The sequence below is a fragment of the Prauserella oleivorans genome, assembly GCF_042685745.1.
Lineage (GTDB): Bacteria > Actinomycetota > Actinomycetes > Mycobacteriales > Pseudonocardiaceae > Prauserella_A > Prauserella_A oleivorans.
This window is the reverse complement of the sequence record NZ_JBHUNT010000002.1, coordinates 1-47,310: the sequence shown is the minus strand read 5'-3', so window position 1 is coordinate 47,310 and position 47,310 is coordinate 1. Positions and strand designations below refer to the sequence as shown.

The 47,310-nt window shown below is 68.6% G+C and carries 54 protein-coding genes and 1 pseudogene; 13 read left to right on the top strand and 42 right to left on the bottom strand.

Going from position 1 to position 47,310, the window contains the following annotated elements; translation table 11 throughout:
* The 11 genes and pseudogenes from ACFSZT_RS28410 to ACFSZT_RS28360 all read right to left on the bottom strand — a co-directional run.
* Nucleotides 1–191, bottom strand: a pseudogene (locus tag ACFSZT_RS28410) (ParB N-terminal domain-containing protein); the annotation flags it as partial.
* The gene (locus ACFSZT_RS28405; protein ID WP_377385374.1) at nucleotides 191–868 is read right to left on the bottom strand and encodes a nucleotide-binding protein; all 678 of its coding nucleotides are present in this window, start codon (nucleotides 866–868) and stop codon (nucleotides 191–193) included. The gene ACFSZT_RS28405 and the pseudogene ACFSZT_RS28410, both read right to left, overlap by 1 nt.
* Nucleotides 869–1,403: 535 nt before the next feature.
* Nucleotides 1,404–2,549, bottom strand: a complete 1,146-nt coding sequence (locus tag ACFSZT_RS28400) for a hypothetical protein (RefSeq protein WP_377385377.1) — start codon at nucleotides 2,547–2,549, stop codon at nucleotides 1,404–1,406.
* 292 nt (nucleotides 2,550–2,841) lie between these two features.
* Nucleotides 2,842–3,840 carry a DnaJ C-terminal domain-containing protein gene (locus ACFSZT_RS28395; protein WP_377385380.1) on the bottom strand — a complete coding sequence of 333 codons (999 nt, stop codon included), beginning with the start codon at nucleotides 3,838–3,840 and terminating at the stop codon, nucleotides 2,842–2,844.
* Nucleotides 3,840–4,403 (bottom strand): nucleotide exchange factor GrpE, encoded by a 564-nt coding sequence (gene grpE / locus ACFSZT_RS28390; protein ID WP_377385383.1) that lies wholly within the window; start codon nucleotides 4,401–4,403, stop codon nucleotides 3,840–3,842. The genes ACFSZT_RS28395 and grpE overlap by 1 nt, the downstream gene beginning before the upstream one ends.
* Before the next feature lie 353 nt (nucleotides 4,404–4,756).
* A complete protein-coding gene (locus tag ACFSZT_RS28385) occupies nucleotides 4,757–4,906 on the bottom strand; it encodes a DnaJ domain-containing protein (protein ID WP_377385386.1) in 150 nt (49 codons plus the stop codon).
* A 19-nt stretch (nucleotides 4,907–4,925) separates the two neighbouring features.
* Nucleotides 4,926–5,288 (bottom strand): hypothetical protein, encoded by a 363-nt coding sequence (locus ACFSZT_RS28380; protein ID WP_377385389.1) that lies wholly within the window; start codon nucleotides 5,286–5,288, stop codon nucleotides 4,926–4,928.
* 103 nt (nucleotides 5,289–5,391) lie between these two features.
* Nucleotides 5,392–5,823: an Hsp20/alpha crystallin family protein gene (locus ACFSZT_RS28375; protein ID WP_377385413.1), complete on the bottom strand. Its 432-nt coding sequence runs from the start codon at nucleotides 5,821–5,823 to the stop codon at nucleotides 5,392–5,394.
* 84 nt (nucleotides 5,824–5,907) lie between these two features.
* Entirely contained in the window at nucleotides 5,908–6,456 is a 549-nt protein-coding gene (locus ACFSZT_RS28370; protein ID WP_377385392.1) for a hypothetical protein, read from the bottom strand.
* A 465-nt stretch (nucleotides 6,457–6,921) separates the two neighbouring features.
* Nucleotides 6,922–7,368, bottom strand: a complete 447-nt coding sequence (locus ACFSZT_RS28365) for a hypothetical protein (RefSeq protein WP_377385395.1) — start codon at nucleotides 7,366–7,368, stop codon at nucleotides 6,922–6,924.
* Nucleotides 7,365–8,237: a DUF6192 family protein gene (locus tag ACFSZT_RS28360; RefSeq protein WP_377385398.1), complete on the bottom strand. Its 873-nt coding sequence runs from the start codon at nucleotides 8,235–8,237 to the stop codon at nucleotides 7,365–7,367. Before ACFSZT_RS28360 ends, ACFSZT_RS28365 begins: the two co-directional genes overlap by 4 nt.
* Nucleotides 8,238–8,684: 447 nt before the next feature.
* Here ACFSZT_RS28360 and ACFSZT_RS28355 point away from each other — a divergent pair, with 447 nt between their 5' ends.
* A complete protein-coding gene (locus ACFSZT_RS28355; RefSeq protein ID WP_377385401.1) occupies nucleotides 8,685–8,855 on the top strand; it encodes a hypothetical protein in 171 nt (56 codons plus the stop codon).
* Between the two features lie 173 nt (nucleotides 8,856–9,028).
* Here the strand turns inward: ACFSZT_RS28355 and ACFSZT_RS28350 are convergent, their stop codons facing one another.
* Both ACFSZT_RS28350 and ACFSZT_RS28345 read right to left on the bottom strand, forming a co-directional pair.
* Nucleotides 9,029–9,193: a hypothetical protein gene (locus ACFSZT_RS28350; RefSeq protein WP_377385404.1), complete on the bottom strand. Its 165-nt coding sequence runs from the start codon at nucleotides 9,191–9,193 to the stop codon at nucleotides 9,029–9,031.
* A gap of 49 nt (nucleotides 9,194–9,242) precedes the next feature.
* The gene (locus tag ACFSZT_RS28345; protein ID WP_377385407.1) at nucleotides 9,243–9,467 is read right to left on the bottom strand and encodes a hypothetical protein; all 225 of its coding nucleotides are present in this window, start codon (nucleotides 9,465–9,467) and stop codon (nucleotides 9,243–9,245) included.
* A 158-nt stretch (nucleotides 9,468–9,625) separates the two neighbouring features.
* Between ACFSZT_RS28345 and ACFSZT_RS28340 the strand changes: the two genes are divergently transcribed.
* Nucleotides 9,626–10,494 (top strand): IS5 family transposase gene (locus tag ACFSZT_RS28340; protein WP_377478175.1). Its coding sequence is split into 2 segments (ribosomal slippage): nucleotides 9,626–9,991 and nucleotides 9,994–10,494, totalling 867 coding nucleotides; the frame shifts between segments, so codons are not numbered across the junction.
* Nucleotides 10,495–10,509: 15 nt separating this feature from the next.
* On the opposite strand, the gene ACFSZT_RS28335 is transcribed toward ACFSZT_RS28340, so the two are convergent.
* Complete coding sequence (locus ACFSZT_RS28335) at nucleotides 10,510–10,962, bottom strand: DUF5994 family protein (RefSeq protein ID WP_377385282.1); 453 nt, start codon at nucleotides 10,960–10,962, stop codon at nucleotides 10,510–10,512.
* Nucleotides 10,963–12,127: 1,165 nt separating this feature from the next.
* The gene (locus ACFSZT_RS28330; protein ID WP_377385410.1) at nucleotides 12,128–12,496 is read right to left on the bottom strand and encodes an STAS domain-containing protein; all 369 of its coding nucleotides are present in this window, start codon (nucleotides 12,494–12,496) and stop codon (nucleotides 12,128–12,130) included.
* Between the two features lie 1,520 nt (nucleotides 12,497–14,016).
* Between ACFSZT_RS28330 and ACFSZT_RS28325 the strand changes: the two genes are divergently transcribed.
* Complete coding sequence (locus ACFSZT_RS28325; RefSeq protein WP_015786296.1) at nucleotides 14,017–14,991, top strand: tyrosine-type recombinase/integrase; 975 nt, start codon at nucleotides 14,017–14,019, stop codon at nucleotides 14,989–14,991.
* A 41-nt stretch (nucleotides 14,992–15,032) separates the two neighbouring features.
* Here ACFSZT_RS28325 and ACFSZT_RS28320 read toward each other — a convergent pair whose 3' ends face one another.
* A complete protein-coding gene (locus ACFSZT_RS28320; RefSeq protein WP_015786295.1) occupies nucleotides 15,033–17,003 on the bottom strand; it encodes a heavy metal translocating P-type ATPase in 1,971 nt (656 codons plus the stop codon).
* Entirely contained in the window at nucleotides 17,000–17,398 is a 399-nt protein-coding gene (locus ACFSZT_RS28315; RefSeq protein WP_377385284.1) for an ArsR/SmtB family transcription factor, read from the bottom strand. The genes ACFSZT_RS28320 and ACFSZT_RS28315 overlap by 4 nt, the downstream gene beginning before the upstream one ends.
* Nucleotides 17,399–17,442: 44 nt before the next feature.
* On the opposite strand from ACFSZT_RS28315, the gene ACFSZT_RS28310 reads away from it, so the two are divergent.
* A complete protein-coding gene (locus ACFSZT_RS28310) occupies nucleotides 17,443–18,063 on the top strand; it encodes a class I SAM-dependent methyltransferase (RefSeq protein ID WP_233520016.1) in 621 nt (206 codons plus the stop codon).
* 18 nt (nucleotides 18,064–18,081) lie between these two features.
* On the opposite strand, the gene ACFSZT_RS28305 is transcribed toward ACFSZT_RS28310, so the two are convergent.
* The 6 genes from ACFSZT_RS28305 to ACFSZT_RS28280 all read right to left on the bottom strand — a co-directional run bounded on the left by ACFSZT_RS28305 (nucleotide 18,082) and on the right by ACFSZT_RS28280 (nucleotide 24,533).
* On the bottom strand, nucleotides 18,082–21,168 hold the full coding sequence (locus tag ACFSZT_RS28305) for a Tn3 family transposase (RefSeq protein WP_377385287.1): 3,087 nt from the start codon (nucleotides 21,166–21,168) through the stop codon (nucleotides 18,082–18,084).
* 608 nt (nucleotides 21,169–21,776) lie between these two features.
* The gene (locus ACFSZT_RS28300; RefSeq protein ID WP_377385289.1) at nucleotides 21,777–21,983 is read right to left on the bottom strand and encodes a hypothetical protein; all 207 of its coding nucleotides are present in this window, start codon (nucleotides 21,981–21,983) and stop codon (nucleotides 21,777–21,779) included.
* Between the two features lie 45 nt (nucleotides 21,984–22,028).
* Nucleotides 22,029–22,613 carry a hypothetical protein gene (locus ACFSZT_RS28295; protein ID WP_377478466.1) on the bottom strand — a complete coding sequence of 195 codons (585 nt, stop codon included), beginning with the start codon at nucleotides 22,611–22,613 and terminating at the stop codon, nucleotides 22,029–22,031.
* A gap of 36 nt (nucleotides 22,614–22,649) precedes the next feature.
* On the bottom strand, nucleotides 22,650–23,369 hold the full coding sequence (locus ACFSZT_RS28290) for a hypothetical protein (RefSeq protein WP_377385292.1): 720 nt from the start codon (nucleotides 23,367–23,369) through the stop codon (nucleotides 22,650–22,652).
* A gap of 94 nt (nucleotides 23,370–23,463) precedes the next feature.
* Complete coding sequence (locus ACFSZT_RS28285) at nucleotides 23,464–24,015, bottom strand: PIN domain-containing protein (protein WP_377385294.1); 552 nt, start codon at nucleotides 24,013–24,015, stop codon at nucleotides 23,464–23,466.
* Nucleotides 24,016–24,038: 23 nt separating this feature from the next.
* Nucleotides 24,039–24,533 (bottom strand): excisionase family DNA-binding protein, encoded by a 495-nt coding sequence (locus ACFSZT_RS28280; RefSeq protein WP_377385296.1) that lies wholly within the window; start codon nucleotides 24,531–24,533, stop codon nucleotides 24,039–24,041.
* 372 nt (nucleotides 24,534–24,905) lie between these two features.
* On the opposite strand from ACFSZT_RS28280, the gene ACFSZT_RS28275 reads away from it, so the two are divergent.
* Nucleotides 24,906–25,760: a hypothetical protein gene (locus ACFSZT_RS28275; protein WP_377385298.1), complete on the top strand. Its 855-nt coding sequence runs from the start codon at nucleotides 24,906–24,908 to the stop codon at nucleotides 25,758–25,760.
* Nucleotides 25,757–26,800, top strand: coding sequence for a tyrosine-type recombinase/integrase (locus ACFSZT_RS28270; protein ID WP_377385299.1), 1,044 nt, complete (start codon nucleotides 25,757–25,759; stop codon nucleotides 26,798–26,800). The genes ACFSZT_RS28275 and ACFSZT_RS28270 overlap by 4 nt, the downstream gene beginning before the upstream one ends.
* A gap of 127 nt (nucleotides 26,801–26,927) precedes the next feature.
* Here the strand turns inward: ACFSZT_RS28270 and ACFSZT_RS28265 are convergent, their stop codons facing one another.
* Together ACFSZT_RS28265 and ACFSZT_RS28260 are read right to left on the bottom strand one after the other, a co-directional pair.
* Nucleotides 26,928–27,224: a type II toxin-antitoxin system RelE family toxin gene (locus ACFSZT_RS28265; RefSeq protein ID WP_377385301.1), complete on the bottom strand. Its 297-nt coding sequence runs from the start codon at nucleotides 27,222–27,224 to the stop codon at nucleotides 26,928–26,930.
* A complete protein-coding gene (locus ACFSZT_RS28260; protein WP_377385304.1) occupies nucleotides 27,225–27,491 on the bottom strand; it encodes a type II toxin-antitoxin system prevent-host-death family antitoxin in 267 nt (88 codons plus the stop codon).
* A 189-nt stretch (nucleotides 27,492–27,680) separates the two neighbouring features.
* Here ACFSZT_RS28260 and ACFSZT_RS28255 point away from each other — a divergent pair, with 189 nt between their 5' ends.
* On the top strand, nucleotides 27,681–28,163 hold the full coding sequence (locus tag ACFSZT_RS28255; protein WP_377385307.1) for a hypothetical protein: 483 nt from the start codon (nucleotides 27,681–27,683) through the stop codon (nucleotides 28,161–28,163).
* Nucleotides 28,164–28,178: 15 nt separating this feature from the next.
* Complete coding sequence (locus ACFSZT_RS28250) at nucleotides 28,179–28,586, top strand: hypothetical protein (RefSeq protein ID WP_377385310.1); 408 nt, start codon at nucleotides 28,179–28,181, stop codon at nucleotides 28,584–28,586.
* A gap of 57 nt (nucleotides 28,587–28,643) precedes the next feature.
* Here the strand turns inward: ACFSZT_RS28250 and ACFSZT_RS28245 are convergent, their stop codons facing one another.
* The 16 genes from ACFSZT_RS28245 to ACFSZT_RS28170 all read right to left on the bottom strand — a co-directional run bounded on the left by ACFSZT_RS28245 (nucleotide 28,644) and on the right by ACFSZT_RS28170 (nucleotide 39,541).
* The gene (locus tag ACFSZT_RS28245; protein ID WP_377385312.1) at nucleotides 28,644–28,937 is read right to left on the bottom strand and encodes a hypothetical protein; all 294 of its coding nucleotides are present in this window, start codon (nucleotides 28,935–28,937) and stop codon (nucleotides 28,644–28,646) included.
* Between the two features lie 104 nt (nucleotides 28,938–29,041).
* Nucleotides 29,042–29,881 carry a hypothetical protein gene (locus ACFSZT_RS28240; RefSeq protein WP_377385315.1) on the bottom strand — a complete coding sequence of 280 codons (840 nt, stop codon included), beginning with the start codon at nucleotides 29,879–29,881 and terminating at the stop codon, nucleotides 29,042–29,044.
* A gap of 74 nt (nucleotides 29,882–29,955) precedes the next feature.
* Nucleotides 29,956–30,717 carry a metal-dependent hydrolase gene (locus ACFSZT_RS28235; RefSeq protein WP_377385317.1) on the bottom strand — a complete coding sequence of 254 codons (762 nt, stop codon included), beginning with the start codon at nucleotides 30,715–30,717 and terminating at the stop codon, nucleotides 29,956–29,958.
* Nucleotides 30,718–30,805: 88 nt separating this feature from the next.
* Nucleotides 30,806–30,994 (bottom strand): hypothetical protein, encoded by a 189-nt coding sequence (locus ACFSZT_RS28230; protein ID WP_377385320.1) that lies wholly within the window; start codon nucleotides 30,992–30,994, stop codon nucleotides 30,806–30,808.
* Nucleotides 30,995–31,006: 12 nt separating this feature from the next.
* A complete protein-coding gene (locus ACFSZT_RS28225; protein ID WP_377385323.1) occupies nucleotides 31,007–33,265 on the bottom strand; it encodes a helix-turn-helix domain-containing protein in 2,259 nt (752 codons plus the stop codon).
* 107 nt (nucleotides 33,266–33,372) lie between these two features.
* Entirely contained in the window at nucleotides 33,373–34,698 is a 1,326-nt protein-coding gene (locus tag ACFSZT_RS28220) for a hypothetical protein (RefSeq protein WP_377385326.1), read from the bottom strand.
* Nucleotides 34,699–34,711: 13 nt separating this feature from the next.
* Nucleotides 34,712–35,170: a hypothetical protein gene (locus ACFSZT_RS28215; RefSeq protein ID WP_377385328.1), complete on the bottom strand. Its 459-nt coding sequence runs from the start codon at nucleotides 35,168–35,170 to the stop codon at nucleotides 34,712–34,714.
* A gap of 19 nt (nucleotides 35,171–35,189) precedes the next feature.
* The gene (locus ACFSZT_RS28210; RefSeq protein WP_377385331.1) at nucleotides 35,190–35,657 is read right to left on the bottom strand and encodes a hypothetical protein; all 468 of its coding nucleotides are present in this window, start codon (nucleotides 35,655–35,657) and stop codon (nucleotides 35,190–35,192) included.
* Between the two features lie 38 nt (nucleotides 35,658–35,695).
* Nucleotides 35,696–36,025: a hypothetical protein gene (locus ACFSZT_RS28205; protein ID WP_377385334.1), complete on the bottom strand. Its 330-nt coding sequence runs from the start codon at nucleotides 36,023–36,025 to the stop codon at nucleotides 35,696–35,698.
* A 138-nt stretch (nucleotides 36,026–36,163) separates the two neighbouring features.
* The gene (locus ACFSZT_RS28200; protein ID WP_377385337.1) at nucleotides 36,164–37,312 is read right to left on the bottom strand and encodes a hypothetical protein; all 1,149 of its coding nucleotides are present in this window, start codon (nucleotides 37,310–37,312) and stop codon (nucleotides 36,164–36,166) included.
* A gap of 21 nt (nucleotides 37,313–37,333) precedes the next feature.
* Entirely contained in the window at nucleotides 37,334–37,711 is a 378-nt protein-coding gene (locus tag ACFSZT_RS28195) for a hypothetical protein (RefSeq protein ID WP_377385340.1), read from the bottom strand.
* A 305-nt stretch (nucleotides 37,712–38,016) separates the two neighbouring features.
* A complete protein-coding gene (locus ACFSZT_RS28190) occupies nucleotides 38,017–38,268 on the bottom strand; it encodes a hypothetical protein (RefSeq protein WP_377385343.1) in 252 nt (83 codons plus the stop codon).
* A complete protein-coding gene (locus ACFSZT_RS28185; protein WP_377385346.1) occupies nucleotides 38,265–38,534 on the bottom strand; it encodes a hypothetical protein in 270 nt (89 codons plus the stop codon). Before ACFSZT_RS28185 ends, ACFSZT_RS28190 begins: the two co-directional genes overlap by 4 nt.
* Nucleotides 38,535–38,539: 5 nt before the next feature.
* Complete coding sequence (locus tag ACFSZT_RS28180) at nucleotides 38,540–38,815, bottom strand: hypothetical protein (RefSeq protein WP_377385348.1); 276 nt, start codon at nucleotides 38,813–38,815, stop codon at nucleotides 38,540–38,542.
* Nucleotides 38,812–39,033 carry a WhiB family transcriptional regulator gene (locus ACFSZT_RS28175; RefSeq protein WP_377478470.1) on the bottom strand — a complete coding sequence of 74 codons (222 nt, stop codon included), beginning with the start codon at nucleotides 39,031–39,033 and terminating at the stop codon, nucleotides 38,812–38,814. Before ACFSZT_RS28175 ends, ACFSZT_RS28180 begins: the two co-directional genes overlap by 4 nt.
* Before the next feature lie 331 nt (nucleotides 39,034–39,364).
* Entirely contained in the window at nucleotides 39,365–39,541 is a 177-nt protein-coding gene (locus ACFSZT_RS28170; protein ID WP_377385354.1) for a hypothetical protein, read from the bottom strand.
* Nucleotides 39,542–39,614: 73 nt separating this feature from the next.
* Here ACFSZT_RS28170 and ACFSZT_RS28165 point away from each other — a divergent pair, with 73 nt between their 5' ends.
* The 5 genes from ACFSZT_RS28165 (at nucleotide 39,615) to dnaB (ending at nucleotide 45,256) form a co-directional block, all read left to right on the top strand.
* Nucleotides 39,615–40,370 (top strand): GntR family transcriptional regulator, encoded by a 756-nt coding sequence (locus tag ACFSZT_RS28165; RefSeq protein WP_377385357.1) that lies wholly within the window; start codon nucleotides 39,615–39,617, stop codon nucleotides 40,368–40,370.
* Nucleotides 40,367–41,122 carry a GNAT family N-acetyltransferase gene (locus tag ACFSZT_RS28160; protein ID WP_377478464.1) on the top strand — a complete coding sequence of 252 codons (756 nt, stop codon included), beginning with the start codon at nucleotides 40,367–40,369 and terminating at the stop codon, nucleotides 41,120–41,122. The genes ACFSZT_RS28165 and ACFSZT_RS28160 overlap by 4 nt, the downstream gene beginning before the upstream one ends.
* Nucleotides 41,123–41,549: 427 nt before the next feature.
* Nucleotides 41,550–42,455 carry a GIY-YIG nuclease family protein gene (locus ACFSZT_RS28155; RefSeq protein WP_377385363.1) on the top strand — a complete coding sequence of 302 codons (906 nt, stop codon included), beginning with the start codon at nucleotides 41,550–41,552 and terminating at the stop codon, nucleotides 42,453–42,455.
* Nucleotides 42,452–43,738, top strand: coding sequence for a hypothetical protein (locus tag ACFSZT_RS28150; protein ID WP_377478462.1), 1,287 nt, complete (start codon nucleotides 42,452–42,454; stop codon nucleotides 43,736–43,738). The genes ACFSZT_RS28155 and ACFSZT_RS28150 overlap by 4 nt, the downstream gene beginning before the upstream one ends.
* Before the next feature lie 102 nt (nucleotides 43,739–43,840).
* Nucleotides 43,841–45,256 carry a replicative DNA helicase gene (gene dnaB / locus ACFSZT_RS28145; RefSeq protein WP_377385369.1) on the top strand — a complete coding sequence of 472 codons (1,416 nt, stop codon included), beginning with the start codon at nucleotides 43,841–43,843 and terminating at the stop codon, nucleotides 45,254–45,256.
* A gap of 1,393 nt (nucleotides 45,257–46,649) precedes the next feature.
* On the opposite strand, the gene ACFSZT_RS28140 is transcribed toward dnaB, so the two are convergent.
* Nucleotides 46,650–47,310 (bottom strand): ParB/RepB/Spo0J family partition protein (locus tag ACFSZT_RS28140; protein ID WP_377478460.1); only part of this gene is annotated, 661 nt, incomplete at its 5' end.

Sequence of the window (47,310 nt, the reverse complement as noted above, 5' to 3'; positions counted from 1 at the left end):
AAGGTCTCGTACCGCACCACGCCCAGGGGCTGGAGCAGGCCAACTTCGCTGATCGAATCGGCAAGCTCGGCCACGTCGTCGTAGCCCGGTCGTGGATTGCGCGGGTTGTGCGCGATCGACGACACCGGAACCGTGGCGGGCGTCGTCGACTTCGGCAGCGCGGACCCTTCGATACTGCGCCGTCGACCCATCAGGCCACCCGCCCGCCGTAGCCGAGCTCGAGGGCCAGCGCGAGGAAGTCGGTACGCGCCTCGGTGGCGGTGCGGTTGCTCGGGTACTGCGTCACCACCCGCCCCTCGGCAGCTGCCGTGGTGTGCAGCTTGAACCGGCGCACCACGGTGTTGGTGTAGGCCAGGCCCTGTCCATCCAGCCACTCGGTGAGCGCGTCGATGTCCAACCGGCCGTCTCGCCGATCCCACAGATTCCGCACCACCCGATACGGCAGGTTCCGCGGCTGGATCAAGTCGAGCACGGTGCGCTCTGTCGGCCCGTAGGCCAACGGCTCCGGGATCACCGGCACGATCGCATCCGTTGCGACCTCCAAAGCACGCGCCAGCACAGCCGGCCTTGCCAGCGACCCCGGAGCGTCCACGAAGATGTGGGTGTACTCCTCGAGCTTGTTGAGCTTGGCGACATCGTCGGGTCGGTCGTCGAGTTGGTCGTAGTCGAACGGCAATTGCTCATCGTCGACCCTCTCGGCCCACCACACCGCTGATCCTTGAGGATCGATCGACGCGACGAGTACGGGCGGCTGGGCCGGATCGCCGCCCAGGGTGTCGGAAACTACGGCGGCGAGGTTGACAGCGAGCGTCGTTTTCCCGACGCCGCCCTTCTGGGAGATGACGAGATGGACCTGCGGCTGCGGCATGGATAGACCTCCGTCTGCTTCGCCCTTATCGGCTACTTCGGATCGCGGTCAGCCTGCCATGTCGAACCTTCGTCGCTAAGTCATAGGGGTGTGACACGCCTAGAGATTGCCCACGTCCCCGGTGAACGGATGGCGACAGTCGCAGCATGATGCGGACGCGTCAGCGGAAGGAGGCCGCGAGTTGCGCGCCCGTTGAGGACGAGGGCGGAGTACCAAAGCGATTACGGCGTAATCACCGCCGGCGAGGACGGCGGGATGCGCCCGAGGCAGCGTCGCGGCTGATTACGGCGTAATCGCTGCCGACGGGACCCGTCGTTGCCGTTCATGCCCGGCGCACCTCGCCCGGTTCCCGGTCGGATCGCAAGCCCCGCCAGGACGGGTGGCACCCCCCCCGGCCACGTTCAGCACGCCCGATCAGCTCACCGCGGTCGAGAACAGACTCGACCTCGACACGATGACCGACGAGCTGCTGGCGTGTACACCCGGGTGTTCCGTCCCTGACTGGCCAGCTTCACCGGCCTGCCGGCCGGAGGGGTCAGGTCTCGGTGCCGTGGTCGCGTGTTTGTTCGGCGTGGCGGCGTGCCCGGCGTTGCCGTTCGCGTTTGCTGTAGGCGGCGTGGCGGATGTCCTCGTCCGTTTCCAGCGTGGAGCCGACTGCTCCGGCCACGGTCCCCATGGAGCCGGCCAGCCAGGCGAGCGCGATGTAGTCGCTCATGGTGACCGGATGCTGGAGGTGGGACCGCAGGTAGCTGGTAGAGATCACGATCATGGCGGCCAGGAGCAACAGCACGAAGAGTACGAAGTACGCGCAGGCCGCACCTAGGCTCAGCGTGAGCACGCTGGCGGTGTTGTAGAGCAGCGTGTGTCTGCGCTCTTCGCTCTCTCGGGGGCGTTCCCACAGCCCGTGGTGCATGATCAGCCACGCCACCATCGCCGTGACCGCCAGTGCACTGATCACGAGGAGGCGCGCGGGGCTTTGGGCATCGGCCATCCCCCAGATCGTCGGATAGAAGATGCCGAATGAGGCCACCGCCGCGGCCGCCGCCAGGGCCTTGGACAGGCTCGGTACCAGGCGCCAGGGGCGGTTGTCCCGCACCATGCCGAACAACAACCGCAGCCAGCCGCGAACACCGGTCAGCACCAGGCACACCTCGGCGTGGCCATCCTCCGAGGGAACCTGCCGCACCGGTGTGGTGATCTCCGTCGGGCGTCGGCGGACATGGTGCTTACCCCGCCCCGACCCGGGCAGCGCATGCCGCGCGCCGGAGGTCAGCACGCCGATGACGTGTACCACGGTGTCGGCAAGATGCTGGCGCAGGCGCAGCCAGCCGATCGCGGGCAGCGAGATTAAACCCACCCGGTGCTCCATGTCGATATCGGCGAGGATCGGACGAGTGCGCTGCAATCGCGGCAGGTCGGTCAGCAACAGCAGGTAGTCCCAGCCTTCGTCGGTGAGTCGCTGCGTGGCCATGCGCTCCATGGGTATCTTGCCGTCAGCGTCGAGCGTGAGTTCCTCGGCCCGCACCTCGAGCCGCCAACCGACCTGCGAACTGACTCGCCGGGCGAGCACAGTCGACACCGACTCGGCCAGCGGCCGCATCAGCTCCGCGGGCCATCCACGGTCACAGAGAACTCCGATGACGGCAGTCTGCCGCTCCGTCGTCACGATGTCATCGCGCACAGGCGGTCCTTTCGAGCAGCGGCATGCGGTGGCAGAACACGCACTGCGGATACCTCGGAAGGACAGTCCTATGACCCGGCGTTGCTCACAGAGACCCGGCTCGGTGTACCGGTAGGCACGGTCCCTGCCATGACTCCGCATGCCGAAACCTCGCCGTCGGCGGGTCCACCGGGCGGCACCTCCCGCTGCTTGACAGCACGCACTACGGTGGCTTCCGACCGAGGGCCCCGCGACCCCCTGAGCACCGGGCGGCGCGACCCCGGCGGGGTCCGACGACAGCGGTGCACGGCTCTCAGGCGGCGTGGCGCCGGGGGCGGTCGAGCGCGCGGCGGGGCTGGAAGTCGCGGGTGGCCTCGGCGTAGGCGCGGAGTGCGTCGCGGGCGGCCGGGTTGTGCTGCTCGGGCAGGGCCACGTCCAGGGTGAGCAGAAGATCCCCGGCGCCGTGGGGAGCGGGTACGCCGCGCCCGCGCACTCGCAGGGTGCGTCCGGGACGGCTGTCGGCCGGGATGCGCACCGCGACGGTGCCGTCCAGGGTCGGCACGGTGACCTGACCGCCGAGGACGAGTTCCGGCACGGTGACCGGCAAGGTCAGCGTCAGGTCGTTGCCGCTGCGGCCGAACACTGGGTCCGGCAGCACCCGAAGTCGCACATAGAGGTCGCCGGTCGGCCCCTGCCGGCCAGCGGAGTGACCCTGCCCGCGCAGGCGGAGTCGCTGCCCGTCGGTCACCCCGGCCGGGATCCGCACCTCCCGGGTCCGGGACCCGGACTCGTCGGTCAACTCCACCGTCACGGTGCCTCCGCGGACCGCGGTGCGGAAGTCCAGGGTCAGCTCGGCCTCGACATCCAGGCTCTGCTGTGGTGCCGTATGCCACCCACGCCTGCCCGTCGCGTTGCCGAACAGGCTGTCGAACAGCGCCTCGGCATCGCGGAGCCCCATGCCCGCGCCGCCGACGCCGAACAGGTCGCCCAGATCCACGAACGTCGTACCGGTCGGTCCGCCGCGCGCCTGCCCAGCACCGAAGCCCGGCCCGCTGGATGCGTTACCGCTCCCGGCAGCGGCCAGCCGGCGGACCTGGTCGTACTGGGCGCGCTTGTCCGGGTCGGACAGCACCGTATAGGCCTCGGAGACGGCCTTGAAGCGCTCCTCGGCCTCGGCGTCGCCGGGGTTGGCATCGGGGTGGTAGCGCCGGGCGAGACGACGGTAGGCCCTTTTGATCTCCTCGACCGACGCATCCGGGGACACGCCGAGATCGGCGTAGAAGTCTCGGTCGACCCACTCCTGGCTCGGCATCAGCCCTCCCGATCCTCGGTGCCGCTGTCGGACTCGGCAACGGTGCCGTCCGTGGTGCCGGTGGGGTCGAGCAGCTCGGGCTCGGGCTCGGTCACCGCCACCAGCGCGGGCCGCAGGATGTGTGCCCCGAGGCGGTAGCCGCGTCGGTGGACCCGGCTCACCACCGGTTCGAGCACTTCCGCCGCCGTGCTGTGGTGATGCTCCACGGCGTCGTGCTGGGCCGGGTCGAAGCGGTCTCCGACCTGGCCCACCGGCACCACGCCGACCTTGGCCAGAGCGTCCTGGAAAGTGTCGGCCACCGCCCGCAGCGGGCCGGTGAGCTCGCCATGCTGCTCGGCCCGGTCCAGGGTGTCCAGGGCGGGCAACAGGGCGGTGATCAGCCGGGCGTGGGCCTGCTCGGCTGCGGCCCGGCGGGTCCGCTCGGCCCGTTTCCGGTAGTTGGCGTACTCGGCGCCCAGCCGCTGCAGATCCTCGGTCAGCTCGGCCACCCGCGACGCCGAGGTGTCGGTGCTGCCCGACTCGAACGGCGCCGTCAGCCACGAGCTCACACGCTCCTTGGTCATCATCACGCACCCCTGTTCCGGTCGTGGTCCTCCTCGTCGACGATCTCGGCATTCAGCTCTTCCTGCCCACTCGAGCGGGCCTGACCCGGCGGATGGCGAGCCCGGCGATCCGGCCCATCGGGCACCGAGACCACGGAGTTGCCAGTTCGCCCACCGGCGATGCCTGCCGTCTCAGTCAGGCCGGGGCTGCTTCGGGTGGTGGCGGACCGGGCCGGCGCGCAGGGACGGCTCGGACGACGCGTAATCCGAGGCCGGGTGCACCCGCACCGGTACCGGCGTGCCTGCACGCGCGTCCACTCCGTGGCGGGGCGTGCCCTGCATCCGTTGCTCGCGCAACCGCCGATACGCGGCGACTACTGTGGCGAGCGCTCGGCATCCCCACCCGAAGCGTCTGGATGCAGCTCCCGCACCCGCCTGCGATAGGCGGCTGCGATCTCCCGGTCCGAGGCGGTCGGGGCCACGCCGAGCAGCACGTACGGACCCTCGTGGTCACGTGGTGGCACGCCTGCTCGCCTCCCGGGCTCACCGCGGGTCGGCTGCCGATGGGCCAGCGCTGCGTGATGCCTCGGACGGCGGGTCGGCGGTCTCGGCGGCCCGGCCACGCGCGGAGCCTGCGGCACCCGTTAGCCCACGCAGGTCCTCCAGCGCGGGTTCGAGCAGGAGGGTCCCGGCGGTCAAACAGCCGTGCAGGGCATGCAGGTCGGCTACCACTTCCCGGGCCAACGCGCCGGCCACTCGGTGTACACCGTCCACCGCGGCGTGCAGTGTCACCGCAGCAGTCGGTTGGGCGGCCAGCCCTTGGCGGGCCAGCTCCACACACTGCTGGGCGTGGTCCAGCTCCGCACGAACCAGCCCGCTGCTGTCCGGGCTTGGCATCATCGCCACCTACCTCCCTGTCCGGCGCAGCACGACAACGGCCAGCCGCGCCGGATTCGGCGCGGCCAGCCACCACACCAGGTGCCGTGACCGCGGTCGGGGCCCGCCGCGGTCAGGCGTTGATCTCCGTGTGTCCCTCGGCGCCGCTGATGGCGATCTTGCGGGGCTTGGCCTTCTCGGCCACGGGGATGCGCACGGTCAGCACCCCCGCGTCGTAGCTGGCGCGGATGTTGTCCGCGTCGAGGGTGTCGCCCAGGAACAGCTGGCGCGAGAACACCCCACGGGGGCGCTCGGCCACCTGCACTTCGGCCTTCTCGTCATAGTCGGTGCCGCGCTCGGCCTTCACGGTCAACACGTTGCGCTCGACATTCAGATCGATCGACTCCGGCGACACCCCCGGCAGGTCGAAATGCACGACGAAGGAGTCGCCCGAGCGGTAGGCGTCCATCGGCATCACCGCAGGCCGGGAAGTTGTCCCCGTGGTGCCGAAGAACTGCTGGGTCAGCCGGTCCAGCTCGCGGAAAGGATCTGTACGCATCAGCATCCTCGCCACCTCCTTCACGACTGCCCACCGCCGGTCGGCTCGGCGGTCGGCACTCCAGCTCTTCTGTTCTTGCCAACGATCGGCTCAAGTTTCTTGTTCCCGCGAATGCAGATTTCCAGGCATGGATGTGCCGGAGCGGCCATCGCCGCCTGCCGTCCTGTCGGTGCGACGGGAGTCGAACGCCACGGTGATGCTCAGCGGCCGGACCTCTGGGCGCGGGCGGACCACGGACAACACCAGGTCCGCCCAGAAGCACACCCGCCCGGCACTGTCCTCGGCACCCCAGTCCTGCGTGCAGGCATCCAGCAGGCGCCGCGTCAGCGACGGCGGCGGCAGCCCGTGGCCGGGGACCACCGCGTGGTCGACCACGATGCCGGTCTCGATGCGCACCTGGATCCGGCCGGCGCCATCCGGAGTGGCGCTCACGTGGACCAGGCGTGGCAGCCAGCCCGTGGCGCGGGCCAGCGTGGCGAACGCGTCGATGGTGGACAGGACATCGATGATCCCGTCGCGGGCGCAGGCCGCCAGCCGCGCCGAGAGTGTGTGCCGCAGGCCCCGAATCTCCTGGACGGTGTCGAGACCTGCCGACGAATACGGCTCGTCGGACTTCGGGCCTGTGCTGTCGCCATCCATATCCGATTCTCCTTCACTGCTCCCTTCGGGTTAATGGGCTCCCGTGTTCCCCGGCCGCACGGGAAGAAACGTCCACCCGTCGCACTCACAACCGGAGCGGCCACTTCTCACCTCGCTGCCTGCCGTGCGCAGGCCCGGGACGGAACCATCGCGCGATCTAAACGCTCCGCTCCAAACCCCGCGGGCGGACCTGCGTCAGACGCGGTCAGCTCGCCCTGCATTCCGAGGGGGATGGCGTTGCCCAGTGGAATCGATCTAGACGGAAATCCGAGCACGACGACGTAAACGCTCTCTCTGTTGACAACCCAACTCATGGACAATCCGCGAGGTAGGCAAAGTCGCCCCTAGTTGCTGATCGCCCGGATGCCTGGACACGGTGACCACGTACCCGGGTTTGCTCACGGCACGCGGCGGGCCGTGATGGCTGGCTGGATCGGCACGGCAGAACGCCATCGTGCCGACGGGCTACTGGGTGGTGAGCCGGTCGGCTTCGGTGAGGGCGTATTCCAGGGCGCCGATCATGCCGTTGATTTGGCTGTGCAGCATGCGGGCGAGCGGGTCGGCCGGCTCGCGCTGCAGGTGCGGGTCGAGGGTGCCGGTCATCAGGCGGTGCAGGGTGGTGAGCATGCGTCGGAGCTGGCCGCGTTCGTAGGCGGTCCAGTCGGCCGGGTCGTCGGAGAAGCGGTAGCCGTCGCGGCGGGTGACGGTGAAGGGCCGGTTCTCCCGGCTGGCACCGGTGTCTTTGATCCAGACGGTGCCGCCGTAGACCTGGCTGGGGGTTAGCCCTGTCTGGTCGACGAGGTGGGCTTTGCGCAGGCCGGCGGGGGCGGCGTTGATCAGTTCTTGCAGGACTTGCTCGCCGGCGTCGGCGCGGCTGACACGCGTCGGGCGTGGCGTGGGTGGGGTGGTCATGGTGGTTCTTCCTCGTCAAGTAGTCGGGCGAGCTGCTCGTCCATGCTGAGCTCGCCGGTGTCGATCACGCTGCGGCAGAAGTCGGTGGCGGCCTGGACCTGCTCGAGCAGGTGGTGCGCCACGGCCCGTTCCTCGCCGCTGAGCGGGTTGTCGTGGAGGTGCTGCACTGCTTTCTTGATCCCGGCGACGTAGTTGTGGCAGTAACCGGTCAGTTCCAGGAACTGGAGCGAGTGCTCGATGCGTTTGAGCGCGGGATTGCGCTTCTGAAGCGCTGCGTGGGCCTGGTCATCGCGGTCGCGTTGAGCCCGGTACAGCGCGGTGCGGGTGTCGGCGTCGGACATGGCGCGGTGGGCGACTTCCGGCCGGCGCAGGAACTCCGTGGCCGCCGCGGCAGCGACGGAGTCGTCTCGTGCCAGATCCCGGATGTGGGCCACCGTTTCCTCCGGTGGGGAGGTCGCGGTGCGTGGGGCTCGACCCGCTGCGCGCTCGGCGGCACCGACCGTCCAGCGGTATTCGCCCAACCGGTCGTTGAACGGTGGATCTTTGATGATCTCGAACCGGCGTGGCGCGTGCGCCAGCCGCTGATACACCGTCCAGCTGGCCTTCGTGACGCGACGGCGCTTGGGCCAGGCCGCTGCCACCGCGCGGTAGTCCAGCAGCGTCCGGAACTCGAGGCCGATGTCGTCGGCGAAGGCCTGCAACGTCGCGTACACGCCCTCGTTTCCGCCTGGGCGGGGGTGCAGCGGTTCGATGCCGAGCGCCATGTCACCGAGCGCGAATTGCCTGCTGGTGAGCGTCTCGACGTCGTGGCTCGCCTGCTCGACCAGTGCCCTATAGCGGCGGGCGGTCACATGTCCGATCTTGTCCATGGCGTACCTCCTTTGGCGACGCCTCGGACAAGCGCCACGCAGGGCCAGCACGCACACCATCGGAGCCGGTCTCATGACATCCCGGCAGCAAGCTCAGGTCAGTGACCAGCGGGAATTCTGTGGACCCCGCGTCACGCTCGTACGACCGTCATCCATCGATCACCGTCCCCCGACTCGCGCCCCTCGACAGGTGATGCGGGGCGCGGACCAGTCAGGACTAGCTTCCGCGGCCAAGTCTGCGCCCGCCGTCACGGACCGACAACCCAGGCGGGACAAGAGTTTTTGCACCTGTTTCAGAACGAAGCGGGCTCCGACCGCCGCGCGCGCGGTTGGTTTTCGAGGTTTCGAACACCCTCTTGGGGTGGGGCGGTAGATCCCCTACCACTTGCACCGCGAGCACGATAAGGAGGGCTGGAGCCCGCCGGGGAGCTAGAGCCGCAGACTCTGTTGCCGCCGGAGCCCGACACCTCGCAACAGCGCGCGCTGGAGAGGCCCAGCGCCTTCCTGGAGACGCGCAAAGCTCCGTCGAGCCCGGCGCGCCTCGTGGGCCCCGACAGGGAGGAGATCGAGCTCCCGGACGAGCTCTACGCCATCATCCGCGACGCGGTCCTGGCGTAGATGTCTGACGGCGATGTCTGACGACGTGTTCGCACCGGTCACGACCTACGGGCCGCGTTCTGGCAGCAGGTAATCGACATCCCTGCGGGAGGACGTGTACGCGCTGCCGAATTCCACGATCCGTACGGAACACGGTGGCCGCGATTCAAGCCCTCCGACGACGCTGCCGTGGCTTACCACGCGCCCGCCTGGCCGGTCGGCCGGGACGAGAAGTGGACGTTCCGCGCGCACTCGGCGGCGACCTCGCCGGTCACCGCTTCCGCTCTGGCGGGGTGGCTGAACACGACTGGTTCGACTTTCGCGCCGGTGGGCGGGGCGGGCGTGGAGGAAGTTGACATGAAGCTCCTTGAAGGGAAGGGAAGATTTCCGGCCGCATGTCCACGCCGGTCAGCGTGCGGGCCAGGTGTTGCTTGCTCGGTGCAGCGCCGAGGCGGCGTCCTGATAGGCGTTACCGCTGTCGTACTGCTGGACGATGACGTCGGCGATGCCGGCGAGCGCGCGCGTCCCTCGCTCCGCGGCGTCGACCATGGCCACGACCACGTTGGCGGGTAGCTGCGCCGACGCGGACGCGCTCGATCCGCTCGCGTGTGCGGCCTGCCAAGCGGTGTCCACCTGCTCGAGCGCATCGATCAGGTCGCGCCAGACGCCCAGTTGGTGAGTGCTCTTCTCGGGCTCGGCGCCCGCGGCGGACCGGTTGGCGCCTGCCCCGCGAGCCTGGCTAGGGCGTGTCCTGTAAATGATCTAGCTGCGGATGGGGTTTGATCTTGTCCGTGGTTGGTCGGGGTGAGTTGACGGATCGGGCCTGGGCGCGGATTGAGCCGCTGCTGCCGGCGGTGTCGGGGCCGGGGCGGCGGTGGCGGGATCACCGGCAGGTGATCAATGCGATTCTGTGGAAGCTTCGGACCGGCGCGCCCTGGCGTGATCTGCCCGAACGGTATGGGCCGTGGAAGACCGCCCATGAGCGGCTGCGGTTGTGGACCAAGGACGGTACCTGGCAGCGGATTCTGGACGAGGTGATCGTCAAAGACGACGCTGTCGGGGACGTGGAGTGGGTGATCAGTGTCGATTCCTCGGTGGTCCGGGCTCACCAGCATGCTGCGGGAGCCCGGAAAAAGGGGGCTGCACGCCCGCCATCGAGGCGATCGCGGTCGACGGCGAAGGACTCGGACGTTCCCGCGGCGGATTGAGCACCAAGATCCACCTCGTGGTCGAGGGACGCGGGCTGCCCATGCGGGTTGTGCTCACCCCGGGGCAGGCTGGTGACAATCCACAATTGGTGCCGCTGCTGGACGGGATCCGTGTCGCTCGCACCGGGCCTGGCCGCCCACGCCGCCGTCCCGAGGTGGTGATCGCGGACAAGGCCTATTCGCACCCCTCGACCCGCCACGCCCTGCGACAACGCCGGATCCGGTTCGTCAGCCCCGAACGCGACGACCAAATCGCCCGCCGCGCCGCGCACGGCTCACGGGGCGGACGCCCGCCCGCCTTCGACGCCGAGTTGTACAAGCAGCGCAACGTCGTCGAACGCTGCTTCAACCGGCTCAAACAGTTCCGCGACCTAGCCACCCGCTACGCCAAACGCGCCGCCTACTACCAGGCAGAACTCACCATCGCCGCCATCATCCTCTGGCTACGATGAATTGCAGGACACGACCTAGTCACGTTGTGTCGCTTTCAGGATGGAGTCGACGCTTGCGATGGAGTAGAAGCCCGCCGCCGATCGCAACTGTGCACTGCCCGCGGTTTCGGGAGTGCCCGGCGGCACGACCAGCAGGCTCACCCGGCGGGAGTCTGTCCCCACCACAACCACCGTCTGCGGCTGCATCGTGGTGAACCCCTCGAGCCGCACGACGCGGCCGTCCACCGGGATTTTGCGCGGAGCGACACCCCAGGTGCCGAGGTGGTAGGACACGCGGCTGACGGCGCCGACCCACGGTTGTACAGCCACACAGAGTTGCGAGAACTCCGTCGCGGGATCGGTCGATTGTGGCCACCAGCCGCCGTCGACGTAACCACGTGCCGCGTCTGCCACTTTCATTTCCAGCCGCACGACCGGACGGTCGTGGACGATTGCTGCTGATGTGGGATGTGACTGGGCCGAGATCATCTCGGCGCTCCCGTCTCCGACCCATCGAGGGCCGAGATGTCGGTTCCCCCGAGACGGCATCCGCGAACTGCGGGTACTTGATCGCCTCCGGTCTCTTCAGTCTACGCGTACTACCGCCGTGTCCTCCGTGGGAAGGACCGCCCGCCGCGGTCACGGCGCACCTGGTCGCGGTCACGACGTCGAGCAACCGGGAGAAGTCCGACCAAGCCCCCGCCGAATGGCTGCCCGAGCGGGCATACCTCGCGCCATTCCAGGACGACACCGCCGGTTGGTTTCGGCACGTGCCGCAGCTCTGGGCGTATCGGCAGGTCATCGCGTCCGTACTCACCCCGCATCCCCACGCCAATCATTCGAACGCACGTTCGATGCTGGGGCAACCGGGCGCCGGTCACACCGCGTGGGCCGATTCTGTCGGCCCCGACGCGCGCGATCGCGGTTCCGTAACAAGTTCGCCGGGCTGCGGACTTGCGGTCTGGGCAAGGTGCTTCGACTTCTTCAACTTTCGCGCCACGCGGAGCGGGCGTGTTCTGCGCTTCGGCTGGGTCCACCGCTCCTTCTCGTTGATTGAGGACAAGACCAGGACAGGAAGGGATCACGCACCTTCGTCAGGCGATTGTGGGACCGAAGAGCTGTGAGCCTGGGGCTAGTAAACCCGTAGCGACGCGTGAGCACACACCGGTCCTGTGCGTGTCGTGGCACACAGTCCCCGCTGTGATGGCAACCTGTCCTAGCCTCGATTCAGATAGCTCCGGGACACAACAAACCCCATCTCAGTTCCGGGGCCGCCCCTAGCTGGCGGAACTTCTGGATCCGGGTGCTGCGCCGCGAAGGCCGTTCACCCGGTGCGCAGGCGTGCCGGGCGGGTGGTGTCGGCCGATGGCCCGGCGTGATCACCGGCCGACACCCTTGCGCGTGCGGGGAGACACCCCGGCCTCCCCGCACGCCCGGCACCGGTCTCCCCGGTCAGACCCCGGGGGCGGTCCCCGTCACCCGCCACACATCCGGGCGCGGCCGCCCCCAGGGGGCAGACCACCGTGCCGCAGCAGTAAGGAAAACAGCACACCCCTCGCCCGTAGCGTGCACCATGGGTCACACCACACCCCCTCACCCCCGCCCTGGGGAGCCCTAACGGACCCCACCTGGGCCCGGCGCGGCCGTGTGCGGGTCAGGGCTGGGCACGTTTCGTGGTCAGCTCGGCCACCACCTGCTCCACGTCACCCGTGGCGATCCGCACGTGCTGGTCCAGTCCGGTGACCTGCAACGGGCGCAGCGTTTCCCGCCGCGGCGCCACCAACCGCAGCGGAACCTGCCGGGCAGCGCAGTCCTGCGCCAACTGCACCAGCAACCCCAGACCGCTGGAGGAGAGAAACCGCAGCCCGCTCAACTCCAACACCACTCCACGCTCGGCACGCCTACACGTTTGCCGCAGATCAGGCCAGATCAACCGCACCGCCGGCAAATCCAACTCTCCGGCCAACCACGCCACCACAACCCCATCCCGACGCTCGGCCTGCACAGTGCACGGCTGCCCCATCACGACACCCCCTCACTCCGCACGCGGGCACCAACACCACTACCCTGGCAGCCACCAACCCCCACACAAGGCCCAGGCGGCACCAGATTCGGCCCCCATCGGGTGCGGCTGTCAGGGCCCCGGCCTGCGTGCTGCCCTGCATTTTGCAGGTTCGTCACGCGACTACCCGCTCACGCGAGCCCACGTATGCCCAAAATCCCCCGTACAGGGGGGGTATGTGGCCAGACACGCCACGGTTCCGACGACGTGAGCCGAGTACGTTCCCTCACCAGACAGCGAACATGGTGCGACGTGCACAGAGGGCCGGGCGGCGGCCAGCAAGGGCGCACACCGGCGGCCTGACCCGGCCCTGTGCGCGGCAGCCGCATGCCACCACGCACCGCGAGATCCTAACCACATTCAACTCAATACCCCAGCGCAGGACGTAACTGGATCACCCGACAAAGCGCCGCCGCCACACACCCCATTCCGCCCTGCCCAGAACCGCCGCAGCTCGCACCACAACATGTGCTTCGGGTCAAAGGGAACTCTGGGGTGACTACCTCACCCGGGATATGCCACACTCGCCCCCCGGCACGGAATTCCCCCCTCCGTGGCCACCTGCGCCGCCGGGAGTGCGCCGAACGCTGTGCGGTGCGCGCCCCGGCGGCCACCCCACCAACACCCGCACGACCACCACCGCAGACGTGTGCTGGGCAAACGCGGTGTCGAACCTCGAACGTGGTGCACGAGATGCAGAAGGCCACGGCGAGCGACTGCGCTGGTCCGGTACTGCGCAAGCCCCGATACGAGCGCAAGGTCTCCCGTCGCGACCACCAGCAACCCGCAGCAGAACCCGCCGACTGCCCGGCAGCGTGCTGTCCCCGGTGCCGCTCGCCGGCACCGGGGACTCCCCACCCACCCCGCACCTGGTGCACGAGGCAACCAAAATTGTTCCATGTCTATGTCACGGGTGTTCTGCCCAGCAGCCGGTCGCTGCTGGGGCGGGCAGGAAAACACGGTGTTCACCCGCGTGGTCACATCGGGCACCACCGTCGCACCCGATCCGGACAACACCGGGCGCCTACGAGGTATCGCCGTGTCGTGCTGAGCGACGCGTGCCCGAGATCCTTCTGAATCTGTCCTACGCGGCATCACACCCCCCGTGTACCGACTCGCCGTCGACACCACCAGCCGATAACGCGTCGGGCAACGGAACCCGTGCAGGAGAGGTCCATGGCCAAAAGAACCCGCTCCGGCAGCAGCCGCGCCGACAAGCTGCGCCGCCGCCATGCCCGAGCCGCCAAAAACAGCGGAACAACCACGCCAACTCGGGGTTTGAGGAACATCGGAACGGAAACTGGCGCTAAGCCCTCGTCGTCCCTGGTCGCTGATCAACGCGACGCCGGCTTCGGCAGGTTCGTGAACTCATGCCGCAGATAACGGCCTATTATCTGCGGCATCGCTGATCATGTCCTGCGGGAACATCCCCGCGGCGGCGCGTGAGGCGGCCCTGTTATCTGCGGCAAGGGAGAACGCGGGTGTCCACCGTCGTCGCGCTGCCGACGAACCCCTCGGCGCTGACCATCGGTCGGGCGGCCGAGCTGTTCCTCGACTCGCTGGGCAACCCGAACACGTTCCGTGCCTACGGGGCCGGGGTGGGCAAGACCGCCGACCGGTTGGGCGAGCGCCGGCCGCTGGCGGCGGTGGCCGATGACGAGGTCGGTGAGGCGCTGGAACTGCTGTGGGGCGGCGCGGCGGTCAACACGTGGAACGCCCGCCGCGCCGCGGTGTTGTCGTGGTTGGCTTGGTGCCGGGAACGTGGCCACGATGCTCCGAGCGTTCCGGGGTGGACCAAGCGGATGACGGTGCCGGACTCGCAAACCCCAGTCCGGTCTCGCCTGGCGATCGACCGGCTGATCGCACACCGGGAGGTGGGCCTGCGGGAGAAGACGCTGTACCGGATGCTCTACGAGAGCGCCGCGCGCGCCGAGGAGATCCTCGGCATCAACATCGAGGATCTCGACCTGGCCGGGCGCCGCTGCCCGGTCAAGGCCAAGGGTGCGGCCCGGGCCCGTCGGCGGGGCCAGGGGCGCGCGGATTTCATGTTAGAGACCGTCTACTGGGATGCCGGCACCGCCCGGTTGTTGCCGCGCCTGCTCAAGGGCCGCAGCCGGGGCCCGGTGTTTGTCACTCACCGCCACCCCGGCCCGTGCAAGGTCCTCAGCCCCCGTGATGTGTGTCCGGACAGCGGGCTGGCCCGGCTGTCCTACGGGCAGGCCCGTGCTCTGCTGGATGCCCACACCGCACTCCAGGGACCAGGAACGGGCTGGGACCTGCACGAGCTCCGCCACTCCGCGTTGACGCACCTCGGCGAGGCCGGAGCGAGCCTGTTGCTGCTGATGGCGAAGTCCCGGCATAGGAAGCCGGAGAACCTGCGCCGGTACTTCAAACCCTCCGACCAGGCGCTCGCCGAGATCACCAGCCTGTTGGCGCCCGGCGACAGCCGACGGTAGGGGCCGCCGGGCCGCCCCTACCGTCGGGGTTTCGCTGCGGGTTACGCCGAGGCCCCCACTGTCGCGGGCCGCTCCGCCACAGGCTTGCCGCCGGGCAGTGTGGGCAGCGGCTTGGCGCGGCCGGCGCGCACCCCGTTGGCGATGACCACGACCTCGGCCACCTCGTGCACCAGCACCACCGCGGCCAGGCCGAGGACGCCGAACAGCGCCAGCGGCATCAAAGCGATGATCAACCCGAGGGAGAGTCCGACGTTTTGCAGCATGATCCGTCGGGCGCGGCGGGCGTGGTCGAGGGTGTGGGGCAGGTGCCGCAGGTCTTCGCCCATGAGGGCGACGTCGGCGGTTTCGATCGCGACGTCGGTGCCCATGGCGCCCATGGCGATGCCCAGGTCGGCGGTGGCCAGGGCGGGGGCGTCGTTGACACCGTCACCGACCATCGCCATCGATCGCCGGTCGCCCAGTTCGCTGATGATGCGGGCCTTGTCCTCCGGGCGGAGTTCGGCGTGCACGGTGTCGATACCGGCTTCGGCGGCCAGGGCGGTGGCGGTGGCGTGGTTGTCGCCGGTGAGCATGGCGACGTGGTAGCCGCCGGAGCACAGCCGGGTGATGACCTCGGCGGCTTCGGGGCGCAGTTCGTCGCGCACGGCGATCGCGCCGATCACGCGGCCGTCGTCCTCGACGAGCACGGCGGTGGACCCGGCCTGCTGCATGCGCTGCACCTCGGCGGCCAGCGGCCCGGCTTCCAGCCAGCCGGGGCGGCCCAGCCTCACCGGGCGGCCGTCGAGCTGGCCGGTCAGCCCGGCGCCGGTGACCGCCTCCACGTCGGCCGCGGGGGTGATCGTCTCGCCGTCGACGGCGGCGAGGATCGCGCGGGCCAGGGGGTGTTCGCTGCGGGCCTCCAACGCCGCGGCCAGCTCGAGCACCCGCTCGCGCGGGGTCCCGTCGGTGGTGGCGACGTCGACCACGGCGGGCTGGTTGCGGGTCAGGGTGCCGGTCTTGTCCAGCGCCACCCCCCGCACGCGGCCGAGGGCCTCCAGCGCGGCGCCGCCCTTGACCAGCACACCGTGCTTGCTCGCGGCACCGATGGCGGCGACGACGGTGACGGGGATGGAGATCGCCAGCGCGCAGGGTGAGGCGGCCACGAGCACGACCAGGGCGCGTTCGATCCAGGTGGTCGGGTCGCCGAGGAGGCTGCCGATTCCGGCGATGAGCGCGGCGGCGATCATGACGCCGGGCACCAGGGGTTTGGCGATGCGGTCGGCCAGGCGCTGGCTGGCGCCCTTGCGGGACTGCTCGGCCTCCACGATCCGCACGATCCGCGCTAGTGAGTTGTCCTCGGAGGTCGTGGTGACCTCGACCTCCAGCACCCCGGTGCCGTTGATCGACCCGGCGAACACCTCACTGCCGGGGCCCGCTTCGACCGGCACGGACTCGCCGGTGATCGCGGAGACGTCCAGCGCGGTGCGGCCGGTGCGGATCACGCCGTCGGTGGCGATGCGCTCCCCGGGCTTGACCAGCATCCGGTCCCCGACCCGCAACTCGGACGGGGCCACCACGGTCTCGCTGCCGTTGCGCAGCACCGTGGTTTCCTCGGGGACCAGGGACAGCAGCGCCCGCAGCCCGCGGCGGGTGCGGGCCAGGGAGTATTCCTCCAGGCCCTCGCTGATGGAGTAGAGGAAGGCCAGCATCGCGGCCTCGCCGACCTCACCCAGGATCACCGCGCCGACCGCGGCGATGGTCATCAGGGTGCCGACCCCGATCTTGCCCTGGGCCAGTCGCTTCAGCGTGGAGGGCACGAAGGTGTAGGCCCCGGCGACCAAGGCCAGCGCCTTCAGGGCCAGCGCCAGTGTGGAGCCCGCCCCGGCCCACTCCACCGCGTATCCGGCCAGCAGCAGCACCCCGGCGATCGCGGCGAAGCGCAGTTCGCTGACCTGCCAGAGCCGTTCCGGCTCGCGCTCTTCTTCCTCGCCGGTGCGGGGCTCGTCGCTGCCGCAGCCGCAGGCGTCGCTCACCGCACGACCTCCCCGTTCTCGGTATCACCGGTGGTGTCGGTGCCGTAGGTCGGGCACAGCGCCACCGCGTTGCCGGTCGCGGCCAGCAGCGTCTCAGCCGAGGCCAGCAGGTCCATCAGCTCCGGGCGGGCCAGGCTGTAGAACACCTGCCGCCCCTGCGGGCACCCCACGACCAGCCCGCAGTCCCGCAGGCACGCCACGTGCGCCGACACCGTCGACTGCGCCAGCCCCAGCTCGGCGATCAGATCGGCGACCCGGGCCTCCCCGCCGGCCAGGCGCTGCACGATCGCCAACCGCGTGGCGTCCGACAGGCTGTGAAACAACGCCACAGCCGGATCCAGGTTCGCGCCCGGCGGGCTCGACGCCAGGCACCCCTCCATGCTATTCATCGTCATAACCCGATAATAGCAATATGGGACGATGCAATCGAGGTGTTGTGATGTTGATGAACCGGGTCGAGACCGCGCTGGTCAACTCCCCGCCCCGGCGGTGGTTGCAGCGCTACTACGAGGTGCCGTGGATGCGCCGGCTCGGCGGGCCGCTGCCACCCGGGGCGCGGGTGCTGGAGCTGGGCTGCGGGCCGGGCTACGGCACCCAGCTGATCCTGGACCGTTTCGGCGCCGGCCACGTCGACGCGATCGACCTGGACCCCGCGATGATCACCCGGGCCCGGCGGCGCCTGACCCGCCGCTACGGCCAGCGGGTCCGCCTCGCCCAGGGCAGCGCCACCGACCTGCACACCACGCTGGGCGAGCCCCTCTCCCGCTACGACGCGGTGTTCGACTTCGCGATCATCCACCACATCCCCCATTGGCCCGACGCCCTGGCCGAGATCGCCCGCGTCCTCACCCCGGGCGGGCGGTTCTACTTCGACGAAGTCACCGCCCTGGCCCTGGCCACCCCTACCTACCGGCTGCTGTTCGACCACCCGGCCGAGAACCGCTTCACCGCCGAGGAATTCCTCTCCGAGCTGGCACGCCACCATCTCGTCGTCGACCAGCAGTACCTGACCCGCCGCCGCGGCCGGTACGTGCTCGGGGTGGCCACCTACCGGCCCTAAGCCACCCCGAGCGGGGTGTCACCGTTCGTTGTCCTCGTCGGGCTCGGACGGATCACGCAGCGGCCGCAGGCCCTGGGCCAGATCGGCGGGGAGCAGGAACGAATACCGGCCGAGCATGTTGATGTGGTGGCGTACGAACGGCGAGAGCCGGGCCGCGTCTTCGTCGTGGACTTCGTAGCCGCCGGCACGGAGTTCGGTGATGGCGGCATCCAGGTAGCGGGTGGTGAACAGCACGATCGCGTTGAGGACGAGGCCCAGGGCGCCGAGTTGGTCTTCCATGCCTTCGTAGTAGCGCTGGCGTAGTTCGCCGCGCTGGCCGTGGAAGATCCGCCGGGCCAAGGCGTGGCGGCCTTCCTGGAGGTTGGCCTGGGCTTTGATGTCGCGGCGGTAGCCGGTGTCGTCGACCATCCGCAGCACGTGCAGCGTCTTGTGGATCCGGCCGTAGTGCGCGATCGCCTCACCCAACGGGGTGGGGTGGCCGTCGCGGGACAGCATCCGGATCACGTCGTGAGCGCGGACGGCACCGGTGTGGATCGAGGCGACCAAGCGCAGGATGTCCTCCCAGTGCCGCCGGATCCGGTCGAGATCAATGCGGCCGCGAGCCGCTGTGGTGAAGGGCCCGTAGTCGGCGCGGGTGTCGATGCGCCACAGCTTCTGATCGGGCAGGTCGGCCAACTGCGGGGCGTAGGTGTACCCGGCGAGAGTGAGCAGCCCGAAGACGATGTCGGAGTAGGAGGCGGTGTCAGTGACGATCATCTGCGGTTTCTGCCCGCCGTCGCGGTCATACAGCACGTCCAGCACGTGCAGGGAGTCGCGTGGGGTGCCCGCCACGACCTTCCCGGCGAGCCCGGCGGCCTGATCGTTGACCATGTTCAGCCAGGTCGCGCCCCGTTTCTGGCCCCAGTAGTGCGGGTTGTGGCGGGCATTGATGGTCTGCACCGGCACGACGAACCGCATCCCGTCGACACTGGCCACGTGCCCGCCGCCCCACACCTGAGCAAGGCCGATGCGGGCCTGGTGCTCGATCAGGAAGGTGTTGGCGGCTTTGAGGGTGTCCATCCGCAGGTAGGTCGCGTCCACGTGCGCCAGACGATCCCGCGTCAACGCCGGCACGCTGTGCTTGATCACTGGAGTCCAGCCGATGTTGCAGGACTCGGACACCAGTAGCGCGGCGATGGTGATGTGCAGGTCGGCCAGGCGGGCTTCGCCGCCGGTGATCGAGGTGAACGCCTGGTCGGCGCCGGTCCAGGAGAAGACCTCCAGCAACACCTCCGGAAGGTCGACGCGGGGCAGCATCCGGTTGGTCAGCGCCCGCAGGTTGGCCAGGCTCGGCGGCTCCGCCTCCGCTGGCAGCGCTGAGAGGTGCAGGCGGCCGTCCTCGTCGAAGCGCACCGCGGTGTTCTCCGGCAGTCCCGCTGTGACTTCGCGGAAGGTGGCGTCCAACAGCTCGGCGCACTCGTCGAGGTGCTCGTTCGGGTCGGGTGGCAGTCCGAGACTGGACAGCACCACCGGCTTCGCGGTGGTCCACGCACTGCCGGCGAGGAGCTTGGCGCGCGGGTCGCCCCACTTACTGGAGTTGACCGCGAAGATGTCCCGACGCCGCAAACAGCGGTGGAACTGCTCCAGCACACAGAAGGTGTAAGCCCGCCAATCGATCGTCCCTGGCTCCAGCTCCGGGGCGTGCAGCACCAACCTGCGCCACGAGCCGATCAGCAGCTGCTCGTCGATCTCGGAGCGGGCGACCTTGTTGCGGCCGCCGCCCCACAACCGAGGCAGATCCCGCAACGCCGCCAGCACCTGACGCCCTTCGGGCGCGGCGCCGAAGCGGATCACCTCACACAACAACGGCAGGAACGGCCGCACCGTGACGAACCGCTTCACCAACTCCGCCCGCCACGCCTCATCCGCATCCGAGTCCAGCGGCCCCGCGAGCTCCACCACCGCGACCAGAGCCTCGGCCAGCTCGGCGCGGGGCACCACGGCCTCGATCTCGGCCCACACCTGCGCCAAACTGACCGGCTCGATGGTGTCGCCGTCGTCGGCGGCCTGCTCGGCCAGGCCATCGTGCGCGCCGGTCACCTCCAGCAACACCCCCAGCGCGGCCGCAAGCTTCGCCGACGCCTTGCCCAGCTTGGGCAGGGTGCGCAGCTTCTCCTTGGCCGATTCCCGCTCCGCCCGCGCCAGCAGCTTCGAGGCGATCAGCACATCCAGCAGATCCAGGGCGTCATCGACTGCCCGAGTTTGCAGGTAGACCACCGTGGCCAACAGCGTCGCCGCCCGCCGGGAATCACCGTGACGACGCAGCAAACTGGCCTTGCCCTGCACCCCATACCGCGACAACTCCGCCAACCGGCGCGGCGGCACCACCTCAGTGTCCACCTCGACGAACCCCAACCCGAGGATCTCCGACGCGCGCTGAAGGGCATCGACCATCGCCGGACCCGACACCCGCACCGGCGGCCGCCGCAGCGTGTCCAACCGCGAATTCCGGTGCCCCTCCGGCACCTCCAACAACCCATCCAGCGCGGCGCGCTGCTCGTCGTCAAGCAGATCACACAGCGTCTCCCACAACCGCCGGTTCGCCGCCTCTCGCCGGGCGGCGACCAGCCGGACCAGCCGGGTCACGCCTGGCAGCAGCACCTTGCGCTCTCGCAGCCATGAGACCGCGACGTCGAACAGCGCCTTCGGCCCGTCTCCGGTGGTCCAGGCGCGGGCCTCGATCCACTCGCCGAGCTCGTTCTCCACCACCGAAAACTCGTGCCAGCCACCGGCCTGGCGCAGCTCCCAGACGTGCTCGAAGCGGGTCTTCTCCCGCTCGCCGTAGGACTTCACGCACGACGAGTCCACGATTCCGAGCTGCTCGGCGAGATAGTCGACCAGCTCGACCGGCACGTCCAGCGGGTCATCGAGGAACGCCCCGACGTTGCGCACCGTCACGAGCTGGAGCGCGAACCCGAGCTTGTTGTAATCGCGCCGCTTGGCCTCCACCAGGCCCCGGTCGACGTCGTCGAGGAAAAAGAACCGCTCCAACTCTGCCCGCGACAACACCTCGGGCAACCGGCCGTAGGCCGCAGCCTGCTCATCGGACAGGAACTCAACTGGCAACTCACTGGCCTTTCAGATCTACATCCACCCACTGCGGCGGAACCGCAGCGAAGCTTCAGCAAAACGATCAAGGCCGTCAACGAGCGGATCGGGGCATTGGAGGCTTAGCGCCAGTTTCCGTTCCGATGTTCCTCACGCCCCAACTCAGCGGCGTTCCCGCCGGATTCGACCCCGCCGGCTGGCACCTCCTGGGTCCGGACGACGACTTCGACGACATCCCCGACGAGGCCTTCGCCCCACCCGCCGAGGAACTCCTGGACACCAGCAACTGCCCCGTGGCCGCGACCTGCGCCGGATGCAGCTCCACCACCAGGCTGCACGCCGTCACCGCCGCCTTCAGCGCACCCCACGGCCACGACATCGGCTGTGTCGCCCTCTGCCCCACCTGCGACGGCCGATCCTTCCTACACCACCTCGACGAGGCCAGCCTCACGCAAGCCTTGCCCGGCACGCCCAGCACAGCGCCCAGCCGCGGTAACGCCTGGCCTCGATGGACCCGGACGGGTGCCAGCCGATCGTTCAGGCGGGCCGAGCGGAAACGACGGCTGCCATCAGAGAACGTGACCCTTGCCCAGTACGGGCGCGGGCCACGTCGAGAGACAGGAGCGTTATGTTTCGTCGCGGCCTTCCGGCTGGCTGAGTGCGATCGGTTCGCCCGTGGACAAGTTGAAACGCTGCTCCGCGCCATCCAACCCACGGAACGTAAGGACGCTACCGGCGTACTCGGTCGCAACTTCTGAATGTTCGAGGCCGAGCTCGAAGCTGTGCGGGTCTGGGAACGGGAGCACCATGGTCGCGTTGATCGCGCTGATCACCTCCAACACCTCCCTCGCTGTGGTGCCTGGCGTGTCATGTGGATTTCAGGTCAGCAGGCCAGTGATGAGTTTGCGGGCGGCGGGTTTGGTCAGCCGCTTCACCGCCTGCATCGTGCGCTCCTGCGGGCCGCGTGGTTTGACGGTGGTGCCTTTGATGGCGGCGGCGAACTCGGCGTTGAAACGGTCCTTGCTCGCCTTGGTGATCAACGTGGTGAGGTATCGGAGCTGTTTGTCGGTGATCGGTTCGTTCTTCGTTGTCGTGGTGCGCGCCTGCGGCTGTCTGTTCGGGCGAGGGGCGGCGGTTTTGCGTGCAGCTTCGGCCTTCTCACTGCGGTCGATCGTCCTGACCGGTTCGAACCAGGCCTGCGTGCCCTTCTCACCGGTCACGGCCTCCCACAGCGCATTCGCGGTCAGCCGGGACTCGTCGACGTCCTCGGTCAGGCCCGGGCCGGTCAGCGCGACGAACCCGCTTCCCCGGCGTACCACGGTGAACCCGGCTGGCTCGGCGTGCTGGGTGATCCAGTTGTTCCCGCACCGGCACCGCGCGTGATATCGGCTCCACTTCGACAGGAGGGCCTCGTACACCAGGCGGTCACCGTAGTACCGCGAATCTCGCGTAAACCCGGACATCTGGCGATCCTGGCACCACTCGCGGCTGCGGGCGAGTCAAGACTCGTCACTGACGGTGAGGCGGTCGGGGTTGAAGCCGTTGGCAGCGAAGAACTCGTCGCAGACACCTTTCAGCGCCTCGTATTCGTCGTCCCGGCGGTTTACCAGGGCGACAAGCTCTTGCGCCGCGGACATGGAAAGCCGGTGTTCCTCGGCCTTGTCCCGCGCGCCCTCGATAGCCTGGATGGCGTTCCTGGCGTACTCGTCGTAGGTGCCGATCGCGGCCGTGACCTCGGGTGATGACGGCTTGTCCACGCGGATCGTGTTCACTGCCGCGTCCCACGCCGACTCGGCACGACCGAACAGGATTAGCTGCGGTTCGACCCCGAACGGACTCTGGGGACGGTCCTGGTGCTCAAGGACGGCCGTCGCATCGTCGCGGAGCTCGTCCCGTAGCTCGGCGGCGGCGAGCAGGGCCTTGTACACCGCCTCGACGTGCCGGGCGGATTCCTCTTTCTGGCAGCGCTGCTGGCCAGCATCGAGCTCTTCTTGGGCAAGGCGAAGTTGCTCCTCGGCGATCTCGTTCTGGCGACGTGCTTCGGCAACCTGTTGCCTGGCCGCGGCCGCCGCCTGCTCCGCCGCCGTGGTCTGCTTGCGACTCTCCGCCAGGTCAGCCTCGGCGACGTCGGCGCTCCGCTTCGCCGACCTCGCCTGCCACACCGCAACGGCCATCATGCCAAGGGAGATCACCGCCGCCACGATCGCCACGATCGCCATCCACTAGCCGCTGCCCTCCGTATGCGATTACGTGCCGGCGCGGCTGCGCAGTCCGGCCTGGGTCGACTCGCTGACCAGCTCTATCCGGTGCTGGTCAGCGAGTCAGTAGTGGAGTGACTTCGTCGACGAAGTTCGGCACTGTCTTGCGGAACTGCTCGAGAAACTCCGGCATGGACGTGGGTGGACGCGTGCGGTCCTCGACCAGCTCGCGAAGACATTGCAGTGTTTCGGCTTCGTAGAGATCGAGCTGGTCGAGGAGGAACTCGTCGGGGCTCACCACGGTGATGTCGTAGGGATCGCAAGCTTTCGCGGGGAAATCCTTCACATTGGCGGTCACGATGATCTCGGCGTTGGCGCGCACGGCTGCGGCCAAGACGTGCCGGTCCTTGGGGTCGTTGGTCATCGCGTCGATCAGCGGCTCGAAGTCGGTGACCATGGCGTCCGGGAACTCGCTGCGCAGAAATCCCATGCGCCGGCGTGCCTGGTCGGCCGTGAGACCGACCTTGGGCAGGTTGCGTTCGGCTTCGTCCAGCACCTGCTCGGACCACAGTGGCCGGTAGGTCTCCGCCTCGGCCAACCGCAGCGTGAGATCGGTCAGGCGGATGGGAACGAGGACGTTGGCGTCCAGCAGAGCCGGAAAGAACACCGCAGCAGTGTGTCAGCCGCTGGTCACCGAGTGGATACGAAACCGGTGTCGGTTTCGTACAGGCCGGCCTCGTCGGCTTCCTGCGTCATCGTCCGCAGCGCCGCACGACGGCTTCGACGGGCACGGCGACGGTAGCTCTCGACGTCGGCCAAGCGCACCTTGCGGTGCCGGCGCCTGCCGGACTGCTCGAACGGGATCTCGCCCTGCTCGAGGAGCTTGACCAGCGTCGGCCGGGAAATCCCCAGGAAGTCGGCCGCCTCCTGCGTCGACAGCTGCGCCGTGTGCGGAGCGATGCTGATCCCCTGGCCCGAACTCAAAGCCTGCACGACCTCCCGAAGGACGCCGAACAACTCGTCCGGGAGCTCGATCTCCTCACCCTCGGGGCTGACGAGACGCGCACGCTTGGACGGCTTCTGCGGCGCCGCGGCGAGGAGCTTGCTCAGCTCCTTGTACTGCCGGGAGGTGTCAGGGGTCGGCGGCAGCAGAGTGTGCGACTCCTGCTCGACAGCGGCAGTCATGGTGACCAGCTCTCCTCTCTTCTGCCGTCGCTGGGCGAGTTTCCAGTAGCGTCCAGTGGCTACCTACCCGGAAGGGTAATCGAAAACTTCGAAAATAGCGAGGTGTCATGCACCGCAACCCCCGCGCATCACCGCAGGTGACCAGGTCACACCCCGCACCAGCCCTCGTTCGGTCTCCGGCACATGCTGCTCACGTCGACGTGCGTGGCTTGGTCACCGTGACCGGAGGAATGTCGAGCGCTGCCCAGATCGTGGTGGAGATGGCGTTCTGCTCCTGTCCACAGCGGCATCGCCAGCGACGCGTGGTGGCCGGGTGATAATCCGCTGTATCACCCGGCCAAACTGTCGGAGACCGCCGCTACGGTCTGCGGCATGACATCGTCTGGTCCCCGCCCCTTTCAGCGCCTCGACGACCGCCTCGCCGGCAAGCCTCTCGACGAGGTGCTCCTCGATGGCGTGCCCGACCATCTCGAGCACCCGTTACGTGACTGGATTGCTGAGGCGTTTGAAGATCCATACGTCGGAACCAACCAGGTGTTGGCTGAAGCCGTCATGCTGTCGCTGGGCTGGCCCGGCTCCCCGCACCGGTGGCCCGCGGCCGTCATCCACGCGCGACCGAAAGCCGATCTGCTTGTCGCGATCGATGCCATGCTGCAGCTCAACGAGGAACATGGCGGCACCATCACGGGCCAAGAGTTGTCTGAGCTGGAACGCAAGCTGCGGCAAGGACGATCGGCGTATCGGGTTGCCGACGATGGCCAGGGACTGACCTACCGCGTCGACCCCACGGTGGAAGGCACGTTCCGCGCGACGGTGGCGGCCGCCGAGCCGACCGCGGGTGCTCTGTTGCGGAAGGCTTGGCATCACGCGTATTGCCCGAACCCGGATCCGACGGCGGCGTACAGAGAGGCTGTGCGTGCGGTTGAGGAGGCGTTCGTGCCGGTGATCTCCCCGAAGAACACACGCGCCTCGTTGGGCACGGTCGTGCGCGACCTGCGCAGTCAGAAGGACAAGTGGGTTGTGGCCTTGGTAGATGCTGCGGTCGCGCTGGCAAGCATTGAGCCGTTCGTCGATCTGCTTGACCAGTTGTGGCAGGGCCAGCGTTCTCGGCACGGTGGAGGCGCGGCGTCCAGAGATCAGCGGCAAGAGGAAGCTGAGGCCGCGGTACACCTGGCGGTGCTTGCGGTGCAGTGGCTGACGACCGGGGTGTTGCGGAGGAAGCCGTGATCGGATCCGCCGAGTTGGTGTTCCCCGGCCGTCCTGGTTCAGACGAACTTGCTGGGGCGGGCCTGCCTGCAGTGGCCAGCGAGCTGCTCGAGCGGGCACGCGCCGAGCGGCCGGAGCTGGCCACGGTGCCGCCGCGTGAGCAGGTGCTTCTGGCGGCGTGGTTGTCGTCGCTGCGGTCGGCGCGGACGCGGCGTGCCTATGCCGGGGATTTGCTGGCGTGGCTGGACTGGTTGACCGAGCGGGAGCTGGATGTGCTGGTTGCGGCGCGGGTGCATGTGGATTTGTGGGTGCGGCAGCAGGAGAGCGAGGGTGCGGCGGCGTCGACGATCTGCCGGCGGCTGTCGGCGCTGTCGAGCTTCTATCGCTACGCCGCCGCGCACGACCTGGTGCAGTCCATGCCCACCGCTGGGGTGGCGCGGCCGGCGGTGGATCGGGACCACACCGCCACGGTCGGCTTGGACCGTGAGCAGGCCCGCGCCTTGCTCGCGGCCGCGGATGCCGACACGGGGCCGCAGCGGCTGCGCACCGCGGCCGCGATCCGGATCCTGTTGCACAATGCGGTGCGCATCGACGAGCTCGTCGCCGCCGGCGTCGCTGACCTCGGCCAGGACCGTGGGCACCGGGTGCTCACGATCGTGCGCAAGGGCAACCGCAAGACCAAGATCCCGCTGGCGCCGGCCACTTGGGACGCGCTGGAGGCCTACCTCACCGCCCGCGCCCAGGCAGCTGGTCGGGACAGCTGGCGGACGCTGCCCGGGCCACTGCTGGCCACCGCCACCGGAGGGCGGCTGCGGCAGTCGCATCTGTGGGAGCTGGTGCGACGCCTGGCCAAGAACGCCGGCATCGAGGTGTGGGACCAGCTGTCCCCGCACAGCCTTCGGCACACCGCCATCACCCTGGCGCTCGATGCCGGCGCCTCGATCCGGGACGTGCAGGACTTCGCCGGCCACCGCGACCCGCGCACCACCCGCCGCTACGACCACTCCCGCGGCTCGCTGGACCGCTCCCCGGCCTACACCCTGGCCGCTTACCTCACCTAAGCACGCCGAGCGCGCGCAGAATCAGTGCCGGTACAGGACCCCTATAGTTCATCCAGAGCGGCCAGGAGAAAGATCAAGTGGTAGGTGACCGGCGCCCGGGCACGGAAGCGGGGCGCGGACTGCTGGATCAGCGGCCGAGGACTCGCCTCACGACGTCGTATACGTCGTCACGGGTGCTCACCGTGACCACGAGGATGTACAGGGCTCCGTCGTCAATCTGGTAACAGATGCGGTAGTTCCCGACGCGGATACGCCACACGTCTCGGACGTCTGCACCGGAGAGCGTTATACACCCGTGCGGCCGAGGGTCCTCGGCCAGACGTTCGATGGCATCTTCAATAGCTTCCGCATCACGCGGCTGGCCTTTCGCCAGCTTGTCGAGGAACTTGTCTGCGCTGCGGCTGGTCTCGATCTCGTAGGGCACTCAGTCCTCACGGCGGCGGGTGCGGCGCCGGAACGGCACGCGCTCCTCGGTGCCGGTCTTAAGTCGGGCCAGCACCTCGCTCGCCTCGTGCTCGTCCACCAGCTCCTCGATACGTTCGAGGAGCTCGGCAGCTTCGGCAGGGACCACGGCGGCCGCGCGGCGGCCGTGCTTCGTCAGGTAGACGATTTCGTGGCCGTACTCCGCGCGCCCGGTGACCCCGCCGAAGTCGGCACGAGCCTCGCTCACGGGCATCTCGACGGAAGTCATGTACAAAACGTACACCACAAGGCCATCGAAGTGCATCACGTCTGCATCACATTGGTAGGCCGCCGTGGGAGTTAGACATGGCCGGGACGCCCTGGGGAACAGCGCGCCCGGCCCCCTGATGGTGTCAGAGCCGCAGTGTCACGGTTGGGTGATCATCACGAGGTAGCTGTAGCCCGAAGGGAAGGCACCTTGCTGGCGGTCAACGTGACGAAGCTCCTGCGCGAGACGCCCGACGGTCCGGATGCCGCTCTGCGAGTCTGTTCGGAGACCACGTGGCCGATATCCCACTCCGCGCTGGAGCGCAGTGGCGACGAACTGATGGCCGTGGACGGCGATCGCATCGCTGGGGTGTTCACTATCCGCGACGCGGTCCGCGACGAGCGCACCAACGAGGTGCGTCTCGTGCTGGAGCCGGCCCCGCATTGGGAGTGGGTTATCGGGCAACAAGCCCCGGTCAACATGCGCCCCAAGACCGTCCGCGTCGTCGCCGCCGTGTTCGTCGATCAGCTCCGCGAACGACAACCATCCTTGGCCGATGCGAAGCAGGGGTGGCGGCTCCAGGTAGCCCCAGACGGCCGCAGTGCCACGGTCTACGGACCAAGCGCACGCCTGGTCGTCACCGGACTCGGCGCCGGCAGAGCCGAGCTGACCCTGAATGAGGAGTCGTCCTAGTTACTCTGTCGGTACGTGGCGCTACTGTGCGTTTTCATGATGAGTCGCAGACTGAAGCGTCTGTCCGCCGGCGCGGCACTCGGGTGTGCAGCATGGGTATTGGCTGGCTGCGCAAACATGACGTGGGACCAGAAGCTGGAAGCGCTGCGAGCCGCCGCCGACCGAGGTGCAGACGCGCACTACGTGTTGCTCACCAAAGAGCAGAAGCCAACCAAGGACACCTGCTCCCAGAACTATGAGGTGTTCATGGGTAGCGGCAATACCCCGCCCGATGAGTTCGGGCATGGAGCTAGCTCGCAGGAATGGCGCGACCTGCACTTGTCCTACTTCGTGGACAGCTGCGTGACAGGCAAACCACGCCAACCCCACACCCGTCCTCCGGACAAGCCCACGCCGACGACGAACACCAGCAACCTCGGGTGACGGCCACCGACCTGGCGAACGGGAAGGCCTGGCCGGCACCGCACAGGTGGGTGGCGGTCAGGCCGGCTTGCCCGAGTTGGACAGGAGCTGGGTCAGCGCACCCCAATCGACACGGCCTTCTTCGATGTACTTGGCGAACGAGGTGGCCCAGTCGTCGGGATCCTGATAGGCCATGGAGACTTCAGGGAGTTCCGCGAGCATGGCCCGGATCTGGTCGGCGTTGTTGTGGGCGTGTTCACCCCATATGTCCGACCGGATCGCATCGAGAACGGGCGCGAGGCCTCGCAATAGCGCCGCGATGCTGGCCAATGCGCCCGAGGACACCGTCACGTACGGATCGTTGTCGCTCATGTTCCCGAGCGTAGCGAGTGCCCCCTACACATCGGCCGGATTGGATTGGGCTCAGGGACGAAAAAAGCCCCCGGCACCCGTGATGGGTGCCGGGGGCTTTCGCATTACCACGCGGGGGTGTTTTTACTCGGGCGTGCCACGTGGCCCCTGGGGACTGGGCGCTCCTTCGGCGGGACGATTGCATCCCTGGTTCCCGGATCGGGCGCGGCGTCGGCGTGCTGGGCTACGAGTGTCGGCACGTCCAGGGCCGGCACGGTGAATTCGTGCCGCTTCGCGTGGGCGTCGATCAGGATGCCGTCACGGAGGCCGAGGTCGTGGGCTTCGTAGACGTCGACGCCGAGTGGGGCCATCTGGCCGAGGAGGCGCAGTGCGATGACGTTGTTCGCCAGCTCGGACCGCAGTGCGTATGAGCCGCCGAACTCGCTGAGCAGGCCGCCGTAGCGGGAGACCGCCAGGAACGCGACGCCCACCGCCGTGCCGAATCGGGTAACCCACTCCCAGTCCCCGATCTTGTCGGCCGCGTGCGTGCGGTCCTGCACTCCCAAGGGGCCGAACACGTCGGACACCGCGTCGATGACGACCAGCACCAAGGGCATGTCCGGTGACGGCTCCCACGCGGCTCCGCCCAGCCGTTCCCGGCGGTCCTTCACCGTGTTGTTCAGCCGGAACACGTTCTGGTGCGCGAACGGGCCTGTGGGGTAAGCCCATGTCGCGCTCGCGGCGAGTCCGGAGCGCTCGTACTCGGGTGCCAGATGCATTGTCACGGTCGGCACCGCGGCGCGGGCCGCTGTGACGATGCTGGCCGCGAGTGTGGTGGTGCCGCTGCCAGGGCCGCCGACGATGAGTCCGTTGTAGGTCGTTCCGTTGCCCCACAGGGGATACCGGATCGGTGTGCCGTCGCAGGTGCCGATGGTGATCGTCCCGTCGGTGTTCTCGCGTGCCATGCTGCTCCTCTCTGCTGTGGGCCACGGGGTCGTGGCCCGGCTGGTGGGTGTGCTGGGTCGCTCAGGTGCCGGCCTTACGCGACGGTGCCGAGGTAGGCCACGAGGTCGACCAGCATCGGGGCGGCGCCGGGTGCGGCCAGCGCGCAGGCCACGATCACGGCCGGGAACACGAGCACGTTCTCCACGGCCTTGCCGGTGCGGAACCGCAGGAACCGCGGCGGGCGCAGCTCGTACCAGGTCTCGCCGGCGATCGGCAGCGGGAACAGCAACGGGCAGCCGGATTCGGTGAGCGCGTCGCCGAGGCAATGGGTGATGCAGCCCACCGTGACGGCGATGCCGAGCTGGAGGCCGAGCGTGTCGAGCGCCGCCAGCGGGTCCGAGGTGGTCAGTGACCACCACAGCGCCGCCCCGGTCGCGACCGGGAGCACCCAATCGCCAAGGGCGTTCTCGGCCAGCAGCAGGCCGAGCGCCACGACCACCAGGGCGATCCACGGCGATGCGGCGGAGCCCCACGCGGCGAGTCCACCGAGGACCAGGGCGAACAGCACGGTGTGGGACAGGTGCCTGTGTGTTCCGGTGCAGTCCTCGTCTCGTGGCCCCTTGGTGCGCGTGTAGAGCGCGGCGGAGGCGGCGCGCAGGATGTGGGAGGCGGCTTTGCTGGCGGGCCCGAGCAGCCGGGAGGCGCGGGCTCCGGGGTGGTCGAGGTCGGGCAGGAGCGCGTAGCCGGCGGTGGTGGCGGCGAACACGGCGATCTGGGCGGGGTCGTCGACACCGAGAAGTGGTGCGGTGAGGAGTCCGGCGAGGACGCCGGTGGCGGCGTGCGTGCGGCCCATCATTGGGTGGTTCCCCCTCCTTGGACATGAGAAAGGCCCGGGGACACGCGTGATGTGCGTGTCCCCGGGCCTTGCCGGGTCGGGTTTTGGGCTAGCGGCGGCGGCGTTCCTCGACCTGCACCAGCCGCGCCAGCAGGCCGGCGTTGGCCGCCTGGACCATCAGTGCCATGGCCTCGTACTCGGCGGCGCTTTCGTCCGGTGAGCGACGCCAGGCCGCGTCAGCCTGCTCGTAGATCTTCCAGCAGCGCCGCTCGACGGCGGACGTGTCTGGTCCTGCCACGTAGTGCTCCTCTCATGTGACCTTCCACAGGCCGTGCTCGCGGACAACCTTGCCCTTGTCCACGAGGGCTTTGAGGTGTTTCTCGGCGCCTTGCCGGGAGATACCGAGCTCGTCGGCGACGGCCTGGGCGGTTCGCGCACCGGCGAGGGTGGTGAGCGCGGCCAGCACCCGTCGCTGTGCCTCGGTGATGTCGCCACGCCTGCCGGTGACCTCAGCCTCAGCCTCGGCCTGGCCCGCGGTCAGGTCCTCGGCCTCGGTTTCGGTGGTCGAGGACGAGGCGCCCGGGAAGTGCACGACCGTCGCCACCGTGCTGGTCTGGCTGGTGTCCGCGTGCAGGTCGTCGGCGGCCGACTGACCCATGTCCAGACCAGCCTGGGCGAGCGGGTCCAGCTCCGCGGGATCGTACTGACGCATCCAGTCCTCCGGCCAGCGCTCACCGTCCTCCGGCTTCGGGGGCCGCTTCGCGGTGTAGGCCAAGCGAGGGGTGCGCCACAGCGCGGCCGGACGCTCCGAATACGGAGCGAACCCGTAGCCGTGTTTCGGCACCGTGGTCAGGTCCGGGCACGACGCCGGAAGCATGCCGGTGCGGGTCCGCTCGGTGAGCCGCATGCACGCCAGCGACCCGCCGGCCTGAAACGCATCCCGCAGCCGCGACGATCCACCGAACGTTTTGGCCAGGTCGAAGTCCTGTGAGGCGCCCACGTAGCCGACACCGAGCTTGCGGATCTCCGAGCCGTACTTGCCGAACAGGTGGCCGTGGTCCTCCCAGAACCGGTGCCCCTCCTCGAACATCACGATGATCGGAGGCCGGTGCGGGTCGTAGGAGTAGCGGTTGCGCAGCGCCTTGTTCTCCCGCAGCTCACGGTTGCGGACGGCGCAGACACCGATGAGCCGACGTGCGAGCCGGTCGATGTCCTCCGGGGCGGAGGTGTAGAACTCGTCGGCGCACTCGGCCAGCGTCTGCGACGACGCGCCGTTCTGCCCGTCGGCGTAGATGAGGTACGCGCCGAGGAACCGCAGCGCGATCCCGATCACCTCCAGCTGGACCGTCTTGCCGGACCCGCTGGAGCCGAGGATGTAGTGGCAGAGCACCCCGCCCTCGTCGACGACCCGGTAGGCGACGTGGCCACGACCGTCGAGATAGTAGCCGTACACGATGTCCACGCAGGAGCCCGGGGTGATCTCCCAGCGGGAGGAGACGGGCTCGCCGTCGCACAGCACCACGGGGCCGGTGTAGGTGAAGTCCGGAACACCAACCAGATGCCGCATGTAGACCACACACGGGTCGCTGGTGGACGGCTCGAACGACAACGCGTCCGGCAGCACACCGATCCGCATGGCGATCTTCTCGAGGTGCTGGCCGACCTGGGAGGCGGTGACGTCGCCCTCCTCATCCAGCTCGATCGCGTAGGAGTCCACCGAGTCGGTGGACTCGAGGTAGCGCAGCGTCGAGCCGCGCACCGGAGGCTTCTTGCCGGCGGCGACCTTCTCGGCCCAGGCGGCCAGGATGCCCTGGATGCGCTTGGGCTGCGCGGCGAGGGCGTCGTCGCCGGTTTCCGGGATCACCGGCTCTGGGGTGCTGGTGTCGTCGGCACCGGGGATCGGGTGGTCGACGTGCCGCCACCACGACAGCGACAGCCAGAACGTGGCGAATACCAGCAGCAGCCACGGCCCGGACAGCCACTCGCTCCACGGCGTGAACGGCATGATCGCGACGAACACGACGCCGACACCGAGCCCGGCCTGCACCTTCGCGCGGAACGCGGCCGGGACGCGGGCGCGGAGCGCGGGGAACCGGGCGCCGGCGCCCTTGGACCACGCGAACCACGCGCCCACGGCCGCCAGCGCAGTGACAAGGGCGGAGACACCGAGCGGCTGGCCGGTGCCCTGGCTGCACACGAGGTTGGCGAGGAACCCGAGCAGCGCGAACGGCGCCGCGATCACCAACGGGGCGAGCTGGCGGCGATTGCGGTGCACGGCCGACCGTATGTCGGCGGTGACGGTGGTGACCGCGGCCTTGGTGTGCTCGGCCATCCAGCCGCGCACCGCTTCGCCGCGCACTTCCCGCTCGGCCTGCTTGCGGGCCTCGCGCCACAGCACACGCTCGGAACGCCGCTCGCCGGGAGCTTTCCGCATTTCCCGCTGGAGGGCGGTGTCGTAAAGCTTCTGGGTGCGGGCGTTGACCTGGGCGGCGCGGGCCGCGCGTGGGTCAGTGGCGTGGGAGGCGACCTCGGCGAGCTCGTCGCCGACGTCGGGGGTGCGAGTGGACACGCCGGGCTCCTCTCCTTGGTGTGTGGGTCGGGGGGCTGAGCTGCCCATGGACGCCGCACACCGCGCGTGCGTGTGGTGTGCGGCGTCGAGTGCGGCTCAGACCGGGGTTAGGCGTTGGCGTAGAAGGCGGTGTCCTTGGCCAGGTTGCCGTTGTGGGCCTGGGCCTGCTCGGCCAGACCCTGCTGCGCCTCCAGCGCGGTCTTGGCCTCGTCGAGGGCGCTGGACGCCATCGCCAGCGCCTCCTGGAACTGCGCGTTGACCTCAGCGGCTTCCTGCGCCTTCGCGGCCAGCATCGACAGCGCCTCGTGGACCTTGCCCATCTGCGCGGCGGAAACATCCATGCCTTGTCCGGCGAAGGTGGACTGCGCAAGCTCGATCCGGCTGCCCTGCTCGGTGATCTCGCTGGCGGTGGCCTGGGCCTGCGCCTGCGCGGCCTCGAAGGTGCCGCCGATCTGCTGACAATAGCCGCGGGATTCCACGGCGAAGGTGATCGCGTCGGTGAGCGAGGTGATCTCGCCGGAGTGCGCGGGTGCGCTCATGGTCTGTACCTCCTGGATAGCGGTGCCGGTGTCGGTGGTGTCGTCGCAGTTGGTGGGGTGGTTCTCGGTGTCCGTCGGCGTCTGCTCACCGTCGCCGGCGGCGGTGGTGTCCTCCTCCCTGGGTCGGAACGGCAGCACCGTCGCCTGTTCGGCGTCGGCTTTGGCTTGCTGCTGGGCGGCCAACTCGTGTTGTTCGATCAGGCCGCGCCGCCCGGTGAAGGCGTCCAGGCCGGCCAACGTGGTGTCCTGACCGGCTTGCTGGGCGGCCAGCGCCGCCTTGGTGATCCGGTCGCGCAGCGTGGGTGGTGCACCGATCGTGGCCGCCAGCACGCCGTAGCCGCGCCGGTGCAGCTCCTCCCGCACCGCCTCGCGCCGCAGGTCGTCCTGCGCGGTGTCGTACGCCTGGCATAGCTCGTCGACCGAGTCCAGCTGGTCCAAACCGGCGTACGGATCAGGGCGGGCGGCGTGGTCGGCGCGGGCGGCCTGCACCGCGGCCGTCAACCGGCCTCGCAGCCCCCTGGCGGCGGCGAAACCGCCTGCAGCAGCGCCGACCTGCTCCCAGCGGCGGGCTCGCCGCTCCCGCTTGCGGTACTCCTTGGCGACCAGCTGGTCACGGTTGTCGCGCAGCCAACGCATCGCGCCCTCGTGGCGGGCGTCGACCTTCTCGCGCTGCTCGGCCATCGCGTTGCGCCAGCGGCGACGCCACGGGCCGGAGTCGGCCTGCCGCTGCTGGCCCTTGGCCTCGCGGCGTCGCTGCCGCTCCTCGAACCGCTGCTTCGACGGCGGTTCCTTACCTTTCGCGACGGCCACGGTGTCGGTGACGGCCGCGCCGATCGTCTTGGCCCCCACCACCGTGAGCAGCAGGGCGAAAAACAGTGCCGATGCCGGGTCCATAGCTGGCCTCCTGTCAGCTGGTGAGGGTCATGACGATGTTCGGCGCGGCGTAGCCGACCCAGGCGATCGCTTCGCCGAGAGTGGAGGCGACCACGCCGCCGGTGACCAGCACCAGCGCCGGCGCCACATACACCGTGGTCTTGGCCACCGCGTTCGGCTTCTTGTCCCAGAGGTCGATCACGGTGCCGACCAGCATCAGCACGAGAATCACCGCCGCCACATAGGAGGCGCCGGCGCTGCCGCCGAACAGGCCGATCACCCAGTTCACGACCAGTTCGAAGATGTTCGCGGCGATCTCGCCGGGCGTGTTCCACGCCTCCGACAAGAACGGGATCGGGGCGTAGGCCAGCGCCCAGATCCCGAGGATCAGCAGGGCGTAGTGCAGGATCCAGGCGAACTTGAAGTCCTTCCTCATCAGGATGCGGCGCAGGACCAGAAAGAAGATCCCGGAGAGCCACAGAATCCACGACATCGGTGTGTCTCCCTTGGTGTCAGTCGAGGGCGGCGTGCGCCCAGGCGAACGGATAGAGCAGCGCGGCGAGCAGGGGCCGGGTGCCGGGGAACGCGGCGGCGAGCGCGAGCAGTGCGGTCACACCGGCCAGCCGCGCCGGGTGGTCGACGACCCATTCCCAGGTGCGGACGGCGGCCTTGTTGGCGACGGCGACCACGCCGTAGGCGGATTCGGCGGTCCGCAATGGGCCACGCTCGGCGAGCTGGGCGCCATCACGGGCCCGTCGCCACTCCTCGGCCAGCGACAGCGGCCGGTCGGTGTAGAGCCCGGACTGCGGCGTGGCGGCCTCGGCGAGCCAGCTGATCCACGCCGCCCGATCACCGCCGGCCCCCTCCGTGGCAGCGGTGGTGTCCGGTGTGGCCGGGACGGCGTGCAGGTGCCGTTGCTGCTCCTCGGTGGTGGGGGCGGCCGCGGCCGCCGACGGTGTGTGTTCTGGCAAAGCAGCCATCGGTCGGCCGCTCCTTTCGTGGTGTGGGGTTGGTGTGGTCAGCCGCGGCGGCGCTGGGTGCCGTCGCGGTAGATCTGGTCGCCGATCGCGAGCAGGGCGTCCACGGCCTGCTGGAGGGCGGTGTCGTGCTGGTACTTGGCGGCCGCCGAACGCACGTAGTCACGGGCCGCCTCCAGCTGCACCAGCGGGTCACGGGCGACGTTGATCCGCTGGTTCGCGATCGCGCGGGCGGCAGCGCGGAGCTTGCGGCGCCGGTTCGTGGCGGCCTCGCCGGGCGGCAGGTGCTCACGGATCTGCCGGACACGGCCGAACCCGGATCCGGTGCGCCGGGCCTTGCCGGTGGCGACGGTGCGGTGATGTCCAGCCACGTGTACTGCCTCCTACAAGTCGTGCGGGTGGGAGTCGGTGGGGCGGGAACCCGAGGGGGTTGTCAGGGGCCGGCCGCTGAGGGAAGGCGGCCGCGGCCTCGCTCCTCGCCCCACCGACGTCTGTGAGGCCGACGCCGATCAGGTGCCGGCCGCCCTGATCTCCCGACACCACAAGCTCAGCGAGGTACGGGATGCCGGCAGCTCGTAGCCCTCACGATCGAGGAGGTCGGCCAGGGCTCGCGGTTCGGAAACGTGGTGCTGGAGTCCGAGCTGCACCGCGATCTGTTTCGTCGCACGCGGCCGGGACCGGGCTGTGCGCGTGGGCTGCTCAGGCGCCCGGGCTTGGGTCGGCTGACGCTGGGCCTCGGCCTGGGCACGTTGCTGCTCGGCCGCGTGCTGGCGTTCCGCCTCGATCCGGGCTCGTTCCTGCTCGGCCTCGGCCCGCTCGGCGGCCTCGCGGGCGGCCTGCTCAGCCCGCCGCTGCCCCAGCCAGGTCCGCAGTGCGCGGGCGAACGCATGCACGAACGCGGCCAGCAAGACGGGCACAAGGATCGCGGCCGCGATGCTGGTCCAACTCCAATGCGCCGGCAGCACCCCGTGGTGGTCGCCGGGCATCGGCTGCCCGTGCCCGAGGTCACCCTTGAGGTCGTGACCGACGACGTTGAACAGCACCGACGCGGCCAGCGTCAGCACCAGCACCTGGTGCCCGATCCGCCGGTACACGCGGTTGGCGGAGATCGAACCGAGGAACGTGCCGCCGATCGCGCCGACGTCGATGATGAGCGGGAACAGGTTCGCCATCGCCCCGGACCAGCCGTAGTGCAGGGCGGCGGTGCGCATCATGTCGAACGACAGCGCGAACGCCAGCCCGGCGACGGTGACGGTAATCGCCGCGACCGTGGCGAACACGCCGGTGGTGACGGTCTCGTCCTCGCCCTGGCCGGTGTCCTCCTCGCGCCTGCGGCGGCGACGCGGTGCGGCTGCGCGGGCGTCGGCGCGAGCCTGAATCCAGGAGGCGATCGCGCCCCGGACCGTCGGCCCCACAACCCCGGTCGCGGGTTTGGGTTCCGTGGTCGTGGCCTTCGCCCTCGACTTCGTGGTGGCCGGCGGCTCCTGCACCTGCGACGGGCCGGGGTTCGGCATAGGCGTCGGCGCGAATGCCGTCGGCTGCAGCGGCGGTGCGCGGTCCACGATGTCCCGTGGTGCGGGGACGTCGAGGCGGAGAACGCGGGCCGTGTCCGGAACGATCAGGCCGCTCGCCGTGGTGTGGCTGTGGCCGTTGACCATCGCGTGTTCGTCCTTTCTCGGTTACCGGGCTGCGGCGGCGTAGAGCCGTACGAGCGCGGACAGCACGGTGGGGTCCGGGTCGGCGAGGTTGTCCAGCAGCAGCGAGGCGTCCGGAAGGCCAGGCCGCAGCGTCCGCAGCTCCTCGATCTCCGACAGCGCGGAGAAGATCGCCGCCTGCCGGCGCCGCCGCACCGGCTCCCAGTGGCGGCCCGGCTTGTGATCCGGCCGAGCCTCAAGCACATCGGCCTGCTGGTGCGCAACCGTGGCGAGATCACGGGCGATCAAAGACCGCAGTGATGGAAGCGTCGTGTCAACCAGTCGGCCGCGGAGCTGATGCTCCTTGGCAGCGAGCTCGGCAAGCACACGCTCCGGATCGGATGCGATAGCGGTTGTAGACATGACGAGTCCTCCCAGGACAGTCGAAGCGGGATGGGTGGTTCCAGCTGGACCTGGGCAGACACCGGACCCAACGGTCTGGAAACACACGAGGGCCCAGGGGCTGCCCCGGCGCTGGAGCCAGGTCGGTCAGACCGCGACGCACCTCGTCGCAGTCGGCCCGGTCTCCCCGTCCACCGGGATGGGTGTCGGCGGGCCGGGCGGCGGGGACAGGCACGCCCGGGGACGGGCGCGATCACCCGGCCCGCCGACGATCACGGGAAGCCGCGCGCGTCAAGCGCCGGCTTTGGTGGCACAGTCGCAGAGCATCAGCGGTCGCCTCCCCGGAGCGCATGCGCGGCGAGTGCGCCGAACAGCAGCCCCAGCGTGGTCGCCATCCACGTGACTGGCCCGACCGGGGAGAACACGGCCACGATCACCGCGAGCCCGGCGACCAACAGCAGCAGCAAGGTCGCGGCCAACCGGCCTTCGCCGATCTCGCCGAGGTACAGGTCCTCCTCGGCCAGCCGACCTGGCTCGAGAGAAGAGGACTCGGGGTCGGTGTCGACGGCGGGGGTCATGCCGCGGTCCTCCACTCCGTTGTGGATTCCTCATCCGGTTCCGCTGCGATGGCGTGGTGACGACGCAGCGCCATGAGCTCGCGGTGGGTCTGTTCGTGTGCCGCCAGCCGGAGCGCGGCCTCAATCCGGGTCTCGACGGTGTCGTCGTCGCCCGTCTCGATCACCAGCAGATCCGCGACCGTGGGCTCGGGCTCGGGCAGTTCGCTAGCGGGTGCTTCGGAAGGTTGAATGACGATCCGGTCGAAAACAGGAAGTTGCGTGATCACGGGACTCACCTGGCCGTTCCGATGTAGTGGCGCCAGCGGCGCGCCTGCTGCTGCCCTGCTCGGGTAGGCCAGCAACAACGCCCGCCATCAGGCGCGTCCAAGGTGTTGAGGTCGATCAGGCCGCTGTGGGCCAGCTCGGCAAGCAATCGGAGCTCGCTCTCGGTGGCGGGGCGGCCGTCGATCCGGATGCCGCCGTTGCGGACGGTGATCCGGTCGCGGCTCCGGTCGACAGCGGCCGCGAGCAGCGTGTCTGCCGTCCACGGGGCGGTAGCGGTGGTCATGCCGGCACCACCACCGTGTCCTGCCGCCGCAGCTGCCGACGTTCCGCGCCGGTCAGCCCGCCCCAAACACCAAAGTCGATACCTGCAGCGAGGGCGTCGTCGAGACACGCCTCCCGCACCGGACAGCCGGAGCACACGCGCTTAGCAACGGCTTCCTCGGCTGAACCCTCCAGCGGGAACCACAGCTCGGCGTTCGCGGTGCGGCAGGCCGCTTGCACTCGCCACGTCACAGCGCGCCACCCCCGAGCAGGCCGTCGATCATCGTGGCGTCCGGCCACGGCTCGACATCGGCGGTCAGCGCGTCCAGGAACCTCTCGTGGTCGACGGTTATCGTGTCCATGCACACGACTCCTTTCGCGGTTGTGTCGTGGTTGCGCTGCCCCCGCTGAGGTTTGGTCGCGTCGGCGGGGGCAGCGGCGTATCTCGGGCTCGGTGTCCCTCGGCCACCGCCACACCCGTGGCCTGACGGGCCGGTGTGGCAGTGACCGGCGCACACCGAGTGCGCCAGTTGTTGCGATATGTGGTGGCACCAGCCGCTGCTGCTCTGCTTCAGGGCATCTCCACGGCCATCTCCTTGCCGCTGCCCAGCCCGAATGAGCTGGTCATCCCGTTCACCTCGCCCGCCCACTTAGGCGGCTGGCCCTTGTCGGTGTTCAGTTGATTGACACGTTCGACGTTTTCGATGTGTCGAATGTGACCATAGGGTCCACCCGTGGTGGAGCGCAAGAGTTTTGGGTATGTTCGACACATCAAATTGGGAATGCGCTGGTCACACACGGCGCAAGGAGGACGACGGACGATGACGACACCCACCGCCGCCACCGGGGTGCCCGCCTATGTGCGCATCGCGGCGGAGTGGTCCGAACGAATCGACTCCGGGCAGCTGAAGCACGGAGACCCGCTGCCCACAAGAGAAGAACTGGCCGAGCAGTACGGCGTCTCAAAGACCGTCATTCGGGATGCGCTTGGTCTCCTGCACCAGGCCGGCTACCTCGAGGCCGCCACTCGACGAGGGACCCACGTCTATCGTCTGCCGCGCTACGAACTGCCGATGTACGTGCTCGAGGCCGATGACCGTGGCCGGGACGCATTCGAGGACGCGGTCCGCTCCCAGGGCGGCAGGCCTTACCAACACATCCGGGTTGAGACCGTGGCCCCTGGACCCGATGTCGCGAAGGCGCTCCAGCTAGCAGACGGCGAGCTGTCACTCGTGCGACTCCGTGTCCGGACCATCGACGGCACCCCCTACTGCATCGCTGATAGCTACTTCCCCTACGAGCTGGTGAAGGGCACCGAACTGGCCAAGCCCGACAACATCGCCCGAGGAGGGCGACACGTCCTTCGCGAGATGGGCATGGAGATGGTCAAGCACCGCGACGTGATCCGTTCCCGTCGACCTCACGCCCGGGAGATCGGCGAGCTAGGAATCTCCCATGGCCTCGACGTCATCCGCCACGAGCGCATCAGCTACGCGGCGGATGGACGCCCGGTTCGCTTCATGGCGTCCTCTTTCCCCTCCGATCGCTGGGAGCTCACCTACGAGGTCGAAAAATGAGCTACACCATTTGGAACGCGGGTGAGCTCGACCTCGACGCGGTCATGCGACTCCTGCACGACCGCGTGGAGTGGCTGCGCAACCGTGGGAGTGACCAGTGGTCGACCTACAGCCGATGGCGCCCGGAGATGAAAGCGAGCATTGCGCGGCGCGAGACGTGGCTGATGCGCGACGGCAGTACGAATGAGCCGGTCGGCACGATCACGATGAGCACCGAAGGGGACCCGGAGTTCTGGACCACTGCGGAACGCCAACAACCCGCGCTCTACCTGGCTAAACTCGCCACCTCGGTGCAATGTCGCGGCCAAAACCTTGGACGCCTCCTGCTCGACTTCAGTCTGTACCACGCGGCCGCGACAGGACGCCACGAAGTCCGGATGGACGTTTGGCGTACAGCCACTGACCTGCACGCCTACTACGTTCGTCAAGGTTGGCGCCATATCCGAACGGTCGAGTTGCCGCATCGCTACTCCGGCGCGTTGTTCAGCCGTCGAGTAGTGCCACCAGTGATAAACACCCCTCCCGCAGGCCTAGAAGTTCGGCCCGCTGGGGGGGCAAGTACTCCCCAGGCTGGCAGAGGAACCCGGAGAAGAGGGGCGATACGGGCCAGCGTTGTTCGCCAGTTGAGCGCCCAACACACCGGGAGCAAATGCGGGACGAAGTTCGAACTCTTACCTACGATGATCGCCGTCACCACTGGACGACTGAGGAGCGTGCGCACGTGGAAACCATCGGTTCCCGTGAGTTCGTGAAGACGCCACGAATCGTGACTAAGGCAGTCCGAAGCGGCAAAGTAGTCGGGCTTACGTTCCACGACCGTACCTACGCCGCGGTTGTCCCGTACGACCTGTGGGCTGAAGCCGAGCAGGCACTCCGCGAGAAGCGAGCGCGGGAGGGGGAGACCGCTGCATGAGGTAGCTCAGCCACGTGGGCGGCAGGCAGGTAGCACCTGCAGCTACGAATGCCGAGCCCACGAAAAGGGGTCCAGATATGCGACGACCCCCCGCTCAAGACTTTGGCCGGTCATGCGAGGGGTTCGTCGTTCCAAGACTGCGGCTGTCCCCGCCGCGCCTGGTCTTATCGTACAACATGCCACCGGCGAAGCGTCGGTTTCGGCGGCGTACATCACCGGGTCATCAGGGCAGGGACACCGCACCGATCTGCGAAAGGCACGAATCGGTGAGCACTCCGCTCAACAACGAACCTCCCTTTGACCAGGACCTTCACTCGCTCGACAGGGTCGATGAGCAGGATCAGTTCACAGTCGGCCTCGCCGCAGCCACCCACCTCGGTCTGCTGCCGCGGTGGGGCAAGCACGAGCACTCCGACGACAGGACGTGGCATCGACGTCTCAGTCCGCCACCGATGTTCGGGGTGCCGTTCTGGGTCACCGCCTGTGTTCGACTGATGCCACCGAGGCGACGCGATGGCTCGCTGGTCCCGCCAACATTGGCCAACGCGATCTTGCCCGCAGCCCAGACCTTTCTCGAACTCGGGACGATTGACCGGAGTCGACTGTCGCAGGTCTCCGGCGTCGCGGTGAAAGATCTGGACTGGCTGCTCGACTATCTGCAGCAGATCGGATTCCTCGCCCGCAGCAATGACTCATGGTTCGTGAACCAAGAGGAACCGACCGGTTATCGCGGACCACTCAGCCCGAGCGACCTGTACAGCGCGCTAGAGGCACGGGATCGAGGGTTGCCGGTTCTCCTGTTCTGCGAGGTCTGTGCAAACCTCGAGCAGCAGGCAGAGCAGCGACGGGAAGAGCTGCTGCGAGAAGCACGGACGACGCAGAGGCCGGACACATACATCTACGTCATCGGTGAAGACAACAGTCCTCACGTGAAGATCGGAATAACCACCGATCTCTCCCAACGGCTGAAATCACTCCAGACGACGAGCCCTGCACCGCTTCGAGTCCGGTGGTTCGCGCAGGGAAGCCGAGACATCGAGCAACAGCTACACATTGAGTTCGCGCGGCAACGAACACACGGCGAGTGGTTCAAGTTCAGCGCCAAAACAGACCCGGTGAGCACGATCCGTGCCGAAGCCCTTCGACTCGGTGCCGTGGAGGTGGCAAAGTGACCCACACCGGCGGCACGACACATGCCGAGGGCATCGAGGTCAAGCTGGAGAACACGCCACGAGGTGTCCAGATTGATACCTGGATTCCGGCCTGCCTGCTGCTCGATCCGCCTCGCCAGCCGAACGGTAAGCCGCACCCCAGCCCGGAAAAGGTCTGGCCTGTCGTTTACCAGCTCCTGGCTAGCACGGCGAACGCGCATGGCGATGCACACATCACCGTCACTCGCTCGGCGATCGCACATTGGGCTGGCTACAGCCGCTACGACAAGGCGGCTTGGATCATCCAATGGCTCCAGCGCATCGGGTTCCTGACGGTGTATCGCCACTACAGCCACGACAAAGGCGGCGGGCGCAGCCGAGACAGCTTCACCGTCAGGCTCGACCCGCCGGAGAGCTACCGCGGACCGACGCACACCGGCGAGCTTGCTGCAGCGTACGCCGATCCCGAGGCCTGGGGACCCATCTGGGCTGAAGCCCGTGAAACCCCAGGTCAGAGGCAATACCCCCCACAGAGGGTAAAGCCCGAGGGGGTTCTACCCCCCGCAGAGGGTAAAGCCCGTGAAACCCCAGGTCAGAGGCAATACCCCCCACAGAGGGTAAAGCCCGAGGGGGTTCTACCCCCCGCAGAGGGTAAAGCCCGTGAAACCCCAGGTCAGAGGCAATACCCCCCACAGAGGGTTTTCTCGCGCGCGGGGGGATCAGATCGATCTCTCCTCTCCTCCGTCGAGGAGAGGAGAGGAGAGATCGAGCCCGTGCCGGGCGGTGCGGCGGAGCCGCCCGCCACGGGCGGGGAGGCTTCGGTGAGTAGCGAGGCTGTTGAGCTGGCGCGGCGGTTGCCGTGGCGTGCGTGGTCGGAACGCACCGGCAAGCGGCTGCCGTCCCGGCTGGAGTTGCGGCGGGTGGCCGCCGCGATCACCAACGCTATGGCTGAGCACGGTGTCTCGTTGGATGAGGCGGCTGAGGTCGGGTGTCGTGCGCTGGCGAAGGCCGGCAAGAACCCGGCGACGTTCCTGGTGAACGCGTTCACGACGAAGCTTGATGAGCACCTGCCTGCGGACTTGGCAGAGGAGCAGTTGACTCTGCCGGTCGGGGAATCGGAGTCCTCGGCTGCCGAAACGTCCCCTGAACCGGTGTTGCCCGCCTGCGAGTTGTGCGGGGCTGCCGAGGGAGACCCGGCTGAGGCCCGGGTGAAGCGGCGCCGTGGCGGGTCGATCGTGCGGGACGTGGCCGGTGTGCCGGAGTTGTGCGGGTGCACCCAGCACCGCACTTGCCCAGCGGCATGATCGCGCGCCGGTGTGGCGTCTGACCGCCGTCAGGCAGGGGGTTTGTCCCTGCTTGGTGGCTGAGTCACAGGTCCGCTCAGCGACGAACATGCCCGGTCCGGGGTGGCAGCCCGGACCGGGTCACGACACGAAGGGACAGGCTTCATGTCAACGCCCATCCTGGCTTCCGCCGGCCAGCACGACGACCATCAGCCCCCGCAGGACATCCAGGCCGAGCAGTCCGTGCTCGGGGCGATGCTCCTGTCGCCGGATGCGATTGCCGAGGTCAGCGAACAGCTCACTGCCCGGGACTTTTACCGGCCAGCTCACGCCGCGGTGTTCAGCGCGGCGCTCGACCTCTACAGCCGAGGCGAGCCGGCAGACGCGATCACCGTGTCAGCAGAGCTGCAGCATCGTGGTGAGCTGGCCAGAGTGGGTGGGGCGCCGTATCTGCACACCCTGATCACCGTGGTGCCCACGGCCGCCAACGCCGGGTACTACGCGCAGATCGTGCGGGAGAAGGCCGACCTGCGCCAGCTGGTCGAGATCGGCACCCACGCCACGCAGATGGCGGTCAACGCCGCTCGTGTCGACGGCGACGTCGACGAGCTGCTCACCCGACTGCAAGGCCGGCTGGACGAGGTCAGTGACCGGCGTGGTGCCACCACCAGCGGCATGGTCACCTTCGATGATCTCGTGGCCGACCGGCTTGCCCACCTCGACGACGTCCAGGCCGGCCGCGTAGATCCGGGCCTGCCTACGCCGTACCTGGATCTGACCGAGGTCCTTGGGGGGCTCAAACCGGGCCAGCTGGTCACAGTCGCCGCACGCCCAGGCGTTGGGAAGTCGACGGCCGCGCTGGATTTCGCCCGGCACACAGCCTTCAAGCAGCACGAAACCGTCGCTCTCTTCAGCCTGGAGATGTCGGCCGGCGAGTTGTGGGACAGGATCATCTGCGCCGAGTCCCGTGTCCGGTTCGCCGACTACGGCCACCGCGGTCGCCTGTCCGCTGACGACCGTGCGCGCATCGAACGCCGACTGGACGACCTGCACCCCTACCGCGGGAACCTGGTCATCGACGACGACACCAGCGCCACGCCGGCCCAGATCAGGGCCCGCGCCCGACAGATCAAGCGCAAGCAAGGGCTGGCTCTTGTGATCGTCGACTATCTGCAGCTGATGACGCCGACCACCCGTAACGAGAATCGGCAGCAAGAAGTGTCGGAGCTGTCACGGCAGATGAAGCTGCTCGCCAAGGAACTCGAGGTACCGGTGCTGATGCTGAGCCAGCTCAACCGCGCGTCCGAGCAGCGGGCGGACAAACGCCCGATGCTGGCCGACATGCGCGAATCCGGCGCGATCGAACAAGACTCCGACATTGTGATGCTGCTGCACCGCCCGGACTCCCAGCAACGGGACGATGCACGCGCCGGCGAGGTGGACTTGATCCTGGCCAAGAACCGCGGCGGACCGACCTGCACGATCACCATCGCGCATCAGCTGCACTACTGCCGCTTCTCCGACCTCGCCATCGCGTGACCGCCGTGAGCCCGTCGACGAGCGCGCCGGAACGCGAGGTGTCGTGACCATGATCGACAAAAATCGTCCAAACGACCCGCTGACATGGCCGTGTGCGGCCCAGCACGGCTCGCGCCGCCTTCCCCTCCTCGCAAGGCGTTTCAAGTCCGCAGAGACGATCTCAGGGCCTGATCTCGGATCTCGGTGAGTGTTGGGGAGGCCTGGACCGAACGAAGGTCCAGACCGGCCGGGGCAATCGATCATCACGCCGCCGAATTGCTGCCTGATCGCTCCGCAGCCGCACGAACATCCATCACCTGACAACAAGGCCGGGCGGCACCCGCTTAGCCCAGCTCAGACAATCTCAGCGGCACGAAATCCGGAACCGGCTAGTCCCGGCAGTCGCCCCTTGCCTCCGTGTTGTCGAACGGCGGCCCGGCACCTGGGCCCGCGCCGGACACCATCAGGCTGGCGGGCGAGTCACCTGGTTCACTCCACAGCCGACTCGTATAACGATTTATACGAGTCGGCTGTGGAGAACCCGATGGGCAGGCCGGCATGCCCATCGCAACGCAACCTGCGCGGGCGCGAGTGGGATTGCGGGCTAGGAGGCGGGGTCTAAGCGGCGCGACGCGCGTCGCGTACGCGCGCGCACGCGCGAGGGAATCGCGTTGTGCCTGGTCAGCGGCTTGTGGGCTGGTGGTGATGCAACCACGACGCAACCAACCGACGCAACCTGGGTGCAACCAGTCCTGACCTGCGGAAACGCTGGTGCGAGGTTGCAGAGGGGGACCGTGTGAGGGGCCGCCGACTCTGCCCTCTGCTCGTCCGCGGGAGCCCAGTCGTCGGCACCGGTTCCGGCCGGGGACAGCCCCTCTCACAGGCGCCGGATGGCTTTCCGGATTTCTCTCCATCTGGCCCTGGAGTGGGGCACGTGTCTGCGGCCGCGGTGGAGGCGGCCGCAGACACGACGTCCACAGCATTTGGCGGCGGCCTCACGAGACACCTCATGGTGGCCCCGAGGTGGCCGTCCCGGTGTCACCATGACCGATGTCCACCGACCCCGCCGAGGGAGAACACGAAGCTCCAGGTGGACGGTCAGGTGTACACGTCCAGGCGGCCAGTGGTGTCCACCCGCCGCACCAGAGGTACAGAGTCCACCGCCCGGAGATGTACACCGCAGCAGCGTCCAGGTGGACACGCCAGGTGTACACCTTGTCCAGGTGTACACCTGGCGTGACCAGCGGAAACGGCGCCCACTTGTCCACCAGGTGGTACACCCGGTGGACGGGCGAGGTGTACACCCCAGCGTTCAATCGAGGCAGTCAGCTGTCCACTCGCACCTCTCCAGTGGACGCCCGGTGCACACCTCGGTGGACCGTCCACCTGAAAACATCTGCCGGGTGGCCGGTGCTCAGCCGGCGGCCTCGCTGAGCAATCGCACCAGGGTCGCTAGCTCACTCGCGTCGAAGTGCTTACGTAGCGCCGCTGCGACTTGCTCCGGGGTCTGAACCGCCATCGTGGGCACCTTGTCCCGAGTGCGGCGCGGCTTCTCGCTCGGGGTGATTACGGCGTAATCACTCGACGCCGGCTCGGGCCCGCTCCCGTCGTCCTGGTCGGGGGTGATTACGGCGTAATCACCCGCTTGGATCCGCTGCCACTCGGTGCGCTGCGCGTCGTGCGGCAGCTTCGCCACCCGCCGCGCGTCCTCCACCCGCAGCTGGCCCGCCGTCAATGCGTCCCCGAGCTCAGGGGCAAGCTTCAGCAGCGCCAGCCGTTGCGACACGTAGCCCTGGGTCTTGCCGATGCGCTTCGCCACGGTGCGCTGGGAGCCGTGCCGCTCCGTCAGCAGCTGGAGGGCCTGGGCCTCCCGGAGAGGCGGGAGGGCTTCGCGGTGGATGTTCTCGATCAGCACCGACTCGTCGAGGTAGTCGTCCCGGCCGAGCCGGTCGAGCACATGCACCGGCACCTCATCGAGTCCGGCCTTTCGCGCGGCCGCCAGCCGGCGGTTGCCGTTGAGCACCACCCAGTCGCACGCGCCGACGTCCTGTTCGTGGTCGGGGTAGTGCGTCAGG

What these genes read in the sequence shown, in the direction of transcription:
- ACFSZT_RS28405 (WP_377385374.1), bottom strand. Translation starts at nt 868, where the DNA reads ATGCCGCAGCCGCAGGTCCATCTCGTCATCTCCCAGAAGGGCGGCGTC.
- ACFSZT_RS28395 (WP_377385380.1), bottom strand. Translation starts at nt 3,840, where the DNA reads ATGCCGAGCCAGGAGTGGGTCGACCGAGACTTCTACGCCGATCTCGGC.
- grpE (WP_377385383.1), bottom strand. Translation starts at nt 4,403, where the DNA reads ATGACCAAGGAGCGTGTGAGCTCGTGGCTGACGGCGCCGTTCGAGTCG.
- ACFSZT_RS28375 (WP_377385413.1), bottom strand. Translation starts at nt 5,823, where the DNA reads ATGCTGATGCGTACAGATCCTTTCCGCGAGCTGGACCGGCTGACCCAG.
- ACFSZT_RS28370 (WP_377385392.1), bottom strand. Translation starts at nt 6,456, where the DNA reads ATGGATGGCGACAGCACAGGCCCGAAGTCCGACGAGCCGTATTCGTCG.
- ACFSZT_RS28365 (WP_377385395.1), bottom strand. Translation starts at nt 7,368, where the DNA reads ATGACCACCCCACCCACGCCACGCCCGACGCGTGTCAGCCGCGCCGAC.
- ACFSZT_RS28360 (WP_377385398.1), bottom strand. Translation starts at nt 8,237, where the DNA reads ATGGACAAGATCGGACATGTGACCGCCCGCCGCTATAGGGCACTGGTC.
- ACFSZT_RS28350 (WP_377385404.1), bottom strand. Translation starts at nt 9,193, where the DNA reads ATGTCAACTTCCTCCACGCCCGCCCCGCCCACCGGCGCGAAAGTCGAA.
- ACFSZT_RS28335 (WP_377385282.1), bottom strand. Translation starts at nt 10,962, where the DNA reads ATGATCTCGGCCCAGTCACATCCCACATCAGCAGCAATCGTCCACGAC.
- ACFSZT_RS28330 (WP_377385410.1), bottom strand. Translation starts at nt 12,496, where the DNA reads ATGGGGCAGCCGTGCACTGTGCAGGCCGAGCGTCGGGATGGGGTTGTG.
- ACFSZT_RS28315 (WP_377385284.1), bottom strand. Translation starts at nt 17,398, where the DNA reads ATGACGATGAATAGCATGGAGGGGTGCCTGGCGTCGAGCCCGCCGGGC.
- ACFSZT_RS28310 (WP_233520016.1), top strand. Translation starts at nt 17,443, where the DNA reads ATGTTGATGAACCGGGTCGAGACCGCGCTGGTCAACTCCCCGCCCCGG.
- ACFSZT_RS28295 (WP_377478466.1), bottom strand. Translation starts at nt 22,613, where the DNA reads ATGTCCGGGTTTACGCGAGATTCGCGGTACTACGGTGACCGCCTGGTG.
- ACFSZT_RS28290 (WP_377385292.1), bottom strand. Translation starts at nt 23,369, where the DNA reads ATGGCGATCGTGGCGATCGTGGCGGCGGTGATCTCCCTTGGCATGATG.
- ACFSZT_RS28280 (WP_377385296.1), bottom strand. Translation starts at nt 24,533, where the DNA reads ATGACTGCCGCTGTCGAGCAGGAGTCGCACACTCTGCTGCCGCCGACC.
- ACFSZT_RS28275 (WP_377385298.1), top strand. Translation starts at nt 24,906, where the DNA reads ATGACATCGTCTGGTCCCCGCCCCTTTCAGCGCCTCGACGACCGCCTC.
- ACFSZT_RS28260 (WP_377385304.1), bottom strand. Translation starts at nt 27,491, where the DNA reads ATGACTTCCGTCGAGATGCCCGTGAGCGAGGCTCGTGCCGACTTCGGC.
- ACFSZT_RS28245 (WP_377385312.1), bottom strand. Translation starts at nt 28,937, where the DNA reads ATGAGCGACAACGATCCGTACGTGACGGTGTCCTCGGGCGCATTGGCC.
- ACFSZT_RS28240 (WP_377385315.1), bottom strand. Translation starts at nt 29,881, where the DNA reads ATGGCACGCGAGAACACCGACGGGACGATCACCATCGGCACCTGCGAC.
- ACFSZT_RS28235 (WP_377385317.1), bottom strand. Translation starts at nt 30,717, where the DNA reads ATGATGGGCCGCACGCACGCCGCCACCGGCGTCCTCGCCGGACTCCTC.
- ACFSZT_RS28220 (WP_377385326.1), bottom strand. Translation starts at nt 34,698, where the DNA reads ATGGACCCGGCATCGGCACTGTTTTTCGCCCTGCTGCTCACGGTGGTG.
- ACFSZT_RS28215 (WP_377385328.1), bottom strand. Translation starts at nt 35,170, where the DNA reads ATGTCGTGGATTCTGTGGCTCTCCGGGATCTTCTTTCTGGTCCTGCGC.
- ACFSZT_RS28210 (WP_377385331.1), bottom strand. Translation starts at nt 35,657, where the DNA reads ATGGCTGCTTTGCCAGAACACACACCGTCGGCGGCCGCGGCCGCCCCC.
- ACFSZT_RS28200 (WP_377385337.1), bottom strand. Translation starts at nt 37,312, where the DNA reads ATGGTCAACGGCCACAGCCACACCACGGCGAGCGGCCTGATCGTTCCG.
- ACFSZT_RS28195 (WP_377385340.1), bottom strand. Translation starts at nt 37,711, where the DNA reads ATGTCTACAACCGCTATCGCATCCGATCCGGAGCGTGTGCTTGCCGAG.
- ACFSZT_RS28190 (WP_377385343.1), bottom strand. Translation starts at nt 38,268, where the DNA reads ATGACCCCCGCCGTCGACACCGACCCCGAGTCCTCTTCTCTCGAGCCA.
- ACFSZT_RS28180 (WP_377385348.1), bottom strand. Translation starts at nt 38,815, where the DNA reads ATGACCACCGCTACCGCCCCGTGGACGGCAGACACGCTGCTCGCGGCC.
- ACFSZT_RS28165 (WP_377385357.1), top strand. Translation starts at nt 39,615, where the DNA reads ATGACGACACCCACCGCCGCCACCGGGGTGCCCGCCTATGTGCGCATC.
- ACFSZT_RS28160 (WP_377478464.1), top strand. Translation starts at nt 40,367, where the DNA reads ATGAGCTACACCATTTGGAACGCGGGTGAGCTCGACCTCGACGCGGTC.